Origin of the sequence: Klebsiella sp. JB_Kp042 (assembly GCF_040065275.1) — a bacterium.
In the GTDB taxonomy this organism is placed as follows: domain Bacteria; phylum Pseudomonadota; class Gammaproteobacteria; order Enterobacterales; family Enterobacteriaceae; genus Klebsiella; species Klebsiella quasipneumoniae.
Map to the genome: position 1 here is coordinate 1 of NZ_JBEAJL010000100.1, position 56419 is coordinate 56419.

The window sequence follows — 56419 nt, forward strand, 5'->3', positions numbered from 1 at the left end:
TCATCTTCGGGGGTAGAGCACTGTTTCGGCTAGGGGGTCATCCCGACTTACCAACCCGATGCAAACTACGAATACCGAAGAATGTTATCACGGGAGACACACGGCGGGTGCTAACGTCCGTCGTGAAGAGGGAAACAACCCAGACCGCCAGCTAAGGTCCCAAAGTCATGGTTAAGTGGGAAACGATGTGGGAAGGCACAGACAGCCAGGATGTTGGCTTAGAAGCAGCCATCATTTAAAGAAAGCGTAATAGCTCACTGGTCGAGTCGGCCTGCGCGGAAGATGTAACGGGGCTAAACCATGCACCGAAGCTGCGGCAGCGACACGATGTGTTGTTGGGTAGGGGAGCGTTCTGTAAGCCTGCGAAGGTGACCTGTGAGGGTTGCTGGAGGTATCAGAAGTGCGAATGCTGACATAAGTAACGATAAAGCGGGTGAAAAGCCCGCTCGCCGGAAGACCAAGGGTTCCTGTCCAACGTTAATCGGGGCAGGGTGAGTCGACCCCTAAGGCGAGGCCGAAAGGCGTAGTCGATGGGAAACAGGTTAATATTCCTGTACTTGGTGTTACTGCGAAGGGGGGACGGAGAAGGCTATGTTAGCCGGGCGACGGTTGTCCCGGTTTAAGCATGTAGGCTGGTTATCCAGGCAAATCCGGATAATCAAGGCTGAGGTGTGATGACGAGGCACTACGGTGCTGAAGTAACAAATGCCCTGCTTCCAGGAAAAGCCTCTAAGCATCAGGTAACATCAAATCGTACCCCAAACCGACACAGGTGGTCAGGTAGAGAATACCAAGGCGCTTGAGAGAACTCGGGTGAAGGAACTAGGCAAAATGGTGCCGTAACTTCGGGAGAAGGCACGCTGGTGTGTAGGTGAAGTCCCTGCGGATGGAGCTGAGACCAGTCGAAGATACCAGCTGGCTGCAACTGTTTATTAAAAACACAGCACTGTGCAAACACGAAAGTGGACGTATACGGTGTGACGCCTGCCCGGTGCCGGAAGGTTAATTGATGGGGTTATCCGTAAGGAGAAGCTCTTGATCGAAGCCCCGGTAAACGGCGGCCGTAACTATAACGGTCCTAAGGTAGCGAAATTCCTTGTCGGGTAAGTTCCGACCTGCACGAATGGCGTAATGATGGCCAGGCTGTCTCCACCCGAGACTCAGTGAAATTGAACTCGCTGTGAAGATGCAGTGTACCCGCGGCAAGACGGAAAGACCCCGTGAACCTTTACTATAGCTTGACACTGAACATTGAGCCTTGATGTGTAGGATAGGTGGGAGGCTTTGAAGCGTGGACGCCAGTCTGCGTGGAGCCAACCTTGAAATACCACCCTTTAATGTTTGATGTTCTAACGTGGGCCCCTAATCGGGGTTGCGGACAGTGTCTGGTGGGTAGTTTGACTGGGGCGGTCTCCTCCCAAAGCGTAACGGAGGAGCACGAAGGTTAGCTAATCCTGGTCGGACATCAGGAGGTTAGTGCAATGGCATAAGCTAGCTTGACTGCGAGCGTGACGGCGCGAGCAGGTGCGAAAGCAGGTCATAGTGATCCGGTGGTTCTGAATGGAAGGGCCATCGCTCAACGGATAAAAGGTACTCCGGGGATAACAGGCTGATACCGCCCAAGAGTTCATATCGACGGCGGTGTTTGGCACCTCGATGTCGGCTCATCACATCCTGGGGCTGAAGTAGGTCCCAAGGGTATGGCTGTTCGCCATTTAAAGTGGTACGCGAGCTGGGTTTAGAACGTCGTGAGACAGTTCGGTCCCTATCTGCCGTGGGCGCTGGAGAATTGAGGGGGGCTGCTCCTAGTACGAGAGGACCGGAGTGGACGCATCACTGGTGTTCGGGTTGTCATGCCAATGGCACTGCCCGGTAGCTAAATGCGGAAGAGATAAGTGCTGAAAGCATCTAAGCACGAAACTTGCCCCGAGATGAGTTCTCCCTGAGACTTTAAGTCTCCTGAAGGAACGTTGAAGACGACGACGTTGATAGGCCGGGTGTGTAAGCGCAGCGATGCGTTGAGCTAACCGGTACTAATGAACCGTGAGGCTTAACCTTACAACGCCGAAGATGTTTTGGCGGATTGAGAGAAGATTTTCAGCTTAGATTCAGAGTTGAGTACGCAATAATTTGCGCAGCAGCAAGGCGACAAGCGAAGGAAAGGAAGGAGCATACTGAAGTATGTGACTGACTTTGCGAGCGCAGGCAACGCAGCTGATGCGATAAAGAATTGCGTACTGAGCACAAAGAATTTGCCTGGCGGCACTAGCGCGGTGGTCCCACCTGACCCCATGCCGAACTCAGAAGTGAAACGCCGTAGCGCCGATGGTAGTGTGGGGTCTCCCCATGTGAGAGTAGGGAACTGCCAGGCATCAAATAAAGCAGAAAGCTCAGTCGAAAGACTGAGCTTTTTGTTTTTGCGTTTAAAAAGAACCCCGTCCCGAAAGGTGCGGGGTTTTTTGCTGTGTGGGGTACGCCTCCCCGCTGGCGCTGCGCTTACCGGGGCTACGGATCCGTAGCCCGGACAAGGTGCGCAGCACCGCCTCCGGGGAAAATCCCGCCATACCCGCACCATTATCTTCATTCAAAGCAACATAAAACCCCGTCATGGCAAACCCTTCGCCATAATCCACTTTTTCCTTGCCTCTGCGCTGGCGTTGATCGCGAAAACCGTGCTTGCGAAAAAAAATGTGAATGCAATCACATATAAAGATATAACAATTATATAACATTTAGTTTACTAACTAATTTGTCTGCGTGACGTGGTACGCCCGACAAGACAGACTGCAGTCTTTGCTGGAGCAATATAACAATGACAGAGAGTAGCATTACCGAACGGGCCGCGCCGGAGCAGGCCGATACCCGTCGTCGTATTTGGGCAATTGTTGGCGCTTCCTCGGGAAATCTGGTTGAGTGGTTTGATTTTTATGTCTACTCATTCTGCTCGCTCTATTTTGCCCATATCTTCTTTCCCTCCGGAAATACCACCACTCAACTTTTACAAACGGCAGGCGTATTCGCCGCCGGATTTCTGATGCGTCCTATCGGTGGGTGGCTGTTTGGTCGGATCGCCGACCGCCGCGGACGTAAAGCTTCCATGCTTATTTCGGTCTGTATGATGTGCTTTGGTTCACTGGTGATTGCCTGCCTGCCGGGCTACGCGGTCATCGGCACCTGGGCTCCGGCGCTGCTGCTGTTGGCCCGTCTGTTTCAGGGGCTGTCGGTCGGTGGAGAATATGGCACCAGCGCGACCTATATGAGTGAAGTGGCGATTGAAGGAAAGAAAGGCTTCTATGCCTCTTTCCAGTACGTCACGTTAATTGGCGGTCAACTGCTGGCGGTATTAGTGGTCGTGGCGCTCCAGCAGGTGCTGAGCGACGAAGATTTGCATGCCTGGGGATGGCGTATTCCTTTTGCTCTCGGGGCAGTACTGGCTATCGTCGCGCTGTGGCTGCGTCGCCAGCTGGACGAAACCTCGAAGCAGGAGACCCGGGCGCTGAAAGAGGCTGGCTCATTTAAAGGGTTGTGGCGTAATCGCCGGGCTTTCGTGATGGTGTTGGGCTTTACTGCCGCCGGATCGCTGACCTTCTATACCTTTACTACCTATATGCAAAAGTATCTGGTCAACACGGCGGGCATGACGGCCAGCACCGCCAGCGTGATCATGACCGCGGCGCTGTTCGTTTATATGCTGGTTCAACCGCTGTTCGGCGCCTTTTCGGATAAAGTTGGCCGCCGTACCTCCATGCTGTGCTTTGGCGTGCTGGCGACATTATTTACCGTGCCTATCCTGAGCGCCTTGCAAAAAGTGAGCTCACCCTATGCTGCCTTCGGCCTGGTGATCTGCGCCTTGCTGATTGTCAGTTTCTATACCTCGATCAGCGGCATCCTGAAGGCCGAGATGTTCCCGGCGCAGGTTCGCGCGCTTGGGGTAGGGCTGTCCTATGCCGTCGCGAATGCCCTGTTTGGCGGCTCGGCGGAATATGTCGCGCTGTCGCTGAAATCGGCGGGGATAGAGCACGCGTTCTACTGGTACGTGACGGTGATGGCGGCCATCGCCTTCCTGGTCTCCCTGATGCTGCATCGCAAAGGCAAAGGCCTGCGTCTTTAGCCGTTACTGGTGCGCCAGTTGCCAAACAGCGTAGCCGGTGGTCGCGCCGGCTACATCCCAGGCGAAATCCTTCCAGCTCCAGCCGCTGCCTGCCGGGCGGCTGTCCCAAAGCTCTTTTGAGGCGCCGAGGCTGACGGAAAACATCAGGCCGATAGCAGCGCTGCGGTCCCGGCTGTAACCCTGATGTTGCGCATATTCATTGCCGGCGGCAGACAGCATCGCCGAGGCCAGAAAATGCTGGGCTTTGTCCTGACCGGACCATGCATCATTTGCCATGTGGCTGCAGCCCGTTAACATCAGCGAAGCAATCACGATTATCGTACGCATAGCGCTTCCAGAAAAAAGCCCCGTCGAGGCGGGGCTGATTGTCAGAGAATACGGCTGATCAGCCGGTCAATGCGGATCCGCCGCAGTCGGCGGATCAGTTTACGCACTTTCACCGGATAGTCGGCAATACTTTGCAGATCCCGATAATGTTTCACCACCGTGGTGTGGGTGCGGATGAGCTTCAGCTCTTTCTCCCGCATGGCTCCCAGCTGCTGCTTTGGATCGTGGATCAGAATGGCATTTTCCAGATCGAGTCGCCAGGCGCGCGGGTTAAGGTTGTTGCCGGTGAGCAGCATCCACTCGTCGTCAACCCACATACCCTTCAGGTGGTAGCTGTTATCGTCATCCTTCCACAGGCGGACGATCAGCTGATCGGTATTCACATAATACTGCAGCCGGCTGAGGAAACGCCGCAGGTTGATCTCATACAGATAAGGAAGCGCGCCGATGATTTTAAACGGCTGATCTTCCGGAATATAGAAATCGTTAGCGGTTTTATCGCCGACAATAATCTCCACCTGTTTACCATCGCGCAGCAGCTGGATGATATTTCTTACCAGCACGGCAGGAAGGTTGAAGTAGGGGGTGCAGATCGTTAACTTGTGCTCGGCACAGGGCATCAGGTGAAAGATAGTTTTGTTCAGCAGGCTGGATTTCCCCAGGCCTACCAGCGGGGTGACGGAGAGTTCTTCGTCACCGGCGGTGCCGACAAAATGGTAGCTGCGGTCGCGCAGCTCCTGACGGTACTGGCGAATATCGTTTTTGATTTCCGGACTTTTTGGCCGATCCGGTCTGTCGAGACGATTCACGCCGCGTCCCTGAACCAGATTATTGTCGACCCAGTCGAACATGACGTCCGCCATTTTGCCGTTACGGATGCACTGATAGCGGTCATAGCGGTACTTATCATGCTGATGCAGATAAACATCGTTCAGGCTGGCGCCGCTGTAGAGGACGCAGTCATCGATAATAAAGCCTTTGAAATGGAGAACGCCGAGCGCCTCCCGGGTGTTAATCGGCACGCCGTAAACGGGGATCTCTACGCCCGGATTTTCATTGGCCATCCGACAATACCAGTCAGCATTGGTGTTGGAGGCGGCGGCGCCGATACGGCCACGTTGAGCGCGGTGCCAGTCAACGAGGACGCGAACATCCAGTTGCGGACGCTGACGTTTGGCGTCATAAAGGGCCTGCAAAATTCCTTTTCCGCCATCATCTTGCTCCAGGTAGAGCGCAATAATGCATATACGCTGAGTGGCGTTGGCAATCCGGGTCAGTAACGCTTCCCTGAAATCCGCAGGGGCGTAAAAGAACTCTACATCATCAACTGACTGAGAAAGCTTAGGGAGTTGGGCAAGGTGTTGTTGATGTTTATTACGCTTAAATTTTGACAACATCACAGTGCGTTTCTTCTCTGTTTATTGAAGGGTCTTCTGTACCATGCAGACGACGTAAGCGGGCAATAATACCATTACTACCCGCTAATGTGGTCAACAATTGCGGTCAGCGTCGCGCGATTATCCCTGATTCAGGGGCAGCGACAGACTGACAATCCCATCTTCCAGCTGAATATCAACGGTGAATCCCAGCTTTCTGGCGAGGCCGATCATGCCTCGGTTATTCGGCATCGTAATCCCATTCAGCCGTTGCAGGCCATGGCTTTGCGTATAGGCGATCAGCTTTTCCAGCAGCCTTCGCCCCAGGCCTAACCCTTTCAAATCTGAACGGACCAGCACAGCAAACTCGGCATCAATATTGTCAGGGTCGGAGATCGCCCGCGTCACGCCGAGGATCTCGCTCTGTTCCGCGGTGGTCCTGACGGCGACGAACGCCATTTCTCGATCGTAGTCGATCTGGGTCATATTGGCTAAGTCGTCATGGGTAAATTCGTTGATCTCACTAAAATAGCGATAATAGAGATCTTCTTTGGTGACCTGAGCGATAAACGCGAGCAACTGCGGTTCATCTTCCGGAAGGATCGGCCGGAACAGACAGCGATCGCCATTTTTCATCACCACCCACTCCTCCAGCTGGTGCGGATAGGGACGAATAGCGAGACGGCTTTCACTGTCGCCGCTAAAGGGAGCAAGCCCCAGGGTAACGTCCAGCGCCGTAAACTCATTGCCGGAGGCGAGCAGGGGGTGAATATCCAGCCGCTGGATCTCCGGGCAGTCGACGATCAGGTTCGAGACCTGAACCAGCAGCTGGCTTAAGCCTGCGATATCCAGCGGTCGCAATGCGCTGCGGCCGCGGATCTTCTTATTTTTGATCGCCTGGATCACCAGATAACGCGCCAGGTTCATATTCAGCGGCGGCAGCGCCACAGCGGCCTGGTCCTCGGCCCGCCACTCCACGCCGCCTTCGCCCAGCATAATCAACGGGCCGAAGAGGGGATCGTGCTCAACCACCACTCTCAGCTCCTGGGCGCCGGCGCGATTGGCCATACTCTGCACCAGCAGGCCATGAATGCGCGCCTGGGGCCAGGCCAGCCTGACGCGATCGATCATCGCATCCGCTGCCTGCTGTACTTCTGCCGCGGTACGCAGATACAACATGACCCCCTGTACTTCTGATTTGTGCGGAATATCCGGGGAACGCAGCTTCAACGCAACCGGATAGCCTATCTGCTCAGCGATATGCACCGCTTCCGCGCTGTCAGCGGCGATCCAGGTTGGCAGTGTGTGGATACCGTAGGCCCGGAGCACCGGGCTGACCTCGTGGGTATCCAGCGTGGTGGCGCCGTCATCTATCGCTTGCTGGAGCAGAGCATGCGCTTCGCTGGTATTGGCGGTTAACGAGTCCGGCAGCACTGGAGTCTCGCGCAGCTGTTTCTGGTTACGGCGGTACTCGACCATATGCATAAAGGCGGTGATGGTGCCCTCCGGCGTACGGTAGGTGGGAAGGCCGGCATCGCTGAACAGCCGTCGCGCCTCCTGGGAAGAGAATTCGCCGCACCAGTTGGTCAGCACGGTGACATATTTGCCACGCGGATGGTGCTTCAGGGCGTCTATCAGCGCCAGGGCGCTCTCGGTGCCCGGCGCGGCGGCGCTGGGCGAGTGGATCACCAGCAGCGCGTCGTAGTCCTGGCTGTTAAGCAGAATATTCACCGCCCGCTGATAGTGTTCGCTGCTGGCGTCATCGCGTAGATCCAGTGGGTTGGCGATCTCAACGCCGCCCGGCAGCGCCTGGCGCAGGGCGTCGCGCGTCTCCTCGCTGAGGGTCGCCAGCTTACCGTTACGCAACCAAAGCTCATCCAGCGCCAGCGCCGCCGGCGCCGCGCCGTTGCTGACGATCATCAGTTTTTCACCGCGCAGCGGGCGCATATGGCTCAGGGTTTCTACGGCGGAGAACAGCTCATGGGTATCCTGGACCCGCAGCAGACCAGCACGCTGGATGGCCGCATCCCATGCCGGATCCATCCCTGAATTGACGTGCAACAGTTTCTGCGCCGCGGGACTACGGCCGCTTTTTATCACCAGGATTGGCTTGTTTCGCGAGGCGCTGCGCGCGGCGGAGACAAACCGGCGCGCGTCGCTGAGATGCTCAAGGTAAAGCAAAATGGCGCTGGTTTTGCTGTCGCGGGCCAGAAAGTCCAACAGGTCATCGACATCTATATCCAGGCTATCGCCCAGCGCGATGAAGTAGGAAAACCCCATCTCGCGCTGTTGCGCCCAGTCAAGGATGGTGTTGGAGACGGCGGCCGACTGCGAGATAAAGGCCAGTTTACCGCGGTGGATCGCGACCGGCGAAAAGCTGGCGTTCAGGCCTTGCCACGGCGCCAGCAGCCCCAGGCTGTTTGGGCCGAGCAGGCGCATCTGATAGCGTGCAGCGCATTCGAGCAGCGCCGGATACTGTTCCGGCTGCGAAGAGAGGATGATGCAGGTCTTGCAGCCTTTCTGCCCCAGGGCTTCGAGCAACTCGAGATTACGTCGCGCGTTGGTACAAAGCACCGCCAGATCCGGCGTAAACGGCAGCTTCTCGATGGTGGGCCACGCCAGCACCCCAAGCACCGCCTTCCAGGCGGGGGTCACCGGCAGTACCGGGCCATTGAAGCCGCCGGCTAGCAGGTTGCGCATCATGAGATAGCCAGCGCGCTGCGGCTTCATTGATGCGCCAATAACGGCGATGGATTTTGGTCGCAGCAGCGCTTCCAGGCCTCGTTGGCTCATACCGGTCTCCTTTCATCCCAGTGACCGAATGATTTTAAACGTTTTCCGCCTGGCCCGCTGTGATACTGCCCTTATGCTGGGTTTTTCCCGCCAGGTAGCGGGTCCGGAAGCGGGTGAAGTGTTCGCCAAGCGCTGCGGCGGCCGGCGCATCGCCCGCCAGATCCAGCAGGGCGATGGCCACTTCCGCGGTACAATATTGTCCGTCGGCGTGCGCCTCGCGCAGATGGTAGGCTGAGATGCGCGACAGATCGACGGAGATGATCGGCAGCGCGTCCAGATAAGGGCTCTTACGGAACATTTTACGCGCTTCGGTCCAGGTGCCGTCGAGCATGATAAACAGCGGCGGTTTGCCGGACGGTGGCGCGCTCAGGACCTGGCGCTCCGGTGCGGCGTAGGAGGCGGGGAACACCACCATCGGCTGGTAATCGGGATGGGCGACCAGATCGAGCAGCCCCTGCGGCGGCTCGGTTCTCGACCATTGATAAGCCTCGGTATTCGGCAGAATATCGGCGATGAGCCGGCCGGTGTTGCTGGGCTTCATCGGCTCCGTATCAAACATCACCAGGCAGAAACGGCTGGTGGCCTGCGCCGGCGTTAACGTGGCGCACAGGCACTGCTTGAGCGGCAGCAGACAGCGCTGGCAGCGGCGGATGCGGTTGCCGCGAGCAAGGAAAGGGCGGGTGGCTCGCGCGAGACGTTCGGCGCGCAGGCGAAGGACAGCGTTATCAGTCATGGGAGTCGCTAGTGAAAAACGCTATTGTCGCAGAGGCGAAAACGGGGCACAAGCGGTGCCCCGGAGGGATTACTGCTGTCCGGCTTCGTTCAGCCAGCTATCAAATGGCGCTTTTGGCACCGCGCCATTGAGCATGTCGATCACTTCGCCATTTTTGAACATCATAATGGTCGGGATGCTGCGGATACGAAACCGTGCGCTAAGCTCACGTTCCGCTTCGGTGTTAACTTTCACAAAACGCATCTTCCCGCTACGCTCTTCCGCGACGTCCTCAAAGATCGGCGCGAAGCTGCGGCAGGGACCGCACCATGGCGCCCAGAAATCGACAACGACCGGCAGATCGTCCTTTAAGAGTTTATCCAGCGTTGCCCCGGTCGCGTTGATGACGTCGCCATCAAAAAGATCGTGACCGCAGCGTCCGCACTTTGCGCCATCCGCGCTACGATCGTCCGGGAGGCGGTTCAGAGCCTGACAACTGGCACAAACGGTATTCATAACTAACCTCTGGTTATGGGTTGCAACGTGGCACGTGGCCGATATGTTTCTGTGATGTTACATATTATCGATTAAGTGTTATTTAAGGACAATGCGTTTTGTTCGATGAGTGCAATAGAGGCCGTCTTTTAAACGAAATCATGGCGAAGCGATGACACATCGGGTAATCTGCGCGCTTCGCGCAGCGCAGGTGGAGAAAATTGATGAGCGACGAACTGAAAAATAAAAGCGGCAAGGTCAAAGTGATGTATGTCCGCAGTGATGATGATTCTGACAAACGCACCCATAACCCACGTACCGGGAAAGGGGGAGGTCGTCCAGGAAAATCTCGTGTTGACGGCCGCAGCCGCCCTGCGCGTGACGAACGAAACAGCCGCGGTGACGATCGTAAACGCGATGACCGCAAGCGTGATGAGCGCAAGCGCGATGATTTTAATCGTGACGATGCGTCCCCGTGGCGTACCGTTTCTCGCGCTCCTGGCGACGAGACGCCGGTAAAAGAAGATCACGGCGGGATCAGCGGGAAGAGCTTTATCGATCCGGAAGTACTGCGTCGCCAGCGTGCGGAAGAGACCCGCGTGTATGGTGAAAACGCCTGTCAGGCCCTGTTCCAGAGCCGACCGGAAGCCATTGTCCGCGCCTGGTTTATCCAGAGCGTGACGCCGCGCTTTAAAGAGGCGCTGCGCTGGATGGCGGCTAACCGTAAAGCCTATCATGTGGTTGATGAAGCCGAGCTGGCGAAAGCCTCCGGGACCGATCACCACGGCGGCGTCTGCTTCCTGATCAAAAAACGCCACGGTACGTCTGTTGCTCAGTGGGTCGCGAAGGCCGCAGAAGAAGATTGCGTTCTGGCGCTAGAGGACGTGGGTAACCCGCACAATCTCGGGGCGATCATGCGCAGCTGCGCGCACTTCGGCGTGAAGGGTGTTGTGGTTCAGGATGCCGGCGTGCTGGAGTCCGGCGCGGCGATCCGTACGGCGGAAGGCGGTGCGGAACATGTTGAACCGATCACCGGCGACAGCTTCATCGATACTCTGGATCAGTTCCGTCAGGCGGGCTACGCGATTGTCTCGACCTCCAGCCATAATGGTACCCCGCTGTTTAAAGCCGAGCTGCCGAAGAAAATGGTGCTGGTGTTAGGCCAGGAGCGCGATGGCCTGTCGGATGCAGCCATCTCCAGCGCGGACCTCAGCGTCGCCATCGATGGTACCGGCAATGTCGAAAGCCTGAACGTCTCTGTGGCGACCGGCGTCCTGCTGGCGGAATGGTGGCGTCAGAACAAGGCGTAATACCTGTCCCTGAATACAAAAGCCAGCTGATGCTGGCTTTTTTTATGGCTGTCGATCACTCGCTTTCGGCGGGAAGGACCGGCATCCAGTCAATCGGCGCTTCGCCGCGATCGGCCAGCCACTGATTGGTTTGCACGAAATGGTTGCTGCCAAAGAAGCCGCGATGCGCGGAGAGCGGTGAAGGGTGCGGCGCCTTCAGTACGCAGTGGCGCTGGCGATCGATAATCGCGCCTTTCTTCTGCGCATGGGAGCCCCACAGCAGAAAGACCACCCCCTCGCAGTGCTCATTGATTAACGCGATTACCTTATCGGTAAACGTCTCCCAGCCGAGGCTGGCGTGCGAGTGCGCCTGCCCGGCGCGGACGGTCAGGACCGTATTAAGCAGGAGCACCCCCTGGCGCGCCCAGCTTTCCAGGTAACCATGGGTAGGGCGGGTAAAGCCAGGGATAGTGGCCTCCAGCTCTTTGTACATATTCAGCAGCGAGGGCGGGATAGCGACGCCGGGGCGAACCGAGAACGCCAGACCGTGGGCTTGCCCCGGGCCGTGATAGGGGTCCTGACCGAGAATGACGACTTTGACATCGCCCAGTTCGGTAAAGCGAAACGCATTAAAGACATCTTTTTGCGGTGGATAGATGGTGATCCCGGACTGGCGCTCTTCGGCAACGGTCTTCAGAGTATTGAGAAAATAGGGTTGTTGCTTTTCATCCGCCAGCACGTCATGCCAGGTTAAAGGGGTGGTCATCTTGCTCTCCTGCAAAGGGTCATCGCTATAGCTTAACGGCTTCTTTCTACAGAACAAAATCGGCACGGCTTGACGCGGGCCTTTATGCAAAAAAATTGAAAATTTACAAAATTATTTATAGCGGCTTATAGCGTAACTTGATGTAAAACAATAAAATCCTTGCATACCCACTTAGAGTGAGTGGTTTTTGTTGATTTACATCAAAGAATGCCGAGGGTGCGGCTGATATATATACACTCATACAACAATGGTTTTACCAATTGGCCGCGAAGAGGCCAAAATCGAATAAACACTGCCTGGGAGGCATCAAATGATTACTGGTATCCAAATTACTAAAGCGGCAAACGACGACCTGCTGAACTCTTTCTGGCTGCTGGATAGCGAAAAAGGCGAAGCGCGTTGCCTGTGCGCCAAAGGTGGTTTTGCGGAAGATGACGTGGTGGCGGTCAGCAAACTGGGTGAAATCGAATACCGTGAAATCCCGGTAGACGTGAAACCAGAAGTTCGCGTGGAAGGCGGTCAACACCTGAACGTTAACGTGCTGCGTCGCGAAACCCTGCTGGACGCGGTTGAGCATCCGGAAAAATACCCGCAGCTGACCATTCGTGTTTCCGGCTACGCGGTACGCTTCAACTCCCTGACTCCGGAACAGCAGCGCGACGTTATCGCTCGTACCTTTACCGAAAGCCTGTAAAGCTAACGCCAGATGTGAAAACGCCGGGATATCCCGGCGTTTTTTTTACTCTTCGCTCGACGCTGATGGCGTCCCGGTCGCGCTTGGCTTCCGGCGCTTACCGATATTTTTCGTATCGCGGTGGCGCTTCTTCACCCGCGGCTTCTCTTTTTCTTTCTCTTTTTTCTCGGCGCGTTTCGCCAGCACTTTCTTCGATGGTTTACCGGTCAACTTCTCGCTTGGCGCGCGGGTTTTGGGTCGCAATTCATCAATCACGCGAGCTTTCAGCGGTTCTTCAACGTAGCGGCCGATCTTGCCCAGCAGCAGGTGATCGTGCGCTTCAACCAGCGAAATCGCGGTGCCTTTCTTACCTGCACGGCCGGTACGACCAATACGGTGCAGATAGATGTCGGCGGTGCGCGGCATATCGAAGTTAAAGACGTGGCTGACGTCCGGAATATCGATACCGCGGGCGGCGACGTCGGTGGCGATCAGCACGTTTACGCGGCCGTCGGTCAGACGCTTAATGGCTTCATTACGCTTGGCCTGCACCATCTCGCCTTCCAGCCAGCAGGTGTTAATCCCCGCTTCACGCAGCCAGTTGGCCAGCTCATGCACGCGCTCGCGCTTGCGCACAAAGACGATAGCGCGGGTAGCTTCCGGCTGTTGCAGCAGATTCACCAGCAGCCTGGTCTTATGTTCGATATCGTCCGCGCGATAGTACCATTGATGGATTTTCTTACGCTCGCGAGTCGACGGGGTAGCGGAAACTTCAACCGGCTCTTCCAGCAGGCGCTCAGCGAAGTCTTTGATCGCATCGCCTTCCAGCGTCGCGGAGAACAGCATGGTCTGCTTGCGCCAGCGGGTTTCACCAGCGATGGTTTCGATATCCTGCGCAAAGCCCATGTCCAGCATGCGGTCGGCTTCATCGAGGATCAGGGTCTCGACGGCGCGGCAGTCGAAGTTCTCTTCTTTTATATACTGCAGCAGGCGACCAGTGGTGGCGACCACGATGTCCTGGTTTTCGCTGAACACTTCCGCGTGGTTCATGTAGGCTACGCCGCCGGTAATGGTGGCGATATCCAGATGGGTATGCTTCGCCAGCTCGCGGGCGTGGTCAGCCACCTGCATCGCCAGCTCACGGGTCGGCGTCAGGATAAGAATACGCGGCGGGCCGGATTTCTTACGCGGGAAATCGAGCAGGTGCTGCAACGCTGGCAGCAGATACGCCGCCGTTTTACCGGTGCCGGTCGGCGCTGAACCGAGAATGTCACGGCCATCGAGCGCAGGCGGAATAGCGGCGGCCTGAATGGCTGTCGGGCGAGTGAAACCTTTATCCTGGAGGGCTTCCAGCAGGTTTTCATCGAGTTCAAGTTCGGAAAAAGTCGTTACAGTCATGTTCTACCTCTGAGTGGGCCGCCGATTATAGACGTTACTGACGTAATGTTCATCTGTTTGTAAGGCTATCTGTTCTCCGGTATTGTGCATAGCCTTACGTTCAGGAGTTTTTTGTCGGCAAGGTTATTGAGGATGTCTCAGTCGAAGTTTGCGCTGCCGCGCAATGGTTTTACCTTCAAACAGTTTTTTGTCGCCCACGATCGTTGCGCGATGAAGGTGGGTACCGACGGCATTTTGCTCGGCGCCTGGGCGCCGATTGCCGGGGTGAAACATGTGCTGGATATTGGCGCCGGCAGCGGCTTGCTGGCGCTAATGCTCGCGCAGCGTACCGGCGATGATGTGCGTGTCGATGCGGTCGAACTGGATGAGGAGGCCGCCGCCCAGGCGCAGGAAAATGCCCTTGCGTCGCCATGGGCTTCGCGGGTTGAGGTCTGTCAGGCCGATATTCATCAGTGGCAGCCGCCGCAGACCCGACGCTATCAACTGATAATCAGTAACCCGCCCTTTTTTGCGGAAGGGGTGCCTTGCGCCACCTCGCAGCGGGAGCAGGCGCGGTATACCACGACGCTCGATCACGCTTCTCTACTGACCTGTGCCGCTGAGCATATCACCGAAGAAGGCTTTTTTTGCGTGGTGCTGCCGGTCGATATCGGAAATGCGTTTATCGAACGGGCAACCGCGATGGGCTGGCACCTGCGACTGCGCACTGACGTGGCGGAGACCGAGCTGCGGCCGCCGCATCGGGTGCTGCTGGCTTTCTCCCCGACGGCGGGGGAGTGTTTCAGCGACAGGCTGGCGATCCGCGGGCCAGAGCAGCAGTATTCAGAAGGCTTTACCGCTCTGACCGAGGATTTTTATCTCTTTATGTGAGCCAGGGGCGACAATATCGACGGACCGCTGTTCGGCAGCGGCTGCGGATAGTCGAGGGTGTAATGCAGTCCCCGGCTCTCTTTGCGCAACATCGCGCAGCGTACGATAAGTTCCGCCACCTGCACCAGATTGCGCAGCTCCAGCAGATTATTCGAGACGCGGAAGCGGGCGTAATACTCATCCAGCTCCTGCTGCAGCATGGTAATGCGCCGCAGGGCGCGCTCCAGCCTGCGGGTGGTGCGCACAATCCCCACGTAATCCCACATCAGCAGGCGCAGCTCGTGCCAGTTATGCTGGATAACCACCAGTTCATCCGGGATCTCCACCTGACTTTCATCCCACGCCGGCAGGGTGCTGACCTTCTGGGCCAGCGGCAGGCGACGGGCAATATCTTCTGCGGCGGACCAGCCGTAAACCAGACACTCCAGCAGCGAATTCGAGGCCATACGGTTCGCGCCGTGCAGCCCGGTATAGCTGACTTCGCCGATGGCGTATAACCCATCGACGTCGGTGCGGCCATTATCATCCACCATCACGCCGCCGCAGGTGTAATGCGCGGCAGGGACGACCGGCACCGGATCTTTGGTTAAATCAATTCCCAGACCGAGCAGCTTTTCGTAAATCATCGGGAAGTGCTGGCGAACAAACGCCTCGGGTTTATGGCTGATATCAAGGAACATACAGTCAACGCCAAGGCGCTTCATCTCATGATCGATGGCGCGGGCGACGATATCGCGTGGGGCCAACTCGCCGCGTTCGTCAAAGTCCGGCATAAAGCGGGTGCCGTCCGGGCGTTTAAGGTGGGCGCCTTCGCCGCGCAGCGCTTCGGTCAGCAGGAAATTGCGCGCCTGCGGATGATACAGCGCGGTGGGGTGAAACTGGTTGAATTCCAGATTCGCCACCCGGCAGCCCGCCCGCCAGGCCATCGCGATACCGTCTCCGGAAGAGACGTCGGGGTTAGTGGTGTATTGATAAACCTTGGCGGCTCCGCCGGTGGCGAGCACCACCGCCTTCGCGCTGCAGGTTTCCACGCGCTCTTTATTGCGGTTCCAGATCCATGCCCCGACCACCCGGCGCGTGCCCGGCAGGCCAATCTTATCCGATACGATCAAGTCGACGGCATTGCTGCGCTCAAGGATGCGGATATTGGGATGGGCGAGGGCTTTATCGACCAGCGTCGTCTCCACCGCTTTGCCGGTAGCGTCGGCGGCGTGAAGAATGCGCCGATGGCTGTGGCCCCCTTCGCGCGTGAGATGATAGCTCTCTTCGCCATTGGCCTGGACCTGGGTGTCAAACAATACGCCCTGATCGATAAGCCACTGAACGCATGGCCTGGCGTTGCTGGCGACGAAGGTGACCGCATGGCGATCGCATAACCCTGCGCCGGCGATCAGGGTATCTTCGACATGGGATTCAATACTGTCGGTCTCGTCGAAGACGGCGGCAATCCCGCCCTGCGCATAGAACGTCGAACCTTCGCTGATCGGCCCTTTACTCAACACCGTCACCGAACTGTGCTTTGCCAGGCGCAGCGCAAGAGAGAGGCCGGCAGCGCCGCTGCCGATAATCAACACATCACAAGAGAAGTCAGGAGTGGTATTCATCGTCTTTGTTTAATTTACTAAACACATTTAGCTCACAATAGCACCAGCTCGTGAGGAATCGTACAATTTTTTTTAACGGGCGTTGTGACGGCTAAACAGCAGGCGAGCGGAAACGGTCTGGAGCACAGCGAAAATGAGACGCGTGGCAGGTTGATGGCATTGGATTTTATAGTGAAATAAACGCCGTGTTACGATACCCTTCAGACGGGCCTGCGCTTTTTCTTATTGACTAACCTATCGTTTAGCAACCGGGGCATATAATGATTGATAACGATCTGCCGCCGTTGCCAGACAAAAAACAAAAGCGTAACGGAACTTTATTGTTTTCATACACTCCAAGAGTCAGCTTGCTCATAATGCAGATTTTGGGTGGTGTTTTGAAGACGCATGGGAATTGGGTTTGGGGAGACATTACCTCGGATGAGCGAGCAGTTAACGGATCAGGTCCTTGTTGAACGGGTCCAGAAAGGAGATCAGAAAGCGTTTAATTTGCTGGTAGTGCGCTATCAGCATAAGGTCGCGAGCCTGGTTTCCCGCTATGTACCGCCGGGCGATATCGCTGACGTCGTTCAGGAATCGTTCGTTAAGGCATGGCGTGCGCTGGACTCTTTCCGGGGAGATAGCGCTTTTTACACCTGGTTATACCGTATCGCCGTCAATACGGCGAAGAATTATCTGGTTGCTCAGGGACGCCGTCCGCCGTCCAGCGATGTTGACGCCAACGAGGCGGAAAACTTCGAAAGCGGCGGGGCGTTGAAAGAAATTTCGAACCCTGAGAACTTAATGTTGTCAGAAGAACTGAGACAAATAGTTTTTCGTACCATTGAATCGCTTCCGGAAGATTTACGCATGGCAATTACGTTACGGGAGCTGGATGGCCTAAGCTATGAAGAGATAGCCGCTATCATGGATTGTCCGGTTGGGACGGTGCGTTCGCGTATCTTCCGGGCGCGAGAAGCTATTGATAATAAAGTTCAACCGCTTATCAGGCGTTGACGATAGCGGAATACTGGAAAAGGGTATCAGGCATGCAGAAAGAAAAACTTTCGGCTTTAATGGATGGTGAAACGCTGGATAACGAACTGCTCAACGAGCTGAGTCGTTCTTCTGAGATGCAAAAAACCTGGGAGAGTTATCACCTTATCCGCGATACGCTGCGTGGCGATACCGCAGAGGTGCTGCAATTTGATATCTCCGCCCGGGTGATGGCCGCCATTGAAAATGAGCCCGTTCGTCAGACGGCGCCGCTTATTCCTGAATCTCAGCCCGCACCGCACCAGTGGCGGCAGATGCCGTTCTGGAACAAAGTGCGTCCGTGGGCCAGCTCACTGACCCAGATGGGCGTTGCCGCCTGCGTATCGCTTGCGGTTATCGTCGGCGTCCAGCACTATAATGGGCAGTCTGATGCCGCTCAGCAGCCAGAGGCGCCGGTGTTCAATACGCTGCCGATGATGGGTAAAGCGAGCCCGGTAAGCCTTGGCGTACCGGCTGACGTATCAGCAGGTAGCGGCCAGCAGGCTCAGGTCCAGGAACAGCGTCGGCGGATTAACGCCATGCTGCAGGACTACGAACTGCAGCGCCGCCTGCACGCTGAGCAGCTTCAGTTTGGCCAGGCCCAGACTCAACAGGCCGCAGTCCAGGTGCCGGGTTATCAAACTTTAGGAACGCAATCGCAGTAATGAAGCAACTTTGGTGTGCCATGTCGCTCATGGCAGGCAGTCTGTTGTTCTCTGTCAACGCCTCGGCTGATACATCGTCCGGGGCGTTGTTGCAGCAGATGAACCTGGCCAGCCAGTCCCTCAATTATGAGCTGTCTTTCGTCAGCATCAGCAAACAAGGCGTTGAGTCGCTGCGCTATCGTCACGCGCGACTGAACAATCAACCGCTGGCGCAGCTTCTGCAGCTGGACGGTCCGCGCCGGGAAGTGGTCCTGCGCGGTACGGAAATCAGCTATTTTGAACCCGGCCTCGATCCGTTCACCCTGAACGGCGACTATATCGTCGATTCGCTGCCGTCGTTGGTTTACAGCGATTTCAAACGTCTCAGCGCAGCCTATGATTTTATCTCCGTGGGCCGTACCCGTATCGCCGACCGCCTCTGCGACGTGATCCGCGTCGTGGCTCGCGACGGCACGCGCTATAGCTTTATCGCCTGGCTGGACGCTGAGACCAAGCTGCCGCTGCGCGTCGATTTGCTCGACCGCGACGGTGAAACGCTGGAGCAGTTCCGGGTCGTCTCTTTCAACGTTGGCGATAACGTCAGCGCCAGCATGGAGACGCTGGCGAAAGCGAATTTGCCGCCGCAGCTGTCGGTGCCTGAAGGGGGCGACAAAGCCAACTTCAACTGGGCGCCAACGTGGCTCCCGCAGGGCATGACTGAGGTCTCCAGCAGCCAGCGTCGTCTGCCCACCTTTGATGGTCCGGTAGAATCACGTCTCTATTCCGACGGCTTGTTCAGCTTCTCGATCAATATCAACCGCGCCACCGCGGCCAGCAGCGACCAGCTGTTGCGCACCGGCCGACGCACCGTCAGCACGACGGTACGCGATAACGCGGAGATCACCGTGGTGGGCGAACTGCCGCCGCAGACGGCGAAGCGTATCTCAGACAGCATTAAATTCAAGGCAGTACAATGATCAAAGAGTGGGCCACCGTGGTTTCCTGGCATAACGGCGTGGCGCAGGTGCACTGCGACGTTAAAGCCTCCTGCAGCAGTTGCGCCTCCCGCGCCGGCTGCGGCAGCCGGGTATTAAACAAGCTGGGGCCGCAGACCAGCCATACCATCAGCGTGCCCTGCGAGCAGCCGTTGACGGCGGGGCAAAAAGTGGAGCTGGGGATCGCCGAGAGCAGTCTGCTGGGTTCGGCGCTGTTGGTCTACATGGCGCCGCTGGTGGGTCTGTTTGTGATGGCGTCGATTTTCCAGGTGCTGTTTGCCAGCGATATCGCTTCGCTGTGCGGCGCGCTGCTGGGCGGCGTCGGCGGGTTTCTGGTGGCGCGCGGTCTGTCGCCGCAGCTGGCAGCGCGCCAGTCGTGGCAGCCGGTGATTCTGAGCGTCGCGTTGCCGCCGGATCTGGTGCGTATCGAAACGCCTTCCTCCGACATGGGTCAGTGATTTCACTGGCCCTTATCTTTATTTACCCTTCCTGTTACAACGCCACAATTTCTGCGGTTATGCTGGATCTAACAGCATTTCCTGGTTTCAAGGATGTAGTGTAGAATGCGGCGTTTTCGGATTAAAAAACGTCAGGCACAGTACAGCGGCCTCATGATACTCGTAAGGCATAATTAACTCTAAATATGAAGAATATACGTAACTTTTCGATCATCGCTCACATCGACCACGGTAAGTCGACGCTGTCTGACCGTATCATCCAGATTTGCGGTGGCCTTTCTGATCGTGAAATGGAAGCCCAGGTTCTGGACTCCATGGATCTTGAGCGCGAACGCGGGATCACCATCAAGGCGCAGAGCGTCACCCTGGACTATAAGGCCAACGACGGTGAGACCTATCAGCTGAACTTTATCGACACCCCGGGCCACGTGGACTTCTCTTATGAAGTTTCCCGTTCCCTCGCCGCGTGCGAAGGCGCGCTGCTGGTGGTTGACGCCGGGCAGGGCGTAGAAGCCCAGACCTTGGCCAACTGCTACACCGCGATGGAGATGGACCTGGAGGTCGTTCCGGTACTCAACAAGATCGACCTGCCTGCGGCCGACCCTGAGCGCGTAGCGGACGAAATTGAAGATATCGTCGGGATCGACGCCCACGACGCGGTGCGCTGCTCGGCGAAAACCGGCGTCGGCGTGACCGAGGTGCTGGAGCGTCTGGTGCGCGATATTCCGCCGCCGGAAGGCGATCCGGACGCGCCGCTGCAGGCGCTGATTATCGACTCCTGGTTCGATAACTACCTCGGCGTGGTGTCGCTGGTACGAATTAAAAACGGCACCATGCGCAAGGGCGACAAGATCAAGGTCATGAGCACCGGCCAGGTCTATAACGCCGACCGTCTGGGCATCTTCACGCCGAAACAGGTTGACCGTACCGAGCTGAAATGCGGCGAGGTAGGTTGGCTGGTCTGCGCGATCAAAGACATCCTTGGCGCGCCGGTGGGCGATACCCTGACCGCCGCCCGCAACCCGGCAGACAAAGCGCTGCCTGGCTTTAAGAAGGTGAAACCGCAGGTGTATGCCGGCCTGTTCCCGGTAAGCTCCGATGATTATGAAGCTTTCCGCGACGCGCTGGGCAAACTGAGCCTCAACGACGCCTCTCTGTTCTACGAGCCGGAAAGTTCTACCGCGCTGGGCTTCGGCTTCCGCTGCGGCTTCCTCGGTCTGCTGCACATGGAGATCATTCAGGAGCGTCTGGAGCGTGAATACGATCTTGACCTCATCACCACCGCGCCGACGGTAGTTTACGAAGTGGAGACCACCTCCAAAGAAGTTATCTACGTCGACAGCCCGTCCAAGCTGCCGCCGCTGAATAATATTCAGGAGCTGCGTGAGCCGATCGCCGAGTGTCACATGCTGTTGCCGCAGGAGTTCCTCGGCAACGTGATCACCCTGTGCGTGGAGAAGCGTGGCGTGCAGACCAACATGGTTTACCACGGTAAACAGGTGGCGCTGACCTACGAAATCCCGATGGCGGAAGTGGTGCTCGACTTCTTCGACCGTCTGAAGTCTACCTCCCGCGGCTATGCGTCGCTGGACTACAACTTCAAACGCTTCCAGGCGTCGAACATGGTACGCGTCGATGTGCTGATCAACGGCGAGCGCGTCGATGCGCTGGCGCTGATCACCCACAACGATAACGCGCCGTATCGCGGCCGCGAGCTGGTGGAAAAGATGAAAGATCTTATTCCGCGTCAACAGTTCGACATCGCGATTCAGGCGGCCATCGGCAACCACATCATCGCGCGCTCTACCGTGAAACAGCTGCGTAAAAACGTGCTGGCGAAATGCTACGGCGGTGACGTCAGCCGTAAGAAAAAGCTGCTGCAAAAGCAGAAAGAAGGTAAGAAGCGTATGAAGCAGGTCGGTAACGTTGAACTGCCGCAGGAAGCGTTCCTCGCCATTCTGCACGTTGGTAAAGACGGCAAATAACCCTAAGGAGTTGGCATGGCGAACATGTTTGCCCTGATCCTGGTGATTGCAACCCTGGTGACGGGCGTTTTATGGTGCCTGGACAAGTTCATTTTTGCACCGAAACGTCGTGAGCGTCAGGCCGCTGCTCAGGCAGCGACCGGCGAGCAACTGGACAAAAAGACGTTGAAGAAAGTCGGCCCGAAACCGGGCTGGCTGGAAACCGGCGCATCGGTTTTCCCGGTGCTGGCGATCGTTCTGGTGGTACGTTCATTCATTTATGAGCCGTTCCAGATCCCGTCAGGTTCGATGATGCCGACTCTGCTGATTGGCGATTTCATCCTGGTGGAGAAATTTGCCTACGGCATTAAAGATCCTATCTACCAGAAAACGCTGATCGAGACGGGTCATCCGAAGCGCGGCGACATCGTGGTGTTTAAATATCCGGAAGACCCGCGCCTGGACTACATCAAGCGCGCGGTGGGGCTCCCGGGGGATAAAGTCACCTACGATCCGATTGCCAAGCAGGTCACTATTCAGCCGGGCTGCAGCTCCGGACAGGCCTGCGGCAACGCGCTGCCGGTGACTTACTCCAACGTGGAGCCGAGCGATTTCGTTCAGACCTTCTCCCGCAGCAACGGCGGCGAAGCGAGCAGCGGTTTCTGGCAGCTGCCGAAGGGTGAAACCAAAGCCGACGGCATTCGCCTCACCGAGCGTCAGGAGACGCTGGGCGACGTCACGCATCGTATTCTGATGGTGCCGATTGCTCAGGATCAGGCTGGCATGTATTACCATCAGAGCGGTCTGCCGCTGGCCACCTGGATTGTGCCGCCGGGTCAGTACTTCATGATGGGCGACAACCGGGATAACAGCGCCGACAGCCGTTACTGGGGCTTTGTGCCGGAAGCAAACCTGGTCGGGAAGGCCACCGCTATCTGGATGAGTTTTGAAAAGCAGGAAGGTGAATGGCCGACCGGCGTGCGGTTATCGCGCATTGGTGGAATTCATTAATTTCATCTGCTGAATTCACGCCGCTGCTGTTATCGCAGCGGCGCGAATTATTTAGTATTTAAATCCATTCAAACTAACGACATCCCGTGTCGTTGCGTATAGAATATCCCCCCGAAGTTTTTGGTTGTCGCTCTGCCGGGTGACACTGCACACGAAAGCGTATTGGTCTGTTTCAACTTACTGTTTGAAGCGTATGCTCAGGTCGGTTTCGTGTGCTGCATCTTTGACGCATTCATTTATTGGTAACGCATGAACCCCATCGTAATTAATCGGCTTCAACGAAAGCTGGGCTACACTTTTCATCATCAGGAGCTGTTGCAACAGGCATTAACTCACCGCAGTGCCAGCAGCAAACATAATGAGCGCCTGGAATTTTTAGGCGACTCCATTTTAAGTTTCGTGATCGCTAATGCGCTGTATCATCGCTTTCCTCGCGTGGATGAAGGCGACATGAGCCGTATGCGCGCGACGCTGGTGCGCGGCAACACGCTGGCGGAAATCGCCCGCGAGTTTGAACTGGGCGAATGCTTGCGCCTCGGGCCGGGCGAACTGAAAAGCGGCGGTTTCCGTCGTGAATCGATTCTCGCGGACACCGTTGAAGCGTTAATTGGCGGGGTTTTCCTCGACAGCGATATTCAGAACGTTGAACGCTTAATCCTCTCCTGGTACCAGACTCGTCTGGACGAAATCAGCCCGGGCGATAAGCAAAAGGATCCGAAGACGCGTCTGCAGGAGTATCTGCAGGGTCGTCATCTGCCGCTGCCGTCCTACTTGGTAGTCCAGGTGCGCGGCGAAGCGCACGATCAGGAATTTACCATCCACTGCCAGGTCAGTGGCCTGAGTGAACCGGTGGTTGGCACAGGTTCCAGCCGTCGTAAGGCGGAGCAGGCTGCCGCCGAACAGGCGCTGAAAAAGCTGGAGCTGGAATGAGCGAAGAAAAAAGTTATTGTGGGTTTGTCGCCATCGTGGGTCGTCCAAACGTTGGCAAATCCACGCTGTTGAATAAGCTGCTTGGGCAGAAGATCTCGATCACCTCCCGTAAAGCGCAGACCACCCGTCACCGCATCGTCGGCATCCATACCGAAGGGCCGTATCAGGCGATTTACGTCGATACCCCGGGCCTGCATATGGAAGAAAAGCGCGCCATTAACCGCTTAATGAACAAAGCGGCCAGCAGCTCTATTGGCGATGTTGAGCTGGTCATCTTCGTGGTGGAAGGCACCCGCTGGACGCAGGACGACGAGATGGTGCTCAACAAGCTGCGCGACGCGAAAGCGCCGGTGATCCTCGCGGTCAACAAAGTGGATAACGTGCAGGAAAAAGCGGATCTGTTACCGCACCTGCAGTTCCTCGCCAGCCAGATGAACTTCCTCGATATCGTGCCGATGTCGGCGGAAACGGGGACCAACGTCGACACCATTGCGTCGATCGTGCGTAAGCATCTGCCGGAAGCGATCCACCACTTCCCGGAAGATTATATTACCGATCGTTCCCAGCGCTTTATGGCTTCCGAAATCATCCGTGAAAAACTGATGCGTTTCCTCGGCGCTGAGCTACCGTACTCCGTCACCGTGGAAATCGAACGTTTCGTGACCAACGAGCGTGGCGGTTACGACATCAACGGCCTGATCCTTGTCGAGCGTGAAGGGCAGAAGAAGATGGTGATTGGCAACAAAGGCGCCAAAATCAAAACCATCGGCATCGAAGCGCGTAAGGACATGCAGGAGATGTTTGAAGCGCCGGTGCACCTCGAGCTGTGGGTCAAAGTGAAATCCGGCTGGGCCGATGACGAGCGCGCCCTGCGCAGTCTCGGTTATGTTGACGACCTCTGAGTTAACGCAACGTGGATGGATGGCAGCGCGCCTTTGTCCTGCATAGCCGACCGTGGAGCGAAACCAGCCTGATGCTGGACGTCTTCACGGAAGAATCCGGTCGCGTGCGCCTGGTTGCCAAGGGCGCACGCTCCAAACGCTCGAATCTTAAAGGCGCTTTACAGCCCTTTACCCCCTTGCTGGTTCGCTTCGGCGGCCGCGGCGAAGTCAAAACCCTGAGCAGCGCGGAAGCTGTCTCGCTGGCGCTGCCGCTCAGCGGCATCACCCTCTACAGCGGTCTTTACGTTAACGAGCTTATCTCCCGCGTGCTTGAGCACGAAACGCGCTTCTCCGAACTCTTTTTTGACTACCTGCACTGCATTCAGGCGCTCGCCGGGGCCAGCGGCTCGCCGGAGCCTGCGCTGCGGCGCTTTGAGCTGGCGCTGCTCGGACACCTGGGCTATGGCGTGGATTTTCTCCACTGTGCCGGGAGCGGCGAGCCGGTGGACGACACCATGACCTACCGCTATCGCGAAGAAAAAGGCTTTATTGCCAGCCTGGTGATTGATAACAACACGTTTACCGGGCACCATTTGAAAGCGTTGGCGAGTCGCGAGTTTCCTGATGTTGATACGTTGCGCGCCGCGAAGCGCTTTACCCGTATCGCCCTGAAGCCCTATCTCGGCGGCAAACCGCTCAAGAGCCGGGAATTGTTTCGCCAGTTTATGCCCGCGCGAAAGGCGCGAGCGGATAATACGAATAATGATTAACGAGGATTGTCATGGCTGAATTACTGTTAGGGGTCAATATTGACCATATCGCGACCTTGCGTAACGCCCGCGGCACCGCTTACCCGGATCCGGTTCAGGCGGCTTTCATTGCCGAACAGGCCGGCGCCGACGGCATAACCGTGCATCTGCGCGAAGACCGCCGCCATATCACCGATCGCGATGTGCGTATCCTGCGCCAGACGCTGCACACCCGTATGAACCTTGAAATGGCGGTCACCGAAGAGATGCTGACGATCGCCTGCGAAACCAAACCGCATTTCTGCTGCCTGGTGCCGGAGAAGCGTCAGGAAGTGACCACCGAAGGCGGACTGGACGTGGCCGGCCAGCGCGACAAGATGCGTGATGCCTGTCAACGCCTGGCGGATGCTGGCATCCAGGTCTCCCTGTTTATCGATGCGGATGAAGCGCAGATCAAAGCGGCAGCTGACGTTGGCGCGCCCTATATCGAAATCCACACCGGCTGCTATGCCGATGCTAAAACCGACGCCGAGCAGGCGAAGGAGCTGGAACGTATTGCCAAAGCGGCCACTTACGCCGCCAGCCTCGGCCTGAAGGTCAATGCGGGTCACGGTCTGACCTATCACAACGTGAAAGCGATTGCTGCGCTGCCGGAAATGCATGAGCTGAATATCGGCCACGCGATTATTGGCCGGGCGGTAATGAGCGGCCTGAAAGAGGCGGTGGCGGAAATGAAACGTCTGATGCTGGAAGCGCGCGGCTAATGGCCATCCTCGGGCTGGGTACCGACATCGTCGAGATCGCCCGCATCGAGGCGGTGATCGCCCGCAGCGGCGATCGCCTTGCCCGCCGGGTGCTGAGCGACCATGAATGGAGCATCTGGGAGCAGCACCAGCAGCCGGTGCGTTTCCTGGCGAAACGCTTTGCGGTCAAGGAAGCGGCGGCGAAAGCGCTGGGGACCGGGATCCGCAACGGGTTGGCCTTTAATCAGTTCGAAGTTTACAACGATGAGCTGGGCAAGCCGAAGCTGCGGCTATGGGGTGAGGCGCAACGGCTGGCGGAACGACTGGGGGTGAGCCATATTCATGTCACGCTCGCCGATGAGCGCCATTACGCCTGCGCCACGGTGATTGTCGAAAGCTAAGCCGGGAAGCGGTTAAATTTTATCCGCGTGGTGCATCAGGACGAATTTATCCCACAGCTGTTCTTCATTCTCGACGTGTGCCGGATCTTTCAGAATGGTATTTGGGATCGGGCACACCTTCTGGCAGGTGGGCGTGTCGTAATGGCCCACGCATTCGGTGCAGCGGTCGCTGTTAATTTCATAAATGCTGTCACCCATCGAAATGGCCTCATTAGGGCACTCCGGCTCGCACATATCGCAGTTGATGCATTTTTTGGTAATTAACAGCGCCATCAGGAAAATCTCAGAAACAACACAAACAGGGCGGGCATTATACGCCCATTTTCTGCTCAGACCAGCTTTTTCACCAGCGCTTCGCTATGGCGAATGCGCTCCGGCGCCCGCTCCAGATCCTGCTGCACCAGCCCCATAAACAGCAGGTCGGTGAGCATCATTTGCGCGCTGGTGGAAGAGATGGCCGCGCTGCGCGTCGCCTGCTCTTCGGCGATGGTGTACAGGCAGTGGGTCGCCTGCTGCTGCAGGGCGTTAGGGCTAAAGCCGGTGATCGCCAGGATCCTGGAGCCCACGCGCAGCGCTTCACCGGCCGCCATATTGATCTCCCGACGCTCGCCGGAGTAAGAGATCGCCAGCAGCAGATCGTCGCTGGACATGGCCTGCACCGTCGCCAGCAGGGCGTGCATATCCTGCTCCGAAACAGCATTAACGCCGATCTTCATCAGCTTCCAGCTAAAGTTACGCGCCACCAGGCCGGACACGCCAATCCCGGTGACGATCACCCGCCGGGCGTTGCGCAGCAGCGTGACGGCTTCCCGCAGCGTCGCTTCAGTGTTGACGTCCAGCGAGGCATGCATGGCGGCGACATTGTCTTTAATGAGTTTCTCGCCCACCAGACGCAGCGGGTCGTCACCGCGAATGTGGTTATGTACCGGAACGGAGTGCGGATCCGGGCTGCTGGCCAGCGCTTCACTCAGCGCCAGCTTCAGCGCCGGAAAGCCTTTGAACCCCAGTTTCTGGGCAAATTTAACCACGCTGGACTGACTCACACCGGCTTCCACCGCCAGCTGCTGCGAGCTGAGGTGCCGGGTGTCATCGGGTTGGCTCAGAATAAAATCGGCCAACTTTTTGTCGCTCGCCGCCAGGGTGGGATAGCGCTGACGAATACGCGTTAAACAGTTCATTGGAGCTCCGCTGGAGCCGTCCGGCTCGTGTCTGACAGAATTTTTATTCGATTATAAGGGGTATACCACGAATTAAAAATTCATAAGCCACAATTTTTCCTTCGCCTGCTAATTTAATTCTTCCTTAACGGCAGGGATGTTTTCCCTCTTCTTGGCATAAGACTGTTAAGCTTACCCTAACGAGAAGCGAATCCTGAGAGAAGGAGGCAGTTTGCAGCACAGTGAACGGAGAGTGGTGTTTTTCGATCTGGACGGAACCTTGCATCAACAGGATATGTTCGGCAGTTTTCTGCGCTACCTGCTGCGCCATCTGCCGCTGAACCTGCTGCTGGTGGTGGCGATGGGGCCGGCGATCCTTGCCGGGCTGGCGGTGTGCGGGCGGGCGGCGCGCTGGCCGATGAGCCTGCTGCTGTGGGCGTCAACCTTTGGCCGTCGCGAGGCGGTACTGAAGCGGCTGGAAGCGGAGTTTGTCGGCTGGTTTCGTCATCATGTGACGGCGTTTCCGGTGGTTCATGCGCGGCTGACGGCCTACCTGACCAGTACCGATGCCGACGTCTGGTTGATCACCGGCTCGCCGCAGTCGCTGGTGGAACAGGTCTATCGCGATACCCTCTGGCTGCCGCGGGTGAATCTGATAGCCAGCCGCACCGCGCGCCGCTGGGGCGGCTGGGTATTGACCCTGCGCTGCCTGGGCCATGAAAAGGTGGTGCAGCTGGAGAAAAAGATTGGCGCTCCGCTGCAGCTGTATAGCGGCTATAGCGATAGCGAGCAGGATAACCCATTGCTCGGCTTTTGCCAGCATCGCTGGCGGGTCACCCCGCAGGGAGAGCTGCAGCAACTGGAGTAATAGTGTGTAATTGATAGCTCCCATGTATAATGCGCCCCGCTTTTTCTGCTGGAGTGGCCGCTGTGTCTGACCTCGAACTCAATGATGAATACTGGATGCGTCATGCCCTGACGCTGGCGAAGCGCGCCTGGGAAGAGGGCGAGGTGCCGGTGGGCGCGGTGCTGGTGCATAACAATCAGGTCATTGGCGAGGGCTGGAACCGGCCGATAGGCCGTCACGACCCCACCGCCCATGCGGAAATTATGGCCTTACGCCAGGGCGGGCTGGTGCTGCAAAACTATCGCCTGATCGACGCCACGCTGTACGTGACCCTCGAGCCCTGCGTGATGTGCGCGGGCGCGATGGTGCACAGCCGTATCGCCCGCCTGGTGTTTGGCGCCAGGGATGCCAAGACCGGCGCCGCCGGCTCGCTGATGGATGTTCTGCACCACCCGGGAATGAACCATCGGGTCGAGATTAGCGAAGGCGTGCTGGCGGGATCCTGCTCTGCCATGCTGAGCGACTTCTTCCGCTGGCGGCGGGAAGAGAAAAAAGCGCTGAAGAAAGCCCGGGAGCAGAACGGGGAAAGTTAATACAGGTGGCCGGGGAGTTTCATCCGGGCATTATCCATCTGTTTATCGGCGCGAAACTTGAAAAAGGGCAGGGTGGTCTCCTGCGGCTGTTCGAGCTCATTGGGGAGCACCGCCGGGTAATCCTCCGCCAGGGCCAGCGTTTGCTGCTGCTGGCGCTCCTTTTCTGACAAATAGCCGACAAGGCTTATCTGATATTTGCGGATGTTTTCCACATAGGCGTAGGCCTCATGGCCGCGGGCATAGCCGTATTTAAGTTTGCTGTAATAGGGTTTCTGGCTCAGCAGGGGTAAACGCAGCTTAACGTCTGCCCAGCTGTTGGGATTGCCTTTCTGTTTGCGGGTGAGCGCCATGGCGTCCAGCATATGGGCATAGCCCATATTGTAAGCGGCCAGCGCAAACCAGATGCGTTCATCTTTCGGGATCGAATCCGGCACTTTATCCATCATATCCTGGAGATAGCGCATACCGCCGTCGATACTCTGCGCCGCATCGGTCCGGTCAGTCAGCCCCAGACTCTGCGCCGTATTACGCGTAAGCATCATCATGCCGCGCACGCCGGTAGGCGAGGTGGCCTGCGGATCCCAGTGGGATTCCTGCCAGGCGATGGCGGCCAGCAGGCGCCAGTCGATCTCGCGGGCGTACTTTTCAAACAGCGGCTGCACCTCCGGAAGAATGTTTTCCACCGCGCGCAGGAAGGTGCGGGTATCGACATAATCGAAATCGTTGCCGTGGCCGAGGTACTTCTCTTCCAGGCGCGCCAGGGTGCCGTCTTCATTAATATTGTTGAAGAAATCAAGCATCGCCGCCGACAGCGAATTATCGTCGTCCCGGGCGCTGAACCAGGTGACCGGCTGTTCGTCGGTGATATCGAGGGCTACCGCCAGCTCCGGATGGACGCGCTGGAACAGGCTGACGGCCACCGAGTCGGCGATGGTGTAATCGAGTTTGCCGTCAATCACCGCCTGCATCAGCGCGGTGGTGCCGCGCTTTTCGTCCACGCGCCAGGCAAGATCCGGGTATTTCTCCGCTTTCAGTACCTGCAGGTCGTTGATCGCCACGTGACCCGGGGCGATGGCGAGCTGCTCGGCGGTCAGCGCCGCGAGGCTGCGCGGCCGGGTATTGCCGACGCGATAGACCAGCTGTTGGGAAACGGAGTAGTAGCCAGGGCCGGCCTGGTAGTTTTTCACCCGCTCCTGGTTATAGACCAGCCCGGCGGCCAGCATATCGGCCTGACCGTCGTCGAGGTCGTCAAACAGCTGGCTGATGTTCTGGCGGACGGTTATCTTAAGCGTCACGCCGAGGTAGTCGGCAAACTGCTTCGCCAGTTCGTAGTCCAGGCCGAAGGTTTTATTGTTCATGGTGGCGAAGGTCATCGGCGAGTTGATGGTGCTGATGCGTAGCTCGCCGCGAGCGATAATGCCCGCCACCCGGTTCTCCGGTTTACCGGACCAGGGGATCGACGGCCACAGGGCAGCCGCCAGCAAAAGGGTGACAATGCCGATGAGCAGATAATTAATCTTTAATTTTTTCAGCGCGTTAATCTTCTGCAGCTTCAGGTTCCTCAGCAGGCGATGTCCGGAAAAAACGCAAGGTTGTCGTCGAATGAGCGGCATTCTGCTTAAGAATGCGCCAGTTGGCAACTTATTCGCGATGGACGTCACATTTATTGATAAACAGCATCAATGATTTTATTTCTACGCAAACGGTTTCGTCGGGGCGCAGGATTCACTATAATGACGCCCGTTTCCCCCCTGGCTCACCCTGAAAGCTTCGAAGACGAGAGACTTATGATGGAAATTTTGCGTGGTTCACCTGCACTGTCGGCATTCCGTATTAATAAACTGCTGGCACGATTTCAGGCGGCCAACCTTCCGGTAAGCGCCATATATGCCGAGTATATTCATTTTGCCGATCTGAACGCCCCGCTGAGCGCTGACGATCGCGAGCGCCTGGCGCGACTGCTTAAGTATGGCCCGAGCTTAAACAGCCATACCCCGACCGGTAAATTACTGCTCGTGACCCCTCGCCCTGGCACCATCTCTCCCTGGTCTTCTAAAGCTACCGATATCGCCCATAACTGCGGCCTGGCTCAGGTTGTGCGTCTGGAGCGCGGCGTGGCGTATTATGTTGAAGCCTCGACCCTGACCGAAGCGCAGTGGGCCGCGGTGGCGGCGGAACTGCACGACCGCATGATGGAGAGCGTCTTCGACGCGCTGGAAGCGGGCGAAAAGCTGTTCGCACACCATCAGCCGACGCCGGTGACCAGCGTTGACCTGTTGGGCGAAGGGCGTCAGGCGCTGATTGACGCCAACCTCCGTTTGGGGCTGGCGCTGGCAGATGACGAAATTGACTACCTGCAGGACGCCTTTACCCGTCTGGGACGCAATCCGAACGATATCGAGCTGTATATGTTCGCCCAGGCGAACTCAGAGCACTGTCGTCACAAAATTTTCAACGCCGACTGGATCATCGACGGCGAACAGCAGCCGAAGTCGCTGTTCAAAATGATCAAAAACACCTTCGAAAAAACGCCGGACTACGTCCTGTCGGCCTATAAAGACAACGCCGCGGTGATGGAAGGGGCTGAAGTGGGGCGCTATTTTGCCGACCACCAGACCGGACGCTATGACTTCCATCAGGAGCCGGCGCACATTCTGATGAAGGTGGAAACCCATAACCACCCGACGGCCATCTCCCCATGGCCGGGCGCGGCAACCGGCTCCGGCGGCGAAATCCGCGATGAAGGCGCCACCGGCCGCGGCGCGAAGCCGAAAGCGGGCCTGGTGGGCTTCTCGGTTTCCAACCTGCGCATCCCGGGCTTCGAACAGCCGTGGGAAGAAGATTTCGGCAAGCCGGATCGCATCGTCACCGCCCTGGACATCATGACCGAAGGCCCGCTGGGCGGCGCGGCGTTTAACAACGAATTTGGTCGCCCGGCGCTGAACGGCTACTTCCGCACCTATGAAGAGAAAGTCACCAGCCATAACGGTGAAGAGCTGCGCGGCTACCACAAACCAATCATGCTGGCCGGCGGTATCGGCAACATCCGCGGCGAGCACGTGCAGAAGGGCGAGATTACCGTCGGCGCGAAGCTGATCGTGCTGGGCGGTCCGGCGATGAACATCGGCCTCGGCGGCGGCGCGGCGTCTTCCATGGCCTCCGGCCAGTCGGATGCCGACCTCGATTTCGCCTCCGTCCAGCGTGACAACCCGGAAATGGAGCGTCGCTGTCAGGAAGTGATCGACCGCTGCTGGCAGCTGGGCGACGCCAACCCGATCCTGTTTATCCACGACGTCGGCGCCGGCGGTCTCTCCAACGCCATGCCGGAGCTGGTCAGCGACGGCGGCCGCGGCGGTAAATTCCAGCTGCGCGATATCCTGAGCGATGAGCCAGGCATGAGCCCGCTGGAGATCTGGTGTAACGAATCGCAGGAACGTTATGTCCTGGCGGTCGCCCCGGAGCAACTGCCGCTGTTCGACGAGCTGTGCCGCCGCGAGCGCGCGCCTTATGCGGTTATCGGCGAAGCCACCGCCGAGCAGCACCTGAGCCTGAGCGACAGCCACTTTAACGATCAGCCGATCGATCTGCCGCTGGACGTCCTGCTTGGCAAAACGCCGAAAATGACCCGCGACGTGCAGACCCTGAAAGCCCAGGGCAGCGCGCTGGATCGCCAACCGATTACCATCGCCGATGCGGTTAATCGCGTTCTGCACCTGCCGACGGTGGCCGAGAAAACCTTCCTCGTGACCATCGGCGACCGCACCGTGACCGGCATGGTCGCCCGCGACCAGATGGTCGGCCCGTGGCAGATCCCGGTGGCCAACTGCGCGGTCACCACCGCCAGCCTCGACAGCTACTACGGCGAAGCGATGGCGATGGGCGAGCGCGCCCCGGTTGCTCTGCTGGACTTCGCCGCCTCCGGCCGTTTGGCGGTTGGCGAAGCGCTGACCAATATCGCCGCCACGCAGATTGGCGAGCTGAACCGCGTGAAGCTGTCGGCTAACTGGATGGCCGCCGCCGGCCACCCGGGCGAAGACGCGGGTCTGTATGAGGCGGTGAAAGCGGTGGGCGAAGAGCTGTGCCCGGCGCTGGGCCTGACCATTCCGGTCGGCAAAGACTCAATGTCGATGAAAACCCGCTGGCAGGAAGGCAGCGAGCAGCGTGAGATGACCTCTCCGCTGTCGCTGGTGATCTCCGCCTTCGCCCGTGTCGAAGATGTTCGTCATACCGTCACGCCGCAGCTCTCGACGGAAGATAACGCCCTGCTGCTGATCGACCTCGGTAAAGGGCACAACGCGCTGGGCGCGACGGCGTTGGCGCAGGTCTATCGCCAGCTCGGCGACAAGCCGGCTGACGTGCGCGATGTCGCGCAGCTGAAAGGCTTCTGGGATGCGATGCAGGCCCTGGTGGCGCAGCGTAAACTGCTGGCCTACCACGACCGCTCCGACGGCGGCCTGCTGGTTACTCTGGCGGAAATGGCCTTTACCGGCCACTGTGGACTGGAAGCGGATATCGCCGCGCTGGGCGACGACCGTCTGGCGGCGCTGTTCAACGAAGAGCTGGGGGCGGTGATTCAGGTCCGCGCCGCAGACCGTGAGGCAGTGGAAGCCATTCTGGCGGTTAACGGCCTGGCGGACTGCGTGCATTACCTCGGTAAAGCGGTCGAGGGCGATCGCTTCGTGCTGACCGCCAGCGGTCAGACGGTGTTTAGCGAAAGCCGCACCACCCTGCGCATGTGGTGGGCGGAAACCACCTGGCAGATGCAGCGTCTGCGTGACAACCCGGCCTGCGCCGATCAGGAGCACGAGGCGAAAGCCAACGACGCCGATCCGGGCCTTAATGTGAAGCTCTCGTTTGATATTAATGACGACGTCGCCGCGCCGTACATTGCCACCGGCGCGCGTCCGAAAGTGGCCGTCCTGCGCGAGCAGGGGGTGAACTCTCACGTTGAAATGGCGGCAGCCTTCCATCGCGCCGGCTTTGACGCCATCGACGTGCATATGAGCGACCTGCTGGCGGGCCGCACCGGTCTGGGCGATTTCCATGCCCTGGTGGCCTGCGGCGGCTTCTCCTACGGCGACGTGCTGGGGGCAGGCGAAGGCTGGGCGAAGTCGATTCTGTTCAACGAGCGCGTGCGCGATGAGTTCGCGACCTTCTTCCATCGTCCGCAGACCCTGGCGCTCGGCGTGTGCAACGGCTGTCAGATGATGTCCAACCTGCGCGAGCTGATCCCGGGCAGCGACCTGTGGCCGCGCTTTGTGCGCAACCAGTCTGACCGCTTTGAAGCGCGCTTCAGCCTGGTGGAAGTGACGCAAAGCCCGTCTCTGCTGCTGGAAGGCATGGTTGGCTCACAGATGCCGATTGCGGTCTCCCACGGCGAAGGGCAGGTGGAAGTGCGCGACAGCGCGCATCTGGCCCAGCTGGAGAGCAAAGGTCTGGTGGCGCTGCGCTTCGTGGATAACTTCGGCAAAGTGACCGAAACCTATCCGGCGAACCCGAACGGTTCCCCGAACGGTATCACCGCGGTGACCAGCGAAAGCGGGCGCGCGACCATCATGATGCCGCACCCGGAACGCGTCTTCCGCACCGTAAGCAACTCCTGGCACCCGGAAAACTGGGGCGAAGACAGCCCGTGGATGCGTATCTTCCGCAACGCGCGTAAACAGCTGGGTTAATCTTCCCGAAGCGTGCCACGCGAACGTATCAGCCCCCTGCTCAGGCAGGGGGCTTTTTTTATCTGTGACGGCCGGCACGCCAGGGTGTCGGGAATCACCGACAACTGGCATATTGCAGTGTCGTCAAAAGGAGACACTTAAGTTATTGATTTAAATGATGAGTAAACTGGGGCATATTTAGTGTCGCTAATAGGCGACATCATGGATAAAAAGTATACAGCGCTGGAATGGTTGGATTTTATGGTGAAAGTCATATATATCAACGTGTTAATAAAATGTTTTGAAAGATGGCATAGTTCATGCATAATATTAACCAGTGGCTCATTCACCTTCTTATGTCAGCCCCTTCGGGACGCGCTACATAAACTTCGAATGACGCACAAACAGGTGCCTGCCGTCCAACTCCTGATAACAGCCTGGCTTTATCAGACATCGGGCGAAACGTCGAGTAAGGCACCGCCTCATTTCTCAACAAAGCCAGGCCTTGCGCCTGGCTTTGTTGTTTCTGCGGCGCCGTGGCGACGGGTATCGCTTTTCTCCGCCGCGCTCCTCAGTTAGCATCGACCAGAGCTAATGATTGAGACCACACCCTTGAAGCGACTCTCTCTTTTTCCCCGTTCGCTGCGTCAGCTGGTGACGCTCTCATTTGTGCTGATCCTGCTGCCGTTGCTGGTGCTGGCCTGGCAGGCCTGGCAGAGCCTCAATGCCCTCAGCGCCCAGGCGGCGCATATCAACCGCACTACGCTGGTCGATGCCCGCCGCAGCGAGGCGATGATCAATGCCGCGCTGGAGATGGAGCGCAGCTATCGCCAGTACTGCGTGCTGGACGATCCGACGCTGGCGCGCGTCTATCAAAACCAGCGGCAGCGCTACAGCCAGATGCTGGACGCGCACGCCGGCGTGCTGCCGGACGAGAAGCTCTGGCAGGCGCTGCGCCAGGATGTCAGCGATCTGGCACAGCTGCAGTGTAACAACAGCGGCCCCGACGCCCAGGCAGCCGCCAGACTGGAAGTGTTCGCCAGTAATAACAGCGACATGGTCCAGGCGACCCGGGCGGTGGTCTATTCCCGCGGCCAGCAGCTGCAGCAGGAGATTGCCGAGCGCGGCCAGTTTTTCGGCTGGCAGGCGCTGGTGCTGTTTCTGCTGAGCCTGGCGCTGGTGCTGCTTTTTACCCGCATGATCATCGGCCCGGTGAAAGGCATCGAAAGAATGATCAACCAGCTGGGGGCTGGGAAATCGCTGGACGACGCGGCATTGTTTACCGGCCCGCGCGAGCTGCGCTCGGTGGGCAAGCGCATTATCTGGCTCAGCGAGCGCCTGGCATGGCTGGAGTCGCAGCGGCATCAGTTTCTTCGCCATCTGTCGCATGAGCTGAAAACCCCGCTGGCCAGTATGCGTGAAGGCACCGAGCTGTTGGCCGACCGTGTCGCCGGGCCGCTGACGCCGGAGCAGCAGGAGATCGTCGAGATCCTCGACAGCAGCAGCCGCAACCTGCAAAAGCTGATTGAACAGCTGCTGGACTACAACCGCAAACAGGCCGACGGCCCGGTAGCCCGGGAAGAAGTGGACCTGGTGGAGCTGGTGGAAAACGTCGTGGCGGCGCACAGTTTGCCCGCGCGGGCTAAACTGATGCATACCGAGCTGGCGCTGCGGGCGCGGCATTGTCTGGCAGAGCCTGCGCTATTGATAAGCGTAATGGATAATCTCTACTCCAATGCGGTGCACTATGGCGCTGAATCCGGTAACATTCGTATCCATAGCTACCGGCACGGAGAGCAGGTGCGTATTGATGTCGCCAACAGCGGCGAACCAATCCCGGCCGCGGAAAAGAATATGATTTTTGAGCCTTTTTACCAGGGGAGTCACCAGCGTAAAGGGGCCGTGAAAGGCAGTGGGCTGGGGTTAAGCATCGCCCGCGACTGCGTCCGTCAGATGCAAGGGGAGCTCAGTCTGGTTGACGCCCCCGCCGGGCAGGTCTGTTTTCGCATTACGCTTCCCTCAGCGCCGGATTAATCCAACTAATGAATCGATATCGGGGAACTATGTCCCAATTCCTGGCCTGGCGCCGTTCCCTTAGCGGATGGCTGCTCTCAGGCATTGCTTGTCTGACGCTGGCGGGGTGTTCCGCCGGCTTCTCGCCGCATAGTGCGGAAGGTGCCGCCGCCCCCGGGCAGGCGCAGCATCAGGTGGCCGATTTTGTCGCGGTGGACTGCGCCGATATCTGGGCGCACAGCAGCGATGCCAGCGACAAAAACCCCCTCTACTGGCTGCGGGGCATTGACTGCGCCGATCGTCTCGCGCCGGCGCAGGCGCGAGCGGAGGCGAAACGCCATACCGACGACAGCTGGCAGGACGCGTTCCGCCGCGGCATTCTGCTTGCCGATGCCAAAATTACCCCTGACGAGCGCCGCGAGCTGGTGGCGCGTCTCGACACCTTCAGCCCGCAAATCGCCGTTCAGGTCCGCCCGCTGTATCAGCTCTGGCGCGACGGGCAGACCCGTCAGCTGCAGCTGGTGGAGGAGCGAGCCCGCTACGCGAAGCTTCAGCAGTCCAGCGATAGCGAGCTGGAGACGTTGCGCCAGCAGGAGCAGTCGCTGCGCGAACAGCTGGAGCTGACCACCCGTAAGCTGGAGAATCTGACGGATATTGAACGCCAGCTCTCCAGCCGCAAGCCGGGCGGCAATTTCGGCAGCGAAAAAGTGCCGGAGGTGATCCATGACGATCCGTAAACCGGCGCGTTTGCTGCTGGTGGATGACGATCCGGGGCTGCTGAAGCTGCTGGGCATGCGCTTGGTCAGCGAAGGCTATAGCGTGGTCACCGCCGAGAGCGGCCCGGAAGCGCTGCGCGTGCTGGGGCGTGAGAAGGTGGATCTGGTGATTAGCGATCTGCGGATGGATGAAATGGACGGTCTGCAGCTGTTCAGTGAGATCCAGAAGGGGCAGCCCGGCATGCCGGTGATCATTCTCACCGCCCATGGCTCGATCCCCGACGCGGTGGCGGCCACCCAGCAGGGCGTCTTCAGCTTCCTGACTAAGCCGGTTGATAAAGACGCCTTGTATCAAGCCATTGATGAGGCGCTGGAGCAGCGCTCGCCAGCCACCGACGAAGCCTGGCGTCAGGCCATTGTCACCCGCAGCCCGCTGATGCTGCGCCTGCTCGAGCAGGCCGGGATGGTGGCGCAATCCGACGTTAGCGTGCTGATTAACGGCCAGAGCGGGACCGGGAAGGAGATAGTCGCCCAGGCGATCCACAACGCCAGCCCGCGTCATGACAAGCCGTTCGTGGCGATTAACTGCGGCGCGCTGCCGGAACAGCTGCTCGAGTCCGAACTGTTCGGCCATGCGCGGGGCGCCTTTACCGGCGCGGTCAGCAACCGCGAAGGGTTATTCCAGGCCGCCGAAGGCGGTACGCTGTTTCTCGATGAGATTGGCGATATGCCGGTCGCCCTGCAGGTGAAGCTGCTGCGCGTCCTGCAGGAGCGTAAGGTACGCCCGCTCGGCAGCAACCGCGATATCGAGATCAACGTGCGGATCATCTCCGCCACCCACCGCGACCTGCCGAAGGCGATGGCCCGCGGCGAGTTTCGCGAAGATCTGTTCTATCGCCTCAATGTGGTTAACCTGAAGATCCCGCCGCTCTCCGAACGCACGGAAGATATTCCGCTGTTGGCCAACCATCTGCTGCGTCAGTCCGCCGATCGCCATAAGCCGTTCGTACGGGCGTTTTCCAGCGATGCGATGAAGCGGCTGATGGCCGCCAACTGGCCGGGCAATGTGCGCCAGCTGGTGAACGTGATAGAGCAGTGCGTGGCCCTGACCTCGTCGCCGGTGATCGGCGATGCGCTGGTGGAGCAGGCGCTGGAGGGCGAGAACACCGCCCTGCCGACCTTCGTGGAGGCGCGCAATCAGTTTGAGCTGAACTACCTGCGCAAGCTGCTGCAGATTACCAGGGGCAACGTCACCCATGCCGCGCGGATGGCTGGACGCAACCGCACTGAATTCTATAAGCTGCTGTCGCGCCATGAGCTCGACGCCAACGACTTTAAAGAGTAGCTCCGCAACATAGCGCAAGTTATGATACGGTAAGCAACCGGTTACGCGACTAAGACAGGAACACCATGAAAAAGATTGATGCGATTATTAAACCTTTCAAACTGGATGACGTGCGTGAAGCGCTGGCCGAAGTCGGCATCACCGGGATGACGGTAACGGAAGTGAAAGGCTTTGGCCGCCAGAAAGGGCACACCGAACTCTACCGCGGCGCGGAGTATATGGTGGATTTTCTGCCGAAAGTGAAAATTGAAATCGTGGTGACCGACGATATCGTCGATACCTGTGTGGATACCATCATCCGTACCGCGCAGACCGGCAAAATCGGTGACGGTAAAATCTTTGTCTTTGATGTCGCGCGCGTGATTCGTATCCGTACCGGCGAAGAAGACGACGCGGCGATTTAACGCTCGCCGCTCGCTGCAGTATTGCCGGGTGGCGCTGCGCTTACCCGGCCTACAAATCCCCGCGTCGTCGGGGCTTACAGCACCTTATGCGGCCCGAAGCATTCGTAATGAATGTTGTCTTTATTCACCCCCTGCGCCACCAGCTGCTGCGCCGCATACTGCATAAAGGCCACCGGGCCGCAGAGATAGAACTGCATCTGCGGGTCGCGAAGGGTTTCCGCCACCGCCGCTAAATCCATCAAACCTTCGCTATCAAAACGTCCTGCCTGACGGTCGGCCTCGCTCGGGTTGCGATACCAGACGTGAGCGGTAAACGCCGGCAGCGCCGCGCCGAGCGCCTGCACTTCATCCGCAAAGGCATGGACTTCGCCATTTTCCGCCGCATGGAACCAGTTCACCTGACCCTGATGGCGGCTCTTCGCCAGCGCATCCAGCATCGCCAGCATCGGCGTTTGCCCGACGCCGCCGGAGAGCAGAGTGACCGGCGTCTGCGGTTCAACGTTAAGGAAGAAGTCCCCGGCCGGCGCCGCCAGATAGACCACATCGCCTTCGCTGGCATGGTTATGCAGCCAGCTGGAAACCTGGCCGCCTTCTTCGCGTTTAACCGCGATGCGGTAGCCCTTGCCGTCCGCTTTGCGGGTCAGGGAGTACTGGCGAATTTCCTGATATTCGAAATCTTCCGGCTTCAGCCAGATGGCCAGATACTGGCCAGGCTGGTAATCGGCGACCGGCTGGCCGTCGACCGGCTCGAGCTCAAAGCTGGTGATAAGCTGGCTGCGCGGGGTTTTCTTCACGATGCGGAACGCGCGGGTCCCTTCCCAGCCGCCGGTTTTACTGGCGTTTTGCTGATAGATCTCGGCTTCGCGGCCGATAAAGACGTTCGCCAGCACGCCGTAAGCTTTCCCCCAGGCATCAAGGACTTCCTGACCCGGGCTGAACATTTCATCGAGGGTCGCCAGCAGATGGCTGCCCACGATGTTGTACTGCTCCGGTTTGATCTGGAAACTGGTGTGTTTCTGGGCGATTTTTTCCACCGCCGGCAGCAGGGCGGGCAGGTTATCGATATTGCTGGCATAGGCGGCAATGGCGTTGAACAACGCTTCTCGCTGGTCGCCGTTGCGCTGGTTGCTCATATTGAAGATCTCTTTGAGCTCCGGGTTATGCGCAAACATACGATCGTAGAAATGGGCGGTTAATTTTGGTCCAGTCTCTACCAGCAGGGGGATGGTGGCTTTGACCGTAGCGATGGTTTGAGCGTCGAGCATAGCGTGCTTCCTTGTGTGTTACCTTAATGATGTATTTTAAATGCATCTTAAGGAAATAACCCTGCGTTGTAAATGGTTCTTTAACACTTTCCGTCGTTGCAGTTACAACATGAAGAATTTGCATCACAATCCTGAAAAGAAATCCGTTGATACTGAGAGAGGCGTTATTGCTCAAAGCCTTGTGTCATGCGGAGCCAAACGTTTGCGTAAATTCCTTTGTCAAGACCTGTTATCACAGAATGATTCGGTTATACTGTGGGCCGTTGTCCAATCGGACCGCCTTTTTAGGCCGAAATTTTATTGTTAGCTGAGTCAGGAGATGCGGATGTTAAAGCGTGAAATGAACATTGCCGATTATGATGCCGAACTGTGGCAGGCTATGGAGCAGGAAAAAGTACGTCAGGAAGAGCACATCGAACTGATCGCCTCCGAAAACTACACCAGTCCGCGCGTGATGCAGGCGCAGGGCTCTCAGCTGACCAACAAATATGCTGAAGGATATCCGGGCAAGCGTTACTACGGCGGCTGCGAATATGTCGACGTGGTTGAGCAGCTGGCTATCGACCGCGCGAAAGAGCTGTTCGGCGCTGACTATGCTAACGTCCAGCCGCACTCCGGCTCCCAGGCTAACTTTGCCGTCTACACCGCGCTGCTGCAGCCGGGCGATACCGTGCTGGGGATGAACCTGGCGCAGGGCGGCCACCTGACTCACGGCTCTCCGGTTAACTTCTCCGGCAAACTGTACAACATCATCCCTTACGGTATTGATGAGTCCGGCAAAATTGACTATGACGACATGGCGAAGCAGGCTCAGGAACATAAACCGAAGATGATCATCGGTGGTTTCTCCGCTTACTCCGGTATCGTTGACTGGGCAAAAATGCGTGAAATCGCTGACAGCATCGGCGCATACCTGTTTGTCGATATGGCGCACGTGGCAGGCCTGATTGCCGCTGGCGTGTATCCGAACCCGGTTCCGCATGCTCACGTCGTGACCACCACCACCCACAAAACCCTGGCGGGTCCGCGCGGCGGCCTGATCCTGGCGAAAGGCGGTAGCGAAGAGCTGTACAAGAAACTGAACTCTGCGGTATTCCCAAGCGCGCAGGGCGGCCCGCTGATGCACGTTATCGCAGCGAAAGCGGTGGCGCTGAAAGAAGCGATGGAGCCAGAGTTTAAAGTTTACCAGCAGCAGGTTGCGAAAAACGCCAAAGCAATGGTGGAAGTGTTCCTGAACCGCGGCTACAAAGTGGTGTCTGGCGGTACTGAGAACCATCTGTTCCTGCTGGACCTGGTGGATAAAAACCTGACCGGTAAAGAAGCTGACGCTGCCCTGGGCCGCGCCAACATCACCGTCAACAAAAACAGCGTGCCGAACGATCCGAAGAGCCCGTTCGTAACCTCCGGTATCCGTATCGGCTCTCCGGCGGTGACTCGCCGCGGCTTTAAAGAAGCGGAAGTCAAAGAGCTGGCTGGCTGGATGTGTGATGTGCTGGACAATATCAATGACGACGCGGTCATTGAGCGCGTGAAAGGCAAAGTCCTGGATATCTGCGCCCGCTTCCCGGTTTATGCGTAAGCGATAGCGTTGAAATCAAAAAGGCCGCGTTTGCGGCCTTTTTTGCGTCTGGGGATTAGCGGCGGTCGAGCGAAATCGCTCCGGGCCCGGTTACCGCCAGCAGCAGGAAAGCGCCGGCGATGCTGACGTTTTTCCAGAAGTTAATCATGTTCGGCAATACCGCATCGCCAGTCATATCCCAGTAGTGATGGCCAATCACCGCGGTGCCCAGGGTGTAGAAGATAAAGATGACCGCCAGCGGGCGGGTGAAAAAGCCCAGCACAATTAAAATGGCGGCAGGCACTTCCATAATGACGGCGATAATCGCCGCCAGGGTCGGCATCGGCGCGCCGGAGGCGGCCATGTACTGCACCGTACCGTCAAAGCCCAGCAGTTTGGGGTAGCCAAAAAGAATAAACAGAACTACCACGGCGATGCGGGCGATAAGCAGTAGCAGAGAGCGGGATGCGCCAAAATCAAAATAGCGGAGTGTGTTCATAATCAGCTCGTTATGAGAGAAGTGTCCTTTAAACGTAATACACGTTTTTGCTTCCCGCCACGTTAGTTCTGGCAACATCCCCGGTCCGCTGAACAGCGAAATTACCGCGTTTTTAACGGGACGCTTTCATCGCATAGCGTTTCGGCGTTCACCGCTTGACCACTCTGGATGAGCTTGCGCAGCGTGCGGATCTCGCGACCGTGATTGAGGGTGACCGCGCCGGTTAACACGCCGTCACGCAGCTGGAACCAGATCGCTTTGCGATCGGCGGGCGCTCCCCGACACCACCACTTTTCGCCCTGCATATCGCCAATAAACTGCAGGTTATCTTCGTACTGATCGGTCCAGAACCAGCCTGGCGCCCTGGCGGGGCGTGGTTTGCCAAGCATGGCCGCAGCGGCAATCTGCGCCTGGATATTGGCATTTTCCCAGCTCTCGACGCGCGACAGCGAACCATCTGATTGCCGCGTCAGCGTGACGTCGCCGGCGGCAAAAATAGCCGGGTCCGAGGTCCTGCCGTCGGCATCCACGACGATGCCTTTGTCGGTCTCCAGCCCGGCGCGGCGCGCGAGAGCATCGTTAGCCACGATGCCAATGCCATATACGACCGTCCCGGCGCGCAGGGTTTCGCCACTCTGTAAAGTGAGGTTGAGGTGGGTTCCCTGTTTCGCCTGTTCGATGGCGCTGTTCAACAGCACCCGTACCCCGGCCTGGCGATGGCGGGCCAGCAGGTAATCGCGGACCGGCGGCGGGGCGTTGCGACCCATCACCGTCGACGCCTGCTCCACCACCGTGACGCGACAGCCGCGCTGAATTGCGCTGGCGGCCAACTCCAGGCCGATGGTGCCTGCGCCGACGATAACCACCTCGCTCCCTGGCTGCAGCGCCGCGCGCAGACGCGCAGCATCGCCGGCGTGTCGCAGGGTCTGGCAACGTTCCCCCAGCGCGTCGAGCAGCGGCAGCGGCCTGGCGGCGGCTCCGGTCGCCAGCAGCAGTTGTCGCCAGTGAAAGACGCGATTGTCTGCCAGCGTCAGGCTCTGCGCCTGACGATCGATATCGCGCAGCGTCACACCGAGATGCAGCTGGACGTTGTTGTCCTGCCACCAGCTGGCGGGGAGCACCGGCTGTCGCTGCGGATCTGCATCCAGCAGCATCGCTTTCGACAGCGGCGGGCGCTCATAGGGTAAATGGGGTTCATCAGAAAACAGGTGCAGGGGACCCTGGTAACCCTGCTGGCGGAGGGCCGCAGCGGCCATCGCCCCGGCCTGTCCACCGCCGATAATGGCAATCATCGGTTCGCTCATCATCACTCCTTAAAGGTTTAGTCCGGCGGCGACATGGCGGATCCCGCGGATCCCCAGCCCGCCATCGGCATTAATCATCACCCCGCTCAGCGTCCGATTATTACGTCGGGAAGCCAGCATGACGTACGGGCCGGTGAAATCGACCGGTTCGGGGAAAAACTGCAGTGGCAGGATGGCGGCGATCTTCTCCGCCGTCAGGGAGTGCATTATCGTGGTGTCGCTTTGCCCCAGCGCCTGCGGGCCGCGCAGATCGGTCGCCATCCCGCAGGGGCCAACGCCGTTGACCCGCACCTTCGGCGCCAGCTCGTAGGCCAGCTGGCGAATTAAGCCGGTCGCCGCATGTTTGCTGGCGGTGTAGAGCGGGCCGCCGCCGCCCGGATACCAGGCCGCGTTGGAGAGGGTCAGAATAATGCTGCCTTCGCTGGCGATTAATGCCGGGGCGCAGGCCTTGGCGCCGAGCAGATAGCCCAGCACGTTGACGTTGAACAGCTCATGGAAGCCATTCTCCAGCGCCTCCGTCGGGGTGTCCATCAGGGAGGCGTTATGATCCCAGATGCCGGCGTTGCCGATAAAACAGTCCAGACGGCCAAAGGTGGTGAGGATCTGATCCACTGCGCGCTGATAATCACCGTAGCGGGTTACGCTGCCTTCCACCGCCAGCACCCGATCGCCAAAGCGCTGGCGCAGGCTGGCGACTTTCGCGCCGGACAGTTCGAGGGTCGCGACCTTCGCCCCCTCGTCAATAAAGCGCTCAATCAGCGCCAGACCCAGGCCGGAACCGCCGCCGGTAATCAACACCACGTTATCGCGTAAATCGCTCATCAGGCCTCCTCAGGAATATCAATAAACACCTCACCGCCTTCCACGTGCACGGTATAGGTGGTCAGCGGCTCGGTGGCGGGCAGACACAGCGCTTTGCCGGTTTTCAGGCAGAAACTGGCGGCGTGTAGTGGACATTCCACCGTCGCGTCGTCTTCCAGGTAGCCTTCGGACATCGACGCGTTGCCATGGCTGCAGCGATCGTTAACGGCATAAAACGCTCCGCCAATATGGAACAGGGCAATAACGGGAGAGGTCTCCAGGCGGAGGGCTTCCCCCTCCGGCAGCTCCACGGTGGAGCAGGCGAATATTCGATTCATCAGAAGAGTACGCTCAGGTTGTGGGACGCGATCACTGCCTGATCGAGCACGATCTCTCGTGCCGTCAGGCGCCACTCGCCGCCAGGCAGACGGCGGACGGTGTCCCTCCGCGTGCCGACGTAGCAGGTCTCGTCACGCTCCTTTTGCGCGCGATATAGCAGATAGTTAAGGCGCACGGCGAAGCGATCCGGTTGTCCGGTTTCGCTGATCTGCAGGTTGCTAATCAGATGGCGGGTGCGGGATGGCGGCTCCTCTGCCCATGCCATGCCGGTCTCCAGGCGAGCAATCCGGCGCTCAAGCTGGTCTTTGTTGTCATTAAAGATCCAGGTGGTCGGCGGCTGGACCCCTTTGCGACGGTCGCGGGTCTGGGCGTTGACGGTCGTGCGCATGGTGTAGCGGATCTCGTCGTCCAGCTGCGTCAGCCAGTCGCGAAACTGCCAGTCGTCCAGCAGACGCGCCTCTTCGTAGAGGAACTGGCTGATGCGGTAGTGCAGTTCAGCAGAGACTAAGGCGCTCATTTCATCACCTCCTGCTGGTAAGCGGCGGTTTTTTCCTGCACTTCCTGCCACGTTTCGCTGCTTAACAGATCGGCCCAGCGCTGGTACATACCGCGGGCGGCAGTTTCGGAAAAGATATAGTTGGTTATCCCCGGAATGCCGTCTGTGCGGCGTTTTTCCTCGCCTAATCCCATCTCCAGGCACAGGCTGGTGTGACGCGCCCGGTGTCCTTTCAGCAGTTTTTGAATTTCACACCAGTTTTCCGAGTCATCCTGCTCGAGGAAACCAGCCGGACCAAAGGCGCGCGTGGCGCTGTTTTCGAACGCCGCTTTGACCTCATCGGAGGCGGCTTTATCGGTGAGACAGAATGCCCAGACCTCAACCCGATCCGGTCCTCGCGGGTGCCAGACGCGCAGCGTGGCGGTACCGTTTAGCCACGAGAGGGTCGGGAAGATGTTATTGTGACCTGCGAGGCGCAGGGCGCGGACGGTGCCCAGCCGCTGCTCGGCTTCGGCAAAGGTATCGCGGTAATAGCGGGAGACCTCGCCGTCGACCCAGACGTTAGCGTCCGGCTGTTCGGTGAAGAAAAAGCCGCTGCCGTGCCCCTCCTGACCAAACTGCAGCGCGTCTTTGGCAGTCTCCCACACCGGGCGGGCGGTCTGTCCTTCGCCCAGGCGCTTTTCACTGCCATCATCTTTCGCGCCCAGCACCTGCACCGCCGAGGCGTGGCTGAACAGCGCGTGATACTGATCGCTGGCGAACTGCTCGGCAGGGAATTTCCAGTTGCAGTCGATGGTCCACTTCTGTACGCCGCCAACGATCTCGGTCCCGCCTTCACGACGGTCGAGGACGCCGTCAAGATACCAGGCCATATCGCCCAGATAGTCACGCAGCGTGGGGGCTGTAGGATCCCAGTTGGCGAAAATAAGGCCTTTGTAACTTTCCACACACGGGACTTCATTGAGCCCCCAGTGGGACTTGCACAGCCCCTGCGGGTAGGCGCGCGGCTCGAGCGGGACGTCGATCAGCTCGCCGTCGATGCCATAAGACCAGCCGTGATAGGGGCAGGTGAAGGCTCGGGTATTGCCGCAGTCGGCGTAGCTCACGCGCATCGCGCGGTGACGACATTGATTTAAAAAGGCTTTAATGCTGCCGTCCTTTTGGCGGACCACCACCACGGCATCTTCACCCATGTACGTGTTAAAGAAATCCCCTGCCCGCGGGATCTGGCTTTCATGGGCCAGAAACAGCCAGCAGCGGCCAAAGATCCGCTCCAGCTCAAGCTGATAGATCTCAGGGTCGGTATAGATCCGTGGGGTGACGCGACCGTTTTGCGGGTCGACCAGTTGGTAGACATCGGTTTTCATTTTGATGGTCATTTTTTTCATCCTGTGGGGTAAGAGGTATTGACCTTCTCTTTTTTGTGTCATCCTTATGTTGCTTGTGGGTTATCAATGTGTGAAATAGTTAATTTCTACCAGCTGAGATGTTTTATCGATAACAAGGAGGGGTTGATGGAATTGAGGCACCTGCGCTATTTCGTCGCGGTGGCGCAGGAACTAAACTTCACCCGCGCGGCAGAAAAACTGCATACCTCGCAGCCTTCGCTGAGCAGTCAAATTCGCGATCTGGAACAGTGCGTCGGCGTGTCGTTGCTTGAGCGCGACAAACGCAAGGTGACGCTGACGGCGGCGGGGGAGTGTTTTCTGCAGGATGCGAAGGCGATACTCGACCAGGCAGAGAGTGCCAAAATGCGCGCGCGAAAAATCGTCCAGCACGATAACCACCTGGCGATTGGTTTTGTGCCGTCGGCCGAAGTCAATTTGCTGCCCGGCGTTCTGCCCTTGTTTCGCCGCAAACAACCGAATACCCGGGTTGAGCTGGTCAGTCTTATCACCACCGAGCAGGAAGATAAAATTCGCAGCGGTGAACTGGATATCGGACTGATGCGCCACCCGATCTACAGTCCGGAAATTGACTATCTTGAGTTGCTCCACGAACCGCTGGTGGTGGTGCTGCCGGTAGATCATCCGCTGGCGAAAGCAGAGAAGGTGAGCGCCAGCCAGCTGGACGGTGTTGATTTTGTCAGCACTGACCCGGCGTACTCTGGGGCGCTGGCGCCGATCGTCCAGGCGTGGTTCGAACAGCAAAAAAGCCAGCCGCGTATTGTCCAGGTGGCGACCAATATTCTGGTGACCATGAATCTGGTGGGGATGGGGCTCGGGGTGACTTTGATACCCGGTTATATGAATCATTTTAATACTGGCCGGGTGGTTTTTCGTCCTATCGCCGGCAATGCCCCGACCATTGCGCTGCTGATGGCATGGAAAAAAGGCACCATCAAGCCGGCGCTGGCCGATTTTATCGCCACGGCCAGAGAGCATGCGGCTGCAGGATAATCTCCTGTCTGTAGCGGACCGCTGACGGGCGGCGGCGCCTGAACGTCGGTCGTGAGCTGTGATGAACTTCACGATTTTAACGCAAACTTTCAGGGTTATGTCTGTCAGCCTGTCTGGCCTGTCATCCTACGCCATGGCTACCTCCAACGCCTCGGGCACTGCGTTTCAGCCGCGGTATCCGCCGGAATGCCATCTTTTCCGCCAGGGGCGTCGCCCGGAGAACGAGGCACCATGGTGAATAAACCGCCTTTTTCCGCTTTCTGCCTGACTTGCGTCCGCCGGGGTTTATCGCCAGACTGTCGCCACCATTCGGGAGGAAATCATGGTCTTGCACTCCACGCGCTGGCTGGCGCTCAGTTACTTCACCTACTTTTTTAGCTACGGTATTTTTCTGCCCTTCTGGAGCGTCTGGCTGGCCGGCAACGGACTGACCCCGGAAACCATCGGCATCTTGCTCGGCGCCGGTCTGGTAGCCCGTTTTCTCGGCAGCCTGCTGATCGCCCCGCGGGTGAGCGACCCCTCCCGGCTGATCGCCGCGCTGCGCGTGCTGGCGCTGTTAACCTTGCTCTTCGCGCTGGCCTTCTGGGCCGGCAGCCACGTCGCATGGCTGCTGGCGATCATTGTGGGCTTCAACCTGTTCTTTTCGCCGCTGGTGCCGCTGACGGATGCCCTGGCCAATACCTGGCAAAAGCAAATCACCATGGACTATGGCCGGGTGCGGCTATGGGGCTCCATCGCCTTTGTGATTGGATCGGCGCTGACCGGCAAGCTGGTGAGCCTGTTTGATTACCGGGCGATCCTGCTGATGCTCAGCCTGGGCGTCGCCTCGATGCTGCTCGGCATGCTGCTGAAACCGTCGGTGATGCCCGAGGGGGCGTCGCGCCAGCAGCAGGGGGCCGGGCTGGCGGCCTGGCTGACGCTGGTGCGCCAGAGCTGGCGCTTTCTCGCCTGCGTTTGCCTGCTGCAGGGGGCGCACGCCGCCTACTACGGCTTTAGCGCCATTTACTGGCAGCAGGCAGGCTATTCGGCCTCGGCGGTGGGCTATTTGTGGTCGCTAGGCGTGGTGGCGGAAGTGGTGATCTTCGCGCTGAGTAAAAAGGTGTTCCGCCGCTTCAGCGCGCGGGATCTGCTGCTGCTCTCTGCCCTGTGCGGGCTGGTCCGCTGGACGCTGATGGGCTGGACCACGGCGCTGCCGGGGCTTATCCTCGCGCAGATCCTTCACTGCGGCACCTTTACGGTGTGTCATCTGGCGGCGATGCGCTATATCGCCGCCCGCCAGGGCAGCGAAGTGATCCGCCTGCAGGCCGTCTACTCCGCGGTGGCGATGGGCGGCAGTATTGCCATCATGACCGTCTTCGCCGGCTTCCTCTACCAGCACCTGCACCAGGGCGTGTTCTGGGTGATGGCGCTGCTGACCATCCCGGCGCTGGCTATCCGGCCAAAAACGGTGGCGGCCTAGTCTTCGAGCATCGCGCAGATATGCTGCTGCTGGCGTTCAGTGAAGCAGTTCTCCGCGTGGATCAGCGGCGGTGAAAACAGCGGCAGCGCCGTCGCATAGGGGGTGACGATAAGCGTCACCCCTTTGGGCGCCCCCTCTTTCTGAAAGCGCTCTACGCTCTGGTATTTGATGTTCAGCGGCAGCAGCGTCAGTTCGCGCAACTGCTGCTCCAGGGCCGCCTCCATATCCGGATTATCATCGGTCAGCAGCAGGACCTGCTTCTCATGCAGGTCGCTTTTCTGCATCAGCCAGGCGCCAAAGATCACCGCGATTAAGCCGGTCTCTTCCTCATTAAAACGGACGTGCCAGGCCTCCTCGAATTCGCTCAATGCCGCCTGGGTGGTGCGCAGTAAGCGAGGATAGAGCCGGCTCACTTCCTCTGTGAGCGTGTTATCGATGCCGATAGCAAACACGCTGCGGATCAACGCCTGCGACAAGTGAATATAAAGCTGATCGCTCAGCCCCTGCTCGTCACTGAACGACCTGCCGGCGAGCATCTGGAAGCGGTGGATCAGGCCGGAAATAGCCAGCCGCAGGCGTCGATCCTGCGGGTGACCATCGCGAAGCGGATCGGGGGTTTTGAGCATCATAAACAGCAGCGAGAGGAAAAAAGGCTCTCCGACATGCGGCGTCGCGCCGACCCGACGCTGCCAGTGGCGGACAATCTCCTGCGCCAGCGTGAACTCGGCGGCGGTCTGCGCCCAGCGTTGCTGTTCATCATTGAAGTCGGGTGAATATCCCCGGTGATGCTCAAGCAGACAGTACTGCAGGTACAGGCGCAGAAACTGAACGTCCCGGCAGTCGAACTGGCGATTGAGCGCTCGCGCGCAGCGGTTCACCAGCGCCTGCAGGTTAGTATCATCGTACAGGGTACGGGCGATGCCTTCCTGTTTAAGCTGCGTTTTCAGCGCCGGGGTAAAATGATGGTTAACGAACTGCGGGCACAGGCGCAGGCCCCGCCGCAGCGCATGCAGCAGGCATAAACGTTGGTCGAGCGCGGCGCCTTCAATCCGATAGCTGCCGTCCACCTGTGACCGAAGGGTCAGGCGGTGGTAACGCTGAATTTCGCGTCCGGTCTCCTCAATATCCTGCCGGGCCGTGGTCTCATCAACGAGGTTGATTCTGCCAAGCCGTTCAGTCGTTACCGACTGTCCGGGCAGATAAAACATCAGGAGCACCTGGCTACGGCGCTGTGGACTGGAAAGCGCAGATGGTGGTTCAATGACGGTCATCATCTGGTAAGTTCCAGTTAGGGTTTCCGCTAAGAATAGACAATGACAGCGGCGGGGGCAGGGAAGTGCGCCCGCTTTAGCTCAGGATTGCTGGCGAAGTTCACAGAATTTTTCACGTGAGGAACAGATGAACAGAGTGAAACAATGCACCAGCGCGGCGTTTTTCATGGTTTTATCATGGACAGCCGCCGCGCATCCGCATAGCTTCATCAGTTTGCAGAGCGAGCCGGTGGTCAAAGAGGGCTTGCTGAGCGGGTTTAAAATGCGCTGGACGATGGATGAAATTACCTCATCGGATCTGCTCTACGACGCCGGAAACGCTAAACCAGGCAGCGAAGTATGGAAAAAACTGGCGGCGGAGGTGATGGCCAACGTGCTCGGCCAGCACTATTTCAGCGAGCTGTGGCACAACGGCCAGCGGGTGAAATTTGAAAATCGCCCCGACGGCTACGGTCTTGAGCGCGACGGCCTGCAGGCGGTACTAACCTTCACCCTGCCGCTGGCGACGCCGCAACCCGTTGCCGGACAGACATTTACCTTTTCCACTTTCGACCCGACCTACTATGTCGACATGTTTTATGACAAAGATAGCGATTTTTCCCTGCCCGCAGCGCTGCAGGCCGACTGTAAGGCAACGGTAATGACGCCAAAACCGAATGACAAAATGCTCTCATACGCCCAGTCGCTGGATAAAGCGGATGCGCCGCCGGAGGATATGGCGCTGGGCAGCTATTTTGCCCAGAAGGTGACCCTGACATGTCAGTAATTTTTACCCCGCGCACGCGCGCGTCGCGCTGGAAAGCGCTGTGGCCGTTGGCGCTACTGCTGGCCGTGAGCGTCACGGGCGGCTTCTGGCTGTGGCAGGCCTGGCCGCAGGTGCTGATGCAGAGCGCGGTCTGGCAGCGCGCGCTCAATCTGGAGCTCAGCCGCCTGCTGCAGGCGGTGGCGGAGAACCCGGCGGCGGCGGGGCTGTCGCTGCTTGGGTTCAGCTTCGTTTACGGGGTGCTCCATGCCTTAGGGCCCGGCCACGGCAAAATTGTCATTACCACCTGGCTTGCCACCCATCCCTCGAAGTTGAAATCGAGTATTAACCTGACGCTGGCCGCCTCTTTATTGCAGGGGCTGGTGGCTATCGCGCTGGTGGTAGTGGTGCTGGCGCTGCTGCAGCTGCCGGCGCGCCAGCTGCATCTCAGTAGTTTCTGGCTCGAGAAGGGGAGCTATTTGCTGGTGGGCGCGTTAGGTCTGCTGCTCTGCTTGAGGGCGCTGAAAAAGCTGCGTCTGCTGCTGAGCCGGCCAACGTTTACCGCGTTTACCCCGCATCATGTTCATAACGAACACTGCGGCTGTGGGCATCAGCATCTCCCGGCCCCGGAGCAGCTGCAGGCCGGCGACGACTGGCGGGCTCGCACCGTGATTGTCCTGTCGATGGGCATGCGTCCCTGCTCGGGGGCGATCATGGTCCTGCTGTTCAGCAAGGTGATCGGGGTGTTCAACTGGGGGATGGCGGCGGCGCTGGCGATGGCGGCAGGGACCTCATTGACTATCACGGCGCTGGCGCTGCTGGTGCACAGTTTTCGCCAACTGGCGGTGAAGCTGGGTCGGCATCAGGCGCCGCCGCTGTGGCGCCAGGTGGGCTGGCTGACGCTGGCGCTGGCCGGCGGCGTGGCGCTGCTGGTGGCCGCTGTCGTGATGTGGAGTAGCGCGATCGCGCCAGGCGGCGGTTTGCGGCCGTTTTAGAACATAAAAAAAGGAAGCCGCGGCTTCCTTTTTACATCTGCAAGAGATTAACGCTTCAGCGCGTCGCTCAGCTGCTCGCGCATATTCGCCAGCATCGCTTTCACCACACGCGGGTTACCGGCAACGATGTTGCCCGTCAGCATATAGTTATGACCGCCGGTGAAGTCGCAAACGATAGCGCCTGCTTCACGGGCGATCAGCTCGCCTGCGGCGAAATCCCATGGTTTCAGGGCAATTTCAAAGTAACCGTCAACGCGGCCGGCGGCAACGTAGGCCAGATCCAGCGCGGCGGAGCCGGTGCGGCGGAAATCGGCGCATTCGGTGAACATGTTGCCGAGAATATTCATGTAAGTGGTGGCGTGCTGCTTCGCCTTGAACGGGAAACCGGTCGCGATGATGGTGCCGTCGAGGTCGCGAGCGTTGCTGCCGCGCAGACGGTAGCCGTTCAGCTGCGCGCCCTGGCCGCGGGTCGCGGTGAACAGTTCGTTACGCATCGGATCGTAAACCACCGCGACTTCAGTACGGCCTTTGATGCGTACGGCGATGGAAACAGAGAAGTGCGGCAGACGTTTAACGAAGTTGGTGGTGCCATCCAGTGGATCGATAACCCATTGAACATCCTGCTCTTCACCAGCGTGTTCACCGCTTTCTTCGGTGATAATGGTGTGCTGCGGGTAAGATTTGCGAATGGTTTCGATAATAATCGCTTCGGCGGCTTTATCGACGTTGGTCACAAAATCATTGCTGCCTTTCTGGCTGGTTTCTACGGTGTCTGGCGTTTCGTAGTGTTTGGCAATTAAATTACCCGCCTTGCGCGCGGCGCGCACGGCGATGTTCAGCATCGGATGCATCGGTCTCTCTCACTGGATGTTAAAGAACGGGAAAAAACGGCGCATATAATAACAGCGAATTCTGCTTATGTCTCCGTTTTATGGTAGCATGCCCGAATAATCTTTAGCCGAAGAACCATAATGCTGCAAAATATTCGAATCGTACTGGTAGAAACCTCCCACACCGGCAATATGGGCTCCGTTGCCCGCGCGATGAAAACCATGGGCTTAACCAACCTGTGGCTGGTCAATCCGCTGGTGAAACCTGATTCCCAGGCCATTGCGCTGGCCGCGGGCGCCAGCGACGTCATTGGCAACGCGCAGATCGTCGATACCCTTGATGAAGCGCTGGCGGGCTGTAGTCTGGTGGTTGGCACCAGCGCGCGCTCCCGCACGCTGCCGTGGCCGATGCTCGATCCCCGCGAATGCGGCCTGAAAAGCATCGCCGAAGGCCAGCATGCGCCGGTGGCGCTGGTGTTTGGCCGCGAGCGCGTTGGCCTGACCAACGACGAACTGCAGAAGTGTCACTACCATGTGGCCATCGCCGCCAACCCGGAGTACAGCTCGCTGAACCTGGCGATGGCGGTGCAGGTTATCGCCTACGAAGTGCGGATGGCCTGGCTGGCGGCGCAGGAGCAAGCGCAGCCGGCGGTTGAGCACGAAGAAGCGCCGTACCCGCTGGTGGATGACCTGGAGCGTTTCTACGGTCATCTTGAGCAGACGCTGCTGGCGACGGGCTTTATTCGCCCGAATCATCCGGGGCAGGTGATGAACAAACTGCGTCGTCTGTTCACTCGTGCGCGCCCGGAAAGCCAGGAGCTGAACATCCTGCGCGGCATGCTGGCCTCGATTGACCAGCAGAATAAAGGCAAGTAACCGCGTTGATGCCGGATGGCGCTGCGCTTATCCGGCATGCAAATCACGCGGGCCTTGCTATCTCCTGGTGGGAGAGGGCCGGGGTGAGGGCGCCCGGCAACGCGGAAGGAAAACGGCACGGAAAGCCAAATACCTGACTAAAACAGTCAAGTAAATAGTTGACCAAATTACTCGGGAATGTCAGACTTGGCCCTGCTATGCAATACCCATATTAATAAAAAGCCCGGCCAGGGGCGAGTTTGAGGTTAAGTAAGACATGAGACTGACATCTAAAGGGCGTTATGCCGTGACCGCGATGCTTGACGTTGCGCTCAACTCTGAAACGGGCCCGGTGCCGTTGGCAGATATTTCAGAGCGTCAGGGAATTTCGCTTTCCTATCTGGAACAGCTGTTCTCTCGCCTGCGTAAAAATGGCCTGGTTTCCAGCGTTCGTGGCCCAGGCGGCGGTTATCTGTTAGGTAAAGATGCCGGCAGTATCGCCGTCGGCGAAGTCATTAGCGCCGTGGACGAATCCGTTGACGCCACCCGTTGCCAGGGCAAGGGCGGCTGTCAGGGCGGCGATAAATGCCTGACTCACGCGCTGTGGCGCGATCTGAGCGAACGCCTGACCGGCTTCCTGAACAATATCACCCTCGGGGAACTGGTGAATAACCAGGAGATCCTCGATGTTTCCGGTCGTCAGCATCAGCACGAAACCCAGCGCAATGCGCGCACCCAGGACGCGATCGACGTTAAACTGCGCGCCTGAGTGACCCGTCCCGTTTCGGGCTGCGGCTGACAGGGCGAGGCAGCGCGAAACGGCGGGACAACGATTATAAAGAGCTTTCAGAATCAGGCCGGGATGCTCCGACATTCCGTGTACTCGGTCGTACATCAAGCCGGTTGCCTGATTCCTTGCATTGAGTGATGTACGGAGTTTAAGAGCAATGAAATTACCGATTTACCTCGATTACTCCGCAACCACGCCGGTGGACCCGCGTGTTGCCGAGAAAATGATGCAGTTCCTTACCATGGACGGGACCTTTGGTAACCCGGCCTCCCGTTCCCACCGTTTTGGCTGGCAGGCTGAAGAGGCGGTTGATATCGCCCGCAATCAGATTGCCGAGCTGGTCGGTGCCGACCCGCGCGAAATCGTCTTTACCTCTGGTGCGACTGAATCCGACAACCTGGCGATCAAGGGTGCAGCCAACTTTTATCAGAAAAAAGGCAAGCACATCATCACCAGCAAAACCGAGCATAAAGCGGTTCTGGATACCTGCCGTCAGCTGGAGCGCGAAGGTTTCGAAGTGACCTACCTGGCGCCGCAGAGCAACGGGATTATCGATCTGAAAGAGCTGGAAGCGGCGATGCGTGACGACACCATCCTGGTTTCCATCATGCATGTGAATAACGAAATCGGCGTGGTGCAGGATATCGCTACCATCGGCGAGATGTGTCGCGCCCGCGGTATCATTTACCACGTAGACGCCACCCAGAGCGTGGGCAAGCTGCCTATCGATCTGAGCCAGCTGAAAGTTGACCTGATGTCCTTCTCCGGTCACAAAATCTACGGTCCGAAAGGCATCGGCGCGCTGTACGTGCGTCGTAAGCCGCGTATTCGTATCGAAGCGCAAATCCACGGCGGCGGCCACGAGCGCGGTATGCGTTCCGGTACTCTGCCTGTTCACCAGATCGTCGGCATGGGTGAAGCTTACCGTATCGCCAAAGAAGAGATGGAAAGCGAGATGGCGCGTCTGCGCACGCTGCGCAACCGTCTGTGGAACGGCGTGAAGGATATGGAAGAAGTGTACCTCAACGGCGACCTCGAGCAGGGCGCGCCGAACATTCTAAACGTCAGCTTCAACTATGTTGAAGGCGAGTCGCTGATTATGGCGCTGAAAGACCTGGCGGTTTCCTCCGGTTCAGCCTGTACTTCCGCGAGCCTTGAGCCATCCTACGTGCTGCGCGCGTTAGGCATGACTGATGAACTGGCGCACAGTTCTATTCGTTTCTCTTTAGGTCGTTTCACTACCGAAGAAGAGATTGACTACGCCATCAACCTGATTCGTAAATCCATTGGCCGTCTGCGCGAGCTTTCTCCACTGTGGGAAATGTTCAAACAGGGCGTGGATCTGAACAGTATTGAATGGTCACATCACTAATTCGGCACCAATAAGGAGAATTCATCATGGCTTACAGCGAAAAAGTTATCGATCATTACGAGAACCCGCGCAACGTCGGCTCTTTTGACAACAGCGACGAGAACGTCGGCAGCGGCATGGTCGGCGCGCCGGCCTGCGGCGACGTGATGAAGTTGCAGATTAAAGTCAACAATGAAGGTATCATTGAAGACGCGCGCTTCAAGACCTACGGCTGCGGTTCCGCTATCGCTTCCAGCTCTCTGGTCACCGAGTGGGTGAAGGGTAAATCCCTGGACGAAGCGCAGGCGATCAAAAACACCGATATCGCCGATGAACTGGAGCTGCCGCCGGTGAAAATTCACTGCTCTATTCTGGCGGAAGACGCGATTAAAGCCGCGATTGCGGATTACAAAAGCAAACGTGAAGCAAAATAATTAGTTGAGGTTTTGTTATGTCGATTACTCTTAGCGACAGTGCAGCAGCGCGAGTCAATGCCTTCCTGGCAAACCGCGGAAAAGGGTTTGGCCTGCGC

Annotated in this window: 53 protein-coding genes and 2 rRNA genes (1 of these 55 cut by a window edge); 34 read left to right on the forward strand and 21 right to left on the reverse strand. The window is 58.3% G+C overall.

What is annotated here, in order from left to right; all coding sequences use genetic code 11:
- Positions 1–2058 (forward strand): 23S ribosomal RNA (locus ABLV54_RS21140); the annotation flags it as partial.
- Between the two features lie 197 nt (positions 2059–2255).
- Positions 2256–2371: ribosomal RNA gene (rrf, locus tag ABLV54_RS21145) — 5S ribosomal RNA — on the forward strand.
- 52 nt (positions 2372–2423) lie between these two features.
- Here the strand turns inward: rrf and ABLV54_RS21150 are convergent.
- Positions 2424–2732 carry a hypothetical protein gene (locus ABLV54_RS21150; RefSeq protein ID WP_192242940.1) on the reverse strand — a complete coding sequence of 103 codons (309 nt, stop codon included), beginning with the start codon at positions 2730–2732 and terminating at the stop codon, positions 2424–2426.
- 80 nt (positions 2733–2812) lie between these two features.
- Between ABLV54_RS21150 and ABLV54_RS21155 the strand changes: the two genes are divergently transcribed.
- Positions 2813–4111, forward strand: a complete 1299-nt coding sequence (locus ABLV54_RS21155) for an MFS transporter (protein WP_023290679.1) — start codon at positions 2813–2815, stop codon at positions 4109–4111.
- Between the two features lie 3 nt (positions 4112–4114).
- On the opposite strand, the gene ABLV54_RS21160 is transcribed toward ABLV54_RS21155, so the two are convergent.
- The 5 genes from ABLV54_RS21160 to trxC all read right to left on the reverse strand — a co-directional run bounded on the left by ABLV54_RS21160 (position 4115) and on the right by trxC (position 9835).
- Entirely contained in the window at positions 4115–4438 is a 324-nt protein-coding gene (locus ABLV54_RS21160) for a YfiM family lipoprotein (RefSeq protein WP_004201811.1), read from the reverse strand.
- Positions 4439–4479: 41 nt separating this feature from the next.
- Entirely contained in the window at positions 4480–5835 is a 1356-nt protein-coding gene (gene pssA / locus ABLV54_RS21165) for a CDP-diacylglycerol--serine O-phosphatidyltransferase (RefSeq protein ID WP_023290677.1), read from the reverse strand.
- Between the two features lie 120 nt (positions 5836–5955).
- On the reverse strand, positions 5956–8607 hold the full coding sequence (gene pat, locus ABLV54_RS21170) for a protein lysine acetyltransferase (protein ID WP_049013875.1): 2652 nt from the start codon (positions 8605–8607) through the stop codon (positions 5956–5958).
- Positions 8608–8641: 34 nt separating this feature from the next.
- Complete coding sequence (tapT, locus tag ABLV54_RS21175) at positions 8642–9340, reverse strand: tRNA-uridine aminocarboxypropyltransferase (RefSeq protein WP_044524370.1); 699 nt, start codon at positions 9338–9340, stop codon at positions 8642–8644.
- 69 nt (positions 9341–9409) lie between these two features.
- Positions 9410–9835, reverse strand: a complete 426-nt coding sequence (gene trxC / locus ABLV54_RS21180; protein WP_002914091.1) for a thioredoxin TrxC — start codon at positions 9833–9835, stop codon at positions 9410–9412.
- Between the two features lie 203 nt (positions 9836–10038).
- On the opposite strand from trxC, the gene ABLV54_RS21185 reads away from it, so the two are divergent.
- A complete protein-coding gene (locus ABLV54_RS21185) occupies positions 10039–11124 on the forward strand; it encodes a tRNA/rRNA methyltransferase (protein ID WP_023290674.1) in 1086 nt (361 codons plus the stop codon).
- 55 nt (positions 11125–11179) lie between these two features.
- On the opposite strand, the gene ung is transcribed toward ABLV54_RS21185, so the two are convergent.
- Positions 11180–11869 carry a uracil-DNA glycosylase gene (gene ung, locus ABLV54_RS21190; protein ID WP_023290673.1) on the reverse strand — a complete coding sequence of 230 codons (690 nt, stop codon included), beginning with the start codon at positions 11867–11869 and terminating at the stop codon, positions 11180–11182.
- Between the two features lie 310 nt (positions 11870–12179).
- Here ung and grcA point away from each other — a divergent pair, with 310 nt between their 5' ends.
- Positions 12180–12563 carry an autonomous glycyl radical cofactor GrcA gene (grcA, locus tag ABLV54_RS21195; RefSeq protein ID WP_002914084.1) on the forward strand — a complete coding sequence of 128 codons (384 nt, stop codon included), beginning with the start codon at positions 12180–12182 and terminating at the stop codon, positions 12561–12563.
- 45 nt (positions 12564–12608) lie between these two features.
- On the opposite strand, the gene srmB is transcribed toward grcA, so the two are convergent.
- Positions 12609–13940: an ATP-dependent RNA helicase SrmB gene (srmB, locus tag ABLV54_RS21200; RefSeq protein ID WP_032453738.1), complete on the reverse strand. Its 1332-nt coding sequence runs from the start codon at positions 13938–13940 to the stop codon at positions 12609–12611.
- Between the two features lie 132 nt (positions 13941–14072).
- On the opposite strand from srmB, the gene ABLV54_RS21205 reads away from it, so the two are divergent.
- On the forward strand, positions 14073–14810 hold the full coding sequence (locus ABLV54_RS21205) for a tRNA1(Val) (adenine(37)-N6)-methyltransferase (protein WP_049013876.1): 738 nt from the start codon (positions 14073–14075) through the stop codon (positions 14808–14810).
- Here ABLV54_RS21205 and nadB read toward each other — a convergent pair.
- On the reverse strand, positions 14795–16414 hold the full coding sequence (nadB, locus tag ABLV54_RS21210; RefSeq protein ID WP_101881292.1) for an L-aspartate oxidase: 1620 nt from the start codon (positions 16412–16414) through the stop codon (positions 14795–14797). The genes ABLV54_RS21205 and nadB overlap by 16 nt on opposite strands.
- A 420-nt stretch (positions 16415–16834) precedes the next feature.
- On the opposite strand from nadB, the gene rpoE reads away from it, so the two are divergent.
- From rpoE to acpS, 11 genes are all read left to right on the forward strand, one after another.
- Positions 16835–17410, forward strand: a complete 576-nt coding sequence (rpoE, locus tag ABLV54_RS21215) for an RNA polymerase sigma factor RpoE (protein WP_002914074.1) — start codon at positions 16835–16837, stop codon at positions 17408–17410.
- Positions 17411–17442: 32 nt separating this feature from the next.
- Complete coding sequence (gene rseA / locus ABLV54_RS21220) at positions 17443–18093, forward strand: anti-sigma-E factor RseA (protein WP_032453736.1); 651 nt, start codon at positions 17443–17445, stop codon at positions 18091–18093.
- A complete protein-coding gene (rseB, locus tag ABLV54_RS21225; RefSeq protein ID WP_004201821.1) occupies positions 18093–19049 on the forward strand; it encodes a sigma-E factor regulatory protein RseB in 957 nt (318 codons plus the stop codon). The genes rseA and rseB overlap by 1 nt, the downstream gene beginning before the upstream one ends.
- A complete protein-coding gene (rseC, locus tag ABLV54_RS21230) occupies positions 19046–19525 on the forward strand; it encodes a SoxR-reducing system protein RseC (protein WP_004201822.1) in 480 nt (159 codons plus the stop codon). The genes rseB and rseC overlap by 4 nt, the downstream gene beginning before the upstream one ends.
- Before the next feature lie 185 nt (positions 19526–19710).
- Positions 19711–21510, forward strand: a complete 1800-nt coding sequence (lepA, locus tag ABLV54_RS21235) for a translation elongation factor 4 (protein ID WP_023290668.1) — start codon at positions 19711–19713, stop codon at positions 21508–21510.
- A 15-nt stretch (positions 21511–21525) separates the two neighbouring features.
- A complete protein-coding gene (lepB, locus tag ABLV54_RS21240; RefSeq protein WP_004201827.1) occupies positions 21526–22500 on the forward strand; it encodes a signal peptidase I in 975 nt (324 codons plus the stop codon).
- A gap of 249 nt (positions 22501–22749) precedes the next feature.
- On the forward strand, positions 22750–23430 hold the full coding sequence (gene rnc / locus ABLV54_RS21245) for a ribonuclease III (protein WP_002914065.1): 681 nt from the start codon (positions 22750–22752) through the stop codon (positions 23428–23430).
- Positions 23427–24332, forward strand: a complete 906-nt coding sequence (gene era, locus ABLV54_RS21250; protein WP_023290667.1) for a GTPase Era — start codon at positions 23427–23429, stop codon at positions 24330–24332. Before rnc ends, era begins: the two co-directional genes overlap by 4 nt.
- Before the next feature lie 11 nt (positions 24333–24343).
- On the forward strand, positions 24344–25081 hold the full coding sequence (gene recO / locus ABLV54_RS21255; RefSeq protein ID WP_101881293.1) for a DNA repair protein RecO: 738 nt from the start codon (positions 24344–24346) through the stop codon (positions 25079–25081).
- An 11-nt stretch (positions 25082–25092) separates the two neighbouring features.
- Positions 25093–25824, forward strand: a complete 732-nt coding sequence (gene pdxJ, locus ABLV54_RS21260; RefSeq protein WP_023290666.1) for a pyridoxine 5'-phosphate synthase — start codon at positions 25093–25095, stop codon at positions 25822–25824.
- Positions 25824–26204 carry a holo-ACP synthase gene (acpS, locus tag ABLV54_RS21265; RefSeq protein WP_004201835.1) on the forward strand — a complete coding sequence of 127 codons (381 nt, stop codon included), beginning with the start codon at positions 25824–25826 and terminating at the stop codon, positions 26202–26204. Before pdxJ ends, acpS begins: the two co-directional genes overlap by 1 nt.
- 12 nt (positions 26205–26216) lie before the next feature.
- Here the strand turns inward: acpS and ABLV54_RS21270 are convergent, their stop codons facing one another.
- Positions 26217–26477 carry a YfhL family 4Fe-4S dicluster ferredoxin gene (locus ABLV54_RS21270; protein ID WP_023290665.1) on the reverse strand — a complete coding sequence of 87 codons (261 nt, stop codon included), beginning with the start codon at positions 26475–26477 and terminating at the stop codon, positions 26217–26219.
- A gap of 56 nt (positions 26478–26533) precedes the next feature.
- Entirely contained in the window at positions 26534–27382 is an 849-nt protein-coding gene (locus ABLV54_RS21275) for a MurR/RpiR family transcriptional regulator (protein ID WP_348814222.1), read from the reverse strand.
- Positions 27383–27593: 211 nt separating this feature from the next.
- On the opposite strand from ABLV54_RS21275, the gene yfhb reads away from it, so the two are divergent.
- Positions 27594–28229, forward strand: coding sequence for a phosphatidylglycerophosphatase C (gene yfhb / locus ABLV54_RS21280; protein ID WP_017900418.1), 636 nt, complete (start codon positions 27594–27596; stop codon positions 28227–28229).
- A 62-nt stretch (positions 28230–28291) separates the two neighbouring features.
- On the forward strand, positions 28292–28801 hold the full coding sequence (gene tadA / locus ABLV54_RS21285) for a tRNA adenosine(34) deaminase TadA (protein WP_023290663.1): 510 nt from the start codon (positions 28292–28294) through the stop codon (positions 28799–28801).
- Here tadA and mltF read toward each other — a convergent pair.
- Positions 28798–30414 (reverse strand): membrane-bound lytic murein transglycosylase MltF, encoded by a 1617-nt coding sequence (gene mltF, locus ABLV54_RS21290; protein ID WP_032453733.1) that lies wholly within the window; start codon positions 30412–30414, stop codon positions 28798–28800. The genes tadA and mltF overlap by 4 nt on opposite strands.
- Positions 30415–30588: 174 nt before the next feature.
- Between mltF and purL the strand changes: the two genes are divergently transcribed.
- The 5 genes from purL to glnB all read left to right on the forward strand — a co-directional run bounded on the left by purL (position 30589) and on the right by glnB (position 38933).
- Complete coding sequence (gene purL, locus ABLV54_RS21295) at positions 30589–34476, forward strand: phosphoribosylformylglycinamidine synthase (protein WP_101881295.1); 3888 nt, start codon at positions 30589–30591, stop codon at positions 34474–34476.
- A 591-nt stretch (positions 34477–35067) separates the two neighbouring features.
- Positions 35068–36489 (forward strand): HAMP domain-containing sensor histidine kinase, encoded by a 1422-nt coding sequence (locus tag ABLV54_RS21300; RefSeq protein ID WP_101881296.1) that lies wholly within the window; start codon positions 35068–35070, stop codon positions 36487–36489.
- 29 nt (positions 36490–36518) lie between these two features.
- Positions 36519–37205 carry a two-component system QseEF-associated lipoprotein QseG gene (gene qseG / locus ABLV54_RS21305; protein WP_049013880.1) on the forward strand — a complete coding sequence of 229 codons (687 nt, stop codon included), beginning with the start codon at positions 36519–36521 and terminating at the stop codon, positions 37203–37205.
- A complete protein-coding gene (gene glrR, locus ABLV54_RS21310) occupies positions 37192–38529 on the forward strand; it encodes a two-component system response regulator GlrR (protein WP_023290658.1) in 1338 nt (445 codons plus the stop codon). Before qseG ends, glrR begins: the two co-directional genes overlap by 14 nt.
- A 65-nt stretch (positions 38530–38594) precedes the next feature.
- Complete coding sequence (gene glnB, locus ABLV54_RS21315; RefSeq protein WP_002914032.1) at positions 38595–38933, forward strand: nitrogen regulatory protein P-II; 339 nt, start codon at positions 38595–38597, stop codon at positions 38931–38933.
- A gap of 74 nt (positions 38934–39007) precedes the next feature.
- Here the strand turns inward: glnB and hmpA are convergent, their stop codons facing one another.
- Positions 39008–40198 (reverse strand): NO-inducible flavohemoprotein, encoded by a 1191-nt coding sequence (hmpA, locus tag ABLV54_RS21320; protein WP_023290657.1) that lies wholly within the window; start codon positions 40196–40198, stop codon positions 39008–39010.
- 325 nt (positions 40199–40523) lie between these two features.
- Between hmpA and glyA the strand changes: the two genes are divergently transcribed.
- Positions 40524–41777 carry a serine hydroxymethyltransferase gene (gene glyA / locus ABLV54_RS21325; protein WP_002914027.1) on the forward strand — a complete coding sequence of 418 codons (1254 nt, stop codon included), beginning with the start codon at positions 40524–40526 and terminating at the stop codon, positions 41775–41777.
- Between the two features lie 55 nt (positions 41778–41832).
- Here the strand turns inward: glyA and ABLV54_RS21330 are convergent, their stop codons facing one another.
- The 6 genes from ABLV54_RS21330 to hcaE form a co-directional block, all read right to left on the reverse strand.
- Complete coding sequence (locus tag ABLV54_RS21330; protein ID WP_023290656.1) at positions 41833–42255, reverse strand: DoxX family protein; 423 nt, start codon at positions 42253–42255, stop codon at positions 41833–41835.
- A gap of 101 nt (positions 42256–42356) precedes the next feature.
- Positions 42357–43559: a phenylpropionate dioxygenase ferredoxin reductase subunit gene (gene hcaD, locus ABLV54_RS21335; protein ID WP_101881298.1), complete on the reverse strand. Its 1203-nt coding sequence runs from the start codon at positions 43557–43559 to the stop codon at positions 42357–42359.
- 9 nt (positions 43560–43568) lie between these two features.
- Entirely contained in the window at positions 43569–44381 is an 813-nt protein-coding gene (gene hcaB / locus ABLV54_RS21340) for a 3-phenylpropionate-dihydrodiol/cinnamic acid-dihydrodiol dehydrogenase (RefSeq protein ID WP_101881299.1), read from the reverse strand.
- Positions 44381–44698 carry a 3-phenylpropionate/cinnamic acid dioxygenase ferredoxin subunit gene (gene hcaC / locus ABLV54_RS21345; RefSeq protein ID WP_044524356.1) on the reverse strand — a complete coding sequence of 106 codons (318 nt, stop codon included), beginning with the start codon at positions 44696–44698 and terminating at the stop codon, positions 44381–44383. The genes hcaB and hcaC overlap by 1 nt, the downstream gene beginning before the upstream one ends.
- Positions 44698–45216 carry a 3-phenylpropionate/cinnamic acid dioxygenase subunit beta gene (hcaF, locus tag ABLV54_RS21350; protein WP_048336306.1) on the reverse strand — a complete coding sequence of 173 codons (519 nt, stop codon included), beginning with the start codon at positions 45214–45216 and terminating at the stop codon, positions 44698–44700. The genes hcaC and hcaF overlap by 1 nt, the downstream gene beginning before the upstream one ends.
- Entirely contained in the window at positions 45213–46574 is a 1362-nt protein-coding gene (gene hcaE, locus ABLV54_RS21355) for a 3-phenylpropionate/cinnamic acid dioxygenase subunit alpha (RefSeq protein WP_048336305.1), read from the reverse strand. Before hcaE ends, hcaF begins: the two co-directional genes overlap by 4 nt.
- 135 nt (positions 46575–46709) lie before the next feature.
- Between hcaE and hcaR the strand changes: the two genes are divergently transcribed.
- Together hcaR and ABLV54_RS21365 are read left to right on the forward strand one after the other, a co-directional pair.
- The gene (hcaR, locus tag ABLV54_RS21360; RefSeq protein ID WP_044524353.1) at positions 46710–47594 is read left to right on the forward strand and encodes a DNA-binding transcriptional regulator HcaR; all 885 of its coding nucleotides are present in this window, start codon (positions 46710–46712) and stop codon (positions 47592–47594) included.
- Between the two features lie 322 nt (positions 47595–47916).
- Entirely contained in the window at positions 47917–49053 is a 1137-nt protein-coding gene (locus ABLV54_RS21365; RefSeq protein WP_048336304.1) for a 3-phenylpropionate MFS transporter, read from the forward strand.
- Here the strand turns inward: ABLV54_RS21365 and csiE are convergent.
- Positions 49050–50327: a stationary phase inducible protein CsiE gene (csiE, locus tag ABLV54_RS21370; RefSeq protein ID WP_023290648.1), complete on the reverse strand. Its 1278-nt coding sequence runs from the start codon at positions 50325–50327 to the stop codon at positions 49050–49052. The two genes, ABLV54_RS21365 and csiE, sit on opposite strands and share 4 nt — an antisense overlap.
- 124 nt (positions 50328–50451) lie before the next feature.
- Between csiE and ABLV54_RS21375 the strand changes: the two genes are divergently transcribed.
- Both ABLV54_RS21375 and ABLV54_RS21380 read left to right on the forward strand, forming a co-directional pair.
- Positions 50452–51090 carry a DUF1007 family protein gene (locus ABLV54_RS21375; RefSeq protein ID WP_032453725.1) on the forward strand — a complete coding sequence of 213 codons (639 nt, stop codon included), beginning with the start codon at positions 50452–50454 and terminating at the stop codon, positions 51088–51090.
- Positions 51081–52061: a nickel/cobalt transporter gene (locus tag ABLV54_RS21380; RefSeq protein ID WP_072413787.1), complete on the forward strand. Its 981-nt coding sequence runs from the start codon at positions 51081–51083 to the stop codon at positions 52059–52061. Before ABLV54_RS21375 ends, ABLV54_RS21380 begins: the two co-directional genes overlap by 10 nt.
- A gap of 47 nt (positions 52062–52108) precedes the next feature.
- Here the strand turns inward: ABLV54_RS21380 and suhB are convergent, their stop codons facing one another.
- Entirely contained in the window at positions 52109–52912 is an 804-nt protein-coding gene (gene suhB / locus ABLV54_RS21385) for an inositol-1-monophosphatase (protein ID WP_002913995.1), read from the reverse strand.
- 120 nt (positions 52913–53032) lie between these two features.
- Between suhB and trmJ the strand changes: the two genes are divergently transcribed.
- The 5 genes from trmJ to iscA all read left to right on the forward strand — a co-directional run.
- Positions 53033–53767 (forward strand): tRNA (cytosine(32)/uridine(32)-2'-O)-methyltransferase TrmJ, encoded by a 735-nt coding sequence (trmJ, locus tag ABLV54_RS21390; protein ID WP_023290645.1) that lies wholly within the window; start codon positions 53033–53035, stop codon positions 53765–53767.
- A 256-nt stretch (positions 53768–54023) separates the two neighbouring features.
- Positions 54024–54515, forward strand: coding sequence for a Fe-S cluster assembly transcriptional regulator IscR (gene iscR / locus ABLV54_RS21395; protein ID WP_002913993.1), 492 nt, complete (start codon positions 54024–54026; stop codon positions 54513–54515).
- Positions 54516–54693: 178 nt separating this feature from the next.
- The gene (iscS, locus tag ABLV54_RS21400; RefSeq protein WP_017900428.1) at positions 54694–55908 is read left to right on the forward strand and encodes a cysteine desulfurase; all 1215 of its coding nucleotides are present in this window, start codon (positions 54694–54696) and stop codon (positions 55906–55908) included.
- 26 nt (positions 55909–55934) lie between these two features.
- The gene (gene iscU / locus ABLV54_RS21405; protein ID WP_002913991.1) at positions 55935–56321 is read left to right on the forward strand and encodes a Fe-S cluster assembly scaffold IscU; all 387 of its coding nucleotides are present in this window, start codon (positions 55935–55937) and stop codon (positions 56319–56321) included.
- 17 nt (positions 56322–56338) lie between these two features.
- On the forward strand, positions 56339–56419 hold the start of the coding sequence (gene iscA / locus ABLV54_RS21410; RefSeq protein WP_002913979.1) for an iron-sulfur cluster assembly protein IscA. It continues 243 nt past the right edge of the window; only the first 81 of its 324 coding nucleotides appear in the window; it begins with the start codon at positions 56339–56341; the stop codon falls past the right edge of the window.

Coding starts and splice junctions, on each gene's coding strand:
- ung (WP_023290673.1), bottom strand. CDS start 11,869: ATGACCACCCCTTTAACCTGGCATGACGTGCTGGCGGATGAAAAGCAA.
- glrR (WP_023290658.1), top strand. CDS start 37,192: ATGACGATCCGTAAACCGGCGCGTTTGCTGCTGGTGGATGACGATCCG.
- ABLV54_RS21275 (WP_348814222.1), bottom strand. CDS start 27,382: ATGAACTGTTTAACGCGTATTCGTCAGCGCTATCCCACCCTGGCGGCG.
- rseC (WP_004201822.1), top strand. CDS start 19,046: ATGATCAAAGAGTGGGCCACCGTGGTTTCCTGGCATAACGGCGTGGCG.
- ABLV54_RS21270 (WP_023290665.1), bottom strand. CDS start 26,477: ATGGCGCTGTTAATTACCAAAAAATGCATCAACTGCGATATGTGCGAG.
- rnc (WP_002914065.1), top strand. CDS start 22,750: ATGAACCCCATCGTAATTAATCGGCTTCAACGAAAGCTGGGCTACACT.
- rpoE (WP_002914074.1), top strand. CDS start 16,835: ATGAGCGAGCAGTTAACGGATCAGGTCCTTGTTGAACGGGTCCAGAAA.
- pssA (WP_023290677.1), bottom strand. CDS start 5,835: ATGTTGTCAAAATTTAAGCGTAATAAACATCAACAACACCTTGCCCAA.
- trmJ (WP_023290645.1), top strand. CDS start 53,033: ATGCTGCAAAATATTCGAATCGTACTGGTAGAAACCTCCCACACCGGC.
- rseA (WP_032453736.1), top strand. CDS start 17,443: ATGCAGAAAGAAAAACTTTCGGCTTTAATGGATGGTGAAACGCTGGAT.
- ABLV54_RS21155 (WP_023290679.1), top strand. CDS start 2,813: ATGACAGAGAGTAGCATTACCGAACGGGCCGCGCCGGAGCAGGCCGAT.
- ABLV54_RS21380 (WP_072413787.1), top strand. CDS start 51,081: ATGTCAGTAATTTTTACCCCGCGCACGCGCGCGTCGCGCTGGAAAGCG.
- grcA (WP_002914084.1), top strand. CDS start 12,180: ATGATTACTGGTATCCAAATTACTAAAGCGGCAAACGACGACCTGCTG.
- hcaD (WP_101881298.1), bottom strand. CDS start 43,559: ATGAGCGAACCGATGATTGCCATTATCGGCGGTGGACAGGCCGGGGCG.
- iscS (WP_017900428.1), top strand. CDS start 54,694: ATGAAATTACCGATTTACCTCGATTACTCCGCAACCACGCCGGTGGAC.
- mltF (WP_032453733.1), bottom strand. CDS start 30,414: ATGCCGCTCATTCGACGACAACCTTGCGTTTTTTCCGGACATCGCCTG.
- era (WP_023290667.1), top strand. CDS start 23,427: ATGAGCGAAGAAAAAAGTTATTGTGGGTTTGTCGCCATCGTGGGTCGT.
- ABLV54_RS21160 (WP_004201811.1), bottom strand. CDS start 4,438: ATGCGTACGATAATCGTGATTGCTTCGCTGATGTTAACGGGCTGCAGC.
- nadB (WP_101881292.1), bottom strand. CDS start 16,414: ATGAATACCACTCCTGACTTCTCTTGTGATGTGTTGATTATCGGCAGC.
- rseB (WP_004201821.1), top strand. CDS start 18,093: ATGAAGCAACTTTGGTGTGCCATGTCGCTCATGGCAGGCAGTCTGTTG.
- csiE (WP_023290648.1), bottom strand. CDS start 50,327: ATGATGACCGTCATTGAACCACCATCTGCGCTTTCCAGTCCACAGCGC.
- lepA (WP_023290668.1), top strand. CDS start 19,711: ATGAAGAATATACGTAACTTTTCGATCATCGCTCACATCGACCACGGT.
- srmB (WP_032453738.1), bottom strand. CDS start 13,940: ATGACTGTAACGACTTTTTCCGAACTTGAACTCGATGAAAACCTGCTG.
- hcaR (WP_044524353.1), top strand. CDS start 46,710: ATGGAATTGAGGCACCTGCGCTATTTCGTCGCGGTGGCGCAGGAACTA.
- glnB (WP_002914032.1), top strand. CDS start 38,595: ATGAAAAAGATTGATGCGATTATTAAACCTTTCAAACTGGATGACGTG.
- suhB (WP_002913995.1), bottom strand. CDS start 52,912: ATGCATCCGATGCTGAACATCGCCGTGCGCGCCGCGCGCAAGGCGGGT.
- qseG (WP_049013880.1), top strand. CDS start 36,519: ATGTCCCAATTCCTGGCCTGGCGCCGTTCCCTTAGCGGATGGCTGCTC.
- ABLV54_RS21375 (WP_032453725.1), top strand. CDS start 50,452: ATGAACAGAGTGAAACAATGCACCAGCGCGGCGTTTTTCATGGTTTTA.
- iscU (WP_002913991.1), top strand. CDS start 55,935: ATGGCTTACAGCGAAAAAGTTATCGATCATTACGAGAACCCGCGCAAC.
- acpS (WP_004201835.1), top strand. CDS start 25,824: ATGGCCATCCTCGGGCTGGGTACCGACATCGTCGAGATCGCCCGCATC.
- ABLV54_RS21150 (WP_192242940.1), bottom strand. CDS start 2,732: ATGTTATATAATTGTTATATCTTTATATGTGATTGCATTCACATTTTT.
- purL (WP_101881295.1), top strand. CDS start 30,589: ATGATGGAAATTTTGCGTGGTTCACCTGCACTGTCGGCATTCCGTATT.
- ABLV54_RS21330 (WP_023290656.1), bottom strand. CDS start 42,255: ATGAACACACTCCGCTATTTTGATTTTGGCGCATCCCGCTCTCTGCTA.
- ABLV54_RS21185 (WP_023290674.1), top strand. CDS start 10,039: ATGAGCGACGAACTGAAAAATAAAAGCGGCAAGGTCAAAGTGATGTAT.
- pat (WP_049013875.1), bottom strand. CDS start 8,607: ATGAGCCAACGAGGCCTGGAAGCGCTGCTGCGACCAAAATCCATCGCC.
- ABLV54_RS21365 (WP_048336304.1), top strand. CDS start 47,917: ATGGTCTTGCACTCCACGCGCTGGCTGGCGCTCAGTTACTTCACCTAC.
- hmpA (WP_023290657.1), bottom strand. CDS start 40,198: ATGCTCGACGCTCAAACCATCGCTACGGTCAAAGCCACCATCCCCCTG.
- hcaE (WP_048336305.1), bottom strand. CDS start 46,574: ATGACCATCAAAATGAAAACCGATGTCTACCAACTGGTCGACCCGCAA.
- pdxJ (WP_023290666.1), top strand. CDS start 25,093: ATGGCTGAATTACTGTTAGGGGTCAATATTGACCATATCGCGACCTTG.
- lepB (WP_004201827.1), top strand. CDS start 21,526: ATGGCGAACATGTTTGCCCTGATCCTGGTGATTGCAACCCTGGTGACG.
- glyA (WP_002914027.1), top strand. CDS start 40,524: ATGTTAAAGCGTGAAATGAACATTGCCGATTATGATGCCGAACTGTGG.
- tapT (WP_044524370.1), bottom strand. CDS start 9,340: ATGACTGATAACGCTGTCCTTCGCCTGCGCGCCGAACGTCTCGCGCGA.
- trxC (WP_002914091.1), bottom strand. CDS start 9,835: ATGAATACCGTTTGTGCCAGTTGTCAGGCTCTGAACCGCCTCCCGGAC.
- iscR (WP_002913993.1), top strand. CDS start 54,024: ATGAGACTGACATCTAAAGGGCGTTATGCCGTGACCGCGATGCTTGAC.
- hcaB (WP_101881299.1), bottom strand. CDS start 44,381: ATGAGCGATTTACGCGATAACGTGGTGTTGATTACCGGCGGCGGTTCC.
- ABLV54_RS21205 (WP_049013876.1), top strand. CDS start 14,073: ATGTCTCAGTCGAAGTTTGCGCTGCCGCGCAATGGTTTTACCTTCAAA.
- hcaC (WP_044524356.1), bottom strand. CDS start 44,698: ATGAATCGAATATTCGCCTGCTCCACCGTGGAGCTGCCGGAGGGGGAA.
- hcaF (WP_048336306.1), bottom strand. CDS start 45,216: ATGAGCGCCTTAGTCTCTGCTGAACTGCACTACCGCATCAGCCAGTTC.